52 protein-coding genes and 1 tRNA gene (1 of these 53 running past the window's edge) are annotated in these 57,671 nt (G+C 32.9%); 12 read left to right on the forward strand and 41 right to left on the reverse strand.

Annotated features, from left to right (window positions below):
* Positions 1-121: 121 nt before the first annotated feature.
* The 20 genes from VW161_RS00005 to VW161_RS00100 form a co-directional block, all read right to left on the reverse strand.
* A complete protein-coding gene (locus VW161_RS00005) occupies positions 122-1,609 on the reverse strand; it encodes a sodium-dependent transporter (protein ID WP_304085764.1) in 1,488 nt (495 codons plus the stop codon).
* Positions 1,610-1,922: 313 nt separating this feature from the next.
* The gene (locus VW161_RS00010) at positions 1,923-3,653 is read right to left on the reverse strand and encodes a Na+/H+ antiporter NhaC family protein (protein WP_304085763.1); all 1,731 of its coding nucleotides are present in this window, start codon (positions 3,651-3,653) and stop codon (positions 1,923-1,925) included.
* 348 nt (positions 3,654-4,001) lie between these two features.
* Positions 4,002-5,348: a signal recognition particle-docking protein FtsY gene (gene ftsY / locus VW161_RS00015; RefSeq protein WP_442919846.1), complete on the reverse strand. Its 1,347-nt coding sequence runs from the start codon at positions 5,346-5,348 to the stop codon at positions 4,002-4,004.
* A 375-nt stretch (positions 5,349-5,723) separates the two neighbouring features.
* On the reverse strand, positions 5,724-6,152 hold the full coding sequence (gene pfdA / locus VW161_RS00020) for a prefoldin subunit alpha (protein WP_304085759.1): 429 nt from the start codon (positions 6,150-6,152) through the stop codon (positions 5,724-5,726).
* 29 nt (positions 6,153-6,181) lie between these two features.
* Positions 6,182-6,406, reverse strand: a complete 225-nt coding sequence (rpl18a, locus tag VW161_RS00025) for a 50S ribosomal protein L18Ae (protein WP_298535467.1) — start codon at positions 6,404-6,406, stop codon at positions 6,182-6,184.
* 102 nt (positions 6,407-6,508) lie between these two features.
* Positions 6,509-7,186, reverse strand: a complete 678-nt coding sequence (locus tag VW161_RS00030) for a translation initiation factor IF-6 (RefSeq protein ID WP_304103503.1) — start codon at positions 7,184-7,186, stop codon at positions 6,509-6,511.
* 69 nt (positions 7,187-7,255) lie between these two features.
* Positions 7,256-7,516, reverse strand: a complete 261-nt coding sequence (locus VW161_RS00035) for a 50S ribosomal protein L31e (RefSeq protein WP_304085753.1) — start codon at positions 7,514-7,516, stop codon at positions 7,256-7,258.
* A gap of 11 nt (positions 7,517-7,527) precedes the next feature.
* A complete protein-coding gene (locus VW161_RS00040; RefSeq protein WP_067145211.1) occupies positions 7,528-7,683 on the reverse strand; it encodes a 50S ribosomal protein L39e in 156 nt (51 codons plus the stop codon).
* Between the two features lie 73 nt (positions 7,684-7,756).
* Positions 7,757-8,356, reverse strand: a complete 600-nt coding sequence (locus VW161_RS00045) for a DUF7411 family protein (protein ID WP_304103500.1) — start codon at positions 8,354-8,356, stop codon at positions 7,757-7,759.
* Between the two features lie 20 nt (positions 8,357-8,376).
* Positions 8,377-8,742 carry a DNA-binding protein gene (locus VW161_RS00050; protein WP_295607063.1) on the reverse strand — a complete coding sequence of 122 codons (366 nt, stop codon included), beginning with the start codon at positions 8,740-8,742 and terminating at the stop codon, positions 8,377-8,379.
* Positions 8,743-8,834: 92 nt separating this feature from the next.
* Entirely contained in the window at positions 8,835-9,275 is a 441-nt protein-coding gene (locus VW161_RS00055; protein WP_292778664.1) for a 30S ribosomal protein S19e, read from the reverse strand.
* A gap of 81 nt (positions 9,276-9,356) precedes the next feature.
* Positions 9,357-9,593 (reverse strand): YhbY family RNA-binding protein, encoded by a 237-nt coding sequence (locus tag VW161_RS00060; RefSeq protein WP_067148918.1) that lies wholly within the window; start codon positions 9,591-9,593, stop codon positions 9,357-9,359.
* A complete protein-coding gene (locus VW161_RS00065) occupies positions 9,586-9,957 on the reverse strand; it encodes a ribonuclease P protein component 4 (RefSeq protein ID WP_296855860.1) in 372 nt (123 codons plus the stop codon). Before VW161_RS00065 ends, VW161_RS00060 begins: the two co-directional genes overlap by 8 nt.
* A 300-nt stretch (positions 9,958-10,257) precedes the next feature.
* Positions 10,258-10,839: an adenylate kinase family protein gene (locus tag VW161_RS00070; protein ID WP_304085744.1), complete on the reverse strand. Its 582-nt coding sequence runs from the start codon at positions 10,837-10,839 to the stop codon at positions 10,258-10,260.
* A 16-nt stretch (positions 10,840-10,855) separates the two neighbouring features.
* Positions 10,856-11,950: an OBG GTPase family GTP-binding protein gene (locus VW161_RS00075; RefSeq protein ID WP_304085742.1), complete on the reverse strand. Its 1,095-nt coding sequence runs from the start codon at positions 11,948-11,950 to the stop codon at positions 10,856-10,858.
* A gap of 304 nt (positions 11,951-12,254) precedes the next feature.
* Entirely contained in the window at positions 12,255-14,960 is a 2,706-nt protein-coding gene (locus tag VW161_RS00080; protein ID WP_304085740.1) for an STT3 domain-containing protein, read from the reverse strand.
* Between the two features lie 536 nt (positions 14,961-15,496).
* Positions 15,497-17,680 carry a DNA topoisomerase I gene (gene topA / locus VW161_RS00085; RefSeq protein ID WP_304135149.1) on the reverse strand — a complete coding sequence of 728 codons (2,184 nt, stop codon included), beginning with the start codon at positions 17,678-17,680 and terminating at the stop codon, positions 15,497-15,499.
* Positions 17,681-18,030: 350 nt separating this feature from the next.
* Positions 18,031-18,213 (reverse strand): hypothetical protein, encoded by a 183-nt coding sequence (locus VW161_RS00090; RefSeq protein ID WP_296855867.1) that lies wholly within the window; start codon positions 18,211-18,213, stop codon positions 18,031-18,033.
* A gap of 328 nt (positions 18,214-18,541) precedes the next feature.
* Positions 18,542-20,401: a phosphoserine phosphatase SerB gene (gene serB, locus VW161_RS00095; RefSeq protein WP_325192621.1), complete on the reverse strand. Its 1,860-nt coding sequence runs from the start codon at positions 20,399-20,401 to the stop codon at positions 18,542-18,544.
* Between the two features lie 12 nt (positions 20,402-20,413).
* Positions 20,414-20,959, reverse strand: a complete 546-nt coding sequence (locus VW161_RS00100) for a TATA-box-binding protein (protein WP_296855871.1) — start codon at positions 20,957-20,959, stop codon at positions 20,414-20,416.
* Positions 20,960-21,319: 360 nt separating this feature from the next.
* On the opposite strand from VW161_RS00100, the gene cyaB reads away from it, so the two are divergent.
* From cyaB to fen, 5 genes are all read left to right on the forward strand, one after another.
* The gene (cyaB, locus tag VW161_RS00105; protein ID WP_304093896.1) at positions 21,320-21,865 is read left to right on the forward strand and encodes a class IV adenylate cyclase; all 546 of its coding nucleotides are present in this window, start codon (positions 21,320-21,322) and stop codon (positions 21,863-21,865) included.
* A 161-nt stretch (positions 21,866-22,026) separates the two neighbouring features.
* Positions 22,027-23,205 carry a homocitrate synthase family protein gene (locus VW161_RS00110; RefSeq protein WP_304087868.1) on the forward strand — a complete coding sequence of 393 codons (1,179 nt, stop codon included), beginning with the start codon at positions 22,027-22,029 and terminating at the stop codon, positions 23,203-23,205.
* Positions 23,206-23,492: 287 nt separating this feature from the next.
* The gene (hacA, locus tag VW161_RS00115; RefSeq protein ID WP_325192622.1) at positions 23,493-24,746 is read left to right on the forward strand and encodes a homoaconitase large subunit; all 1,254 of its coding nucleotides are present in this window, start codon (positions 23,493-23,495) and stop codon (positions 24,744-24,746) included.
* Positions 24,747-24,807: 61 nt separating this feature from the next.
* Positions 24,808-25,374 (forward strand): chorismate--pyruvate lyase family protein, encoded by a 567-nt coding sequence (locus VW161_RS00120; protein WP_304087864.1) that lies wholly within the window; start codon positions 24,808-24,810, stop codon positions 25,372-25,374.
* A gap of 170 nt (positions 25,375-25,544) precedes the next feature.
* Positions 25,545-26,531 (forward strand): flap endonuclease-1, encoded by a 987-nt coding sequence (fen, locus tag VW161_RS00125; RefSeq protein ID WP_304102313.1) that lies wholly within the window; start codon positions 25,545-25,547, stop codon positions 26,529-26,531.
* A 92-nt stretch (positions 26,532-26,623) separates the two neighbouring features.
* On the opposite strand, the gene VW161_RS00130 is transcribed toward fen, so the two are convergent.
* Both VW161_RS00130 and ahcY read right to left on the reverse strand, forming a co-directional pair.
* Positions 26,624-27,289: a DUF2119 domain-containing protein gene (locus VW161_RS00130; protein ID WP_304087861.1), complete on the reverse strand. Its 666-nt coding sequence runs from the start codon at positions 27,287-27,289 to the stop codon at positions 26,624-26,626.
* 120 nt (positions 27,290-27,409) lie between these two features.
* Complete coding sequence (gene ahcY, locus VW161_RS00135) at positions 27,410-28,660, reverse strand: adenosylhomocysteinase (RefSeq protein ID WP_298536632.1); 1,251 nt, start codon at positions 28,658-28,660, stop codon at positions 27,410-27,412.
* A 253-nt stretch (positions 28,661-28,913) separates the two neighbouring features.
* Between ahcY and VW161_RS00140 the strand changes: the two genes are divergently transcribed.
* The 5 genes from VW161_RS00140 (at position 28,914) to VW161_RS00160 (ending at position 34,946) form a co-directional block, all read left to right on the forward strand.
* Positions 28,914-29,023, forward strand: a tRNA-Met gene (locus tag VW161_RS00140).
* 305 nt (positions 29,024-29,328) lie between these two features.
* Positions 29,329-30,498, forward strand: coding sequence for an aldo/keto reductase (locus VW161_RS00145; RefSeq protein ID WP_304087858.1), 1,170 nt, complete (start codon positions 29,329-29,331; stop codon positions 30,496-30,498).
* A 134-nt stretch (positions 30,499-30,632) separates the two neighbouring features.
* Complete coding sequence (locus tag VW161_RS00150) at positions 30,633-31,385, forward strand: HesA/MoeB/ThiF family protein (protein ID WP_304087856.1); 753 nt, start codon at positions 30,633-30,635, stop codon at positions 31,383-31,385.
* 377 nt (positions 31,386-31,762) lie between these two features.
* Positions 31,763-33,106, forward strand: a complete 1,344-nt coding sequence (gene glnA, locus VW161_RS00155; protein WP_304087854.1) for a type I glutamate--ammonia ligase — start codon at positions 31,763-31,765, stop codon at positions 33,104-33,106.
* Positions 33,107-33,251: 145 nt separating this feature from the next.
* Positions 33,252-34,946: a DUF128 domain-containing protein gene (locus VW161_RS00160; RefSeq protein ID WP_304087852.1), complete on the forward strand. Its 1,695-nt coding sequence runs from the start codon at positions 33,252-33,254 to the stop codon at positions 34,944-34,946.
* Between the two features lie 133 nt (positions 34,947-35,079).
* On the opposite strand, the gene VW161_RS00165 is transcribed toward VW161_RS00160, so the two are convergent.
* The 17 genes from VW161_RS00165 to hxlB all read right to left on the reverse strand — a co-directional run bounded on the left by VW161_RS00165 (position 35,080) and on the right by hxlB (position 52,307).
* The gene (locus tag VW161_RS00165) at positions 35,080-35,382 is read right to left on the reverse strand and encodes a DUF2097 domain-containing protein (protein ID WP_304087850.1); all 303 of its coding nucleotides are present in this window, start codon (positions 35,380-35,382) and stop codon (positions 35,080-35,082) included.
* Between the two features lie 151 nt (positions 35,383-35,533).
* A complete protein-coding gene (locus VW161_RS00170; protein ID WP_304087848.1) occupies positions 35,534-35,836 on the reverse strand; it encodes a DUF2097 domain-containing protein in 303 nt (100 codons plus the stop codon).
* 223 nt (positions 35,837-36,059) lie between these two features.
* Positions 36,060-36,926, reverse strand: coding sequence for a formylmethanofuran dehydrogenase subunit C (locus VW161_RS00175; RefSeq protein ID WP_296855912.1), 867 nt, complete (start codon positions 36,924-36,926; stop codon positions 36,060-36,062).
* Positions 36,927-36,941: 15 nt separating this feature from the next.
* Positions 36,942-38,660 carry a formylmethanofuran dehydrogenase subunit A gene (locus VW161_RS00180; protein WP_296855914.1) on the reverse strand — a complete coding sequence of 573 codons (1,719 nt, stop codon included), beginning with the start codon at positions 38,658-38,660 and terminating at the stop codon, positions 36,942-36,944.
* A 10-nt stretch (positions 38,661-38,670) separates the two neighbouring features.
* On the reverse strand, positions 38,671-40,062 hold the full coding sequence (locus VW161_RS00185) for a formylmethanofuran dehydrogenase subunit B (protein ID WP_292786982.1): 1,392 nt from the start codon (positions 40,060-40,062) through the stop codon (positions 38,671-38,673).
* Positions 40,052-40,624 (reverse strand): molybdopterin dinucleotide binding domain-containing protein, encoded by a 573-nt coding sequence (locus tag VW161_RS00190; protein ID WP_295608015.1) that lies wholly within the window; start codon positions 40,622-40,624, stop codon positions 40,052-40,054. Before VW161_RS00190 ends, VW161_RS00185 begins: the two co-directional genes overlap by 11 nt.
* Positions 40,625-40,634: 10 nt before the next feature.
* Positions 40,635-40,865 (reverse strand): 4Fe-4S binding protein, encoded by a 231-nt coding sequence (locus tag VW161_RS00195; RefSeq protein WP_012955149.1) that lies wholly within the window; start codon positions 40,863-40,865, stop codon positions 40,635-40,637.
* A gap of 18 nt (positions 40,866-40,883) precedes the next feature.
* The gene (gene fwdF, locus VW161_RS00200; protein ID WP_304102305.1) at positions 40,884-41,984 is read right to left on the reverse strand and encodes a tungsten-dependent formylmethanofuran dehydrogenase subunit FwdF; all 1,101 of its coding nucleotides are present in this window, start codon (positions 41,982-41,984) and stop codon (positions 40,884-40,886) included.
* Positions 41,977-42,435 carry a helix-turn-helix domain-containing protein gene (locus VW161_RS00205; protein ID WP_304087837.1) on the reverse strand — a complete coding sequence of 153 codons (459 nt, stop codon included), beginning with the start codon at positions 42,433-42,435 and terminating at the stop codon, positions 41,977-41,979. The genes fwdF and VW161_RS00205 overlap by 8 nt, the downstream gene beginning before the upstream one ends.
* A 686-nt stretch (positions 42,436-43,121) precedes the next feature.
* Positions 43,122-44,054 (reverse strand): GTP 3',8-cyclase MoaA, encoded by a 933-nt coding sequence (gene moaA / locus VW161_RS00210; protein ID WP_304086805.1) that lies wholly within the window; start codon positions 44,052-44,054, stop codon positions 43,122-43,124.
* Between the two features lie 78 nt (positions 44,055-44,132).
* Positions 44,133-44,318, reverse strand: a complete 186-nt coding sequence (locus tag VW161_RS00215; RefSeq protein WP_304086800.1) for a hypothetical protein — start codon at positions 44,316-44,318, stop codon at positions 44,133-44,135.
* A 116-nt stretch (positions 44,319-44,434) separates the two neighbouring features.
* Positions 44,435-45,142, reverse strand: a complete 708-nt coding sequence (mobB, locus tag VW161_RS00220; RefSeq protein WP_325192623.1) for a molybdopterin-guanine dinucleotide biosynthesis protein B — start codon at positions 45,140-45,142, stop codon at positions 44,435-44,437.
* A gap of 430 nt (positions 45,143-45,572) precedes the next feature.
* The gene (locus tag VW161_RS00225) at positions 45,573-46,781 is read right to left on the reverse strand and encodes a Coenzyme F420 hydrogenase/dehydrogenase, beta subunit C-terminal domain (RefSeq protein WP_304086794.1); all 1,209 of its coding nucleotides are present in this window, start codon (positions 46,779-46,781) and stop codon (positions 45,573-45,575) included.
* A 21-nt stretch (positions 46,782-46,802) separates the two neighbouring features.
* Positions 46,803-48,854 (reverse strand): formate dehydrogenase subunit alpha, encoded by a 2,052-nt coding sequence (gene fdhF / locus VW161_RS00230; protein WP_304086791.1) that lies wholly within the window; start codon positions 48,852-48,854, stop codon positions 46,803-46,805.
* Positions 48,855-49,373: 519 nt separating this feature from the next.
* Complete coding sequence (locus tag VW161_RS00235; protein ID WP_304086788.1) at positions 49,374-50,195, reverse strand: formate/nitrite transporter family protein; 822 nt, start codon at positions 50,193-50,195, stop codon at positions 49,374-49,376.
* Positions 50,196-51,025: 830 nt separating this feature from the next.
* Positions 51,026-51,598 (reverse strand): FmdE family protein, encoded by a 573-nt coding sequence (locus VW161_RS00240; protein ID WP_304086786.1) that lies wholly within the window; start codon positions 51,596-51,598, stop codon positions 51,026-51,028.
* A gap of 118 nt (positions 51,599-51,716) precedes the next feature.
* On the reverse strand, positions 51,717-52,307 hold the full coding sequence (gene hxlB / locus VW161_RS00245; protein WP_304086783.1) for a 6-phospho-3-hexuloisomerase: 591 nt from the start codon (positions 52,305-52,307) through the stop codon (positions 51,717-51,719).
* Between the two features lie 236 nt (positions 52,308-52,543).
* Here hxlB and VW161_RS00250 point away from each other — a divergent pair, with 236 nt between their 5' ends.
* Positions 52,544-53,479 (forward strand): LysR family transcriptional regulator, encoded by a 936-nt coding sequence (locus tag VW161_RS00250; protein ID WP_304086780.1) that lies wholly within the window; start codon positions 52,544-52,546, stop codon positions 53,477-53,479.
* Between the two features lie 161 nt (positions 53,480-53,640).
* Here the strand turns inward: VW161_RS00250 and thiC are convergent, their stop codons facing one another.
* Positions 53,641-54,939, reverse strand: a complete 1,299-nt coding sequence (gene thiC, locus VW161_RS00255; protein ID WP_304086777.1) for a phosphomethylpyrimidine synthase — start codon at positions 54,937-54,939, stop codon at positions 53,641-53,643.
* Positions 54,940-55,403: 464 nt separating this feature from the next.
* Positions 55,404-56,324 carry a carbohydrate kinase family protein gene (locus VW161_RS00260; RefSeq protein ID WP_325192624.1) on the reverse strand — a complete coding sequence of 307 codons (921 nt, stop codon included), beginning with the start codon at positions 56,322-56,324 and terminating at the stop codon, positions 55,404-55,406.
* Between the two features lie 651 nt (positions 56,325-56,975).
* On the opposite strand from VW161_RS00260, the gene VW161_RS00265 reads away from it, so the two are divergent.
* A protein-coding gene (locus VW161_RS00265) for a peptidoglycan-binding protein (protein WP_325192625.1) crosses the window boundary here: on the forward strand, positions 56,976-57,671 show its start. It continues 1,677 nt past the right edge of the window; 696 of the gene's 2,373 nt are visible here — the first part of the coding sequence; its start codon is at positions 56,976-56,978; its stop codon lies off the right edge, out of view.

Below are 57,671 nucleotides of genomic sequence, written 5' to 3' on the forward strand. Positions count from 1 at the left end.
AAAGATAAGAAAGATGAAAAAAGATGAGAAAATACTGAAAATAGTAAAAATAATAAAAATAGCAAGAAAAAATAGAAAAAATAGAAAAAATAGAAAAGAAATAAAAAGATGACTATTAAGTTTAATCATCTTGAATTGGCTTGTAATAATCCTCATTCTTTGCAGGCAATAGAGTGAATATTATTGGAACAATTACAAGAACGATTGCTAAAGCAAGCATAATCAGATGGCTTGTAGTGTCTCCAGTTAAAATAGTGCTGTAAACTCCTTGAGCCCACAATACAAAGATACAAACAGGCAATATATATTTGATAATAATCTTCCAGAATGAATCCATTTGAATGGATGAATGACTGTTTAATACTTCAACAAGCTCATCGAAATTGTATATCCAACCAAATATTATACATTCAAGGAATACTCCAAATAGCAATGCAAAGTTGTTTAGGAATGCATCAAAGATTCCCAAGAGGTAACTTCCTGCAGCAGTTGAGAATAAACAGGATATGCAGAATCCAACAACACATACTAAAGTTGCGGATTTTCTTCTTGAAAAGCCGAATTTTTCAGAAATTGCAAATGACGCCACTTCAAGGAGAGCCATTAAAGAAGTTAGACCTGCAAATAAGATACATAAGAAGAACAATGGTCCAATAACAGATGCCCAAGGACCCATTACATTAAATACCTTTGGGAAAACAACAAATGCTAAACCTGTTCCTTCAGTAACCAATTCATTGAATGGAATTCCAGTGGTTAAAGTCATGAATCCTAAGATTGAGAAGATTCCAATTGCATTGAACACTTCAAATCCAGAGTTGGAAAATGCTACAATCAAAGCATTGTCAGTTAATTTGGAATCCTCTGGGAGGTAGCTTGCATATGTAAGTGCAATTGACATACCTAAACTAAGTGAAAATACGATTTGACCAAATGCAGCCAACCACACATTCAGATTGGTTAAGGCAGACCAATCTGGAGTGAATATCTGAGTATAACCTATTGAAGCACCAGGTAAAGTCAAGGAAAATGCAACAATTACAATTACAATTACAACTAAGACAGGCAATAGTATTTTACTTACTTTACCAATACCCTCATTCAAGTCTTTTTGGACAATAGCCCACGAACTTAACCAAACAAGGAAAACAGATATGAAAACCCATGGAACAATGGTAGTAATACCTGAAAGGGAATCAGATGCATGCAAAACACTAACTGTAAAGAATAAATCAGGGTTTGCACCCCATGCCTTGGTTAAACTCAAAGCAACATATATCAAGTCCCAAGCAACTACACAAACATAGTATGTTGTGATTAAGAATACAACCAATATGATAAACCAAGCAATAGGTTCCAATCTAGACTTGATGGTGAAAAATATCTTGGATAAGGATGTTTTGAATTTAAATCCTACCGCATATTCCACCAAAACAAAGGAGATTCCTAAAATAAATAGAGATACTATATAAGGAATCATGAATGATCCTCCACCATTGGAATAAAGAACATTTGGGAAACGCCAAATATTACCTAAACCTACAGCGGAACCAATCATTGCCAAAACAAAAGCAATGTTACTATCCCACACAGACTTTTCAGACGCCATAAAATCACTACAATAAAAAATATCAATTAAATAAATGCAAATCAAATAAATTTAAATAAGAATAATAAATTCTTAAAAATATTAATAATTAAATTAGTTAATAAAACCTTAAAAAACATTTTATTAATTAATTTAACTAATAAAAAATTTAAAAAAGTTTATATTAAAATTAAAATATTAAATTAAAGATTAAAGTTAGAATATTTAATAAAAATTAAATATAAAATTAAATTTTTTAAATTTAATTAAAAAATAAAAAGAAGAGAAAGGAGACTTAAATAGATAAAACTATTTAAGTAGTTTCTTAAACTTCTTAAGCTTCTTCAACTTCTCCGAATGGTACTTTTTCACCAAGCACTCTTAATCCGATGTACATCACTACAATAGCTACAGGGATTGAAATGTACCATTGAATACCGAATCCTGCAGGGATGTAACCGAATATTATAGCAATAGCTGCAACGAATATTGCATAGTATATCTGAGTACTTACGTGGGCAATGTGGTTACAACTTGTACCCATAGAGGATAAAATTGTAGTATCTGAAATTGGTGAACAGTGGTCACCAAAGATAGCACCAGTCAATACACCACTGGTACATACGATTACAAAGCCTATTTCAGGATTTACTGCCCAAGCAAGAGGAATGGTTAATGGCATTAAAATACTCATTGTACCATAGGAAGTACCTGTTGCAAAGGAAATTAAAGCACCTAAAACGAAGATTAATGTTGGTAAAATAAATATAGGTATTGCACCTGCCAATACACCTACTAAGTAATCAGCAGTACCTAATTCACCAATAACTCCACCTAAGGACCAAGCGAGCAATAAGATTACACCAGTGATAACGATAGTTTTCATACCGCCTACCCATTCACTGATAGCTTCTTCGATGGTCATGATTTTTTGGAGCACTGCCATGAGAATAGCTACAATTGAAGCAAGCAATGCTGCCTGGAACAAAGCAACAGATGCGTCAGAAGCTGCTAATGCTTCAAATATACCGCTGAATGATAATGGAGAGGTTTTCATTAAGGTAATTAAAGCTTGATCTTCTCCACCTAAGATAGTGGTATATCCGCTCCAGTAGAATGCAATAAGTGCACCGACAACCAATACACCAATAGGAATAATTGCATTCCAAACAGATAATTTAATACCTTCAACCGGTTTAACATCATCAAAACTGGTTGCTTCAAGAGATTCGACTGGTTCATCTTCTTTTCTAGCACGTGCTCTTTTCTCTGCTTCTTTCATTGGTCCAAATTCATAGTAAGTGAGTGCAGAGATAACAATGAAGATTAAGATTAAAATGTTATAGAATCTAAATGGAATAGTTTGTAAAAATATACCGAATCCACTTACATTCATTCCAATGGATTGGAACCCTTGAGTAATTAAACTGAGTTCTAAACCAATCCAAGTAGAAATAATAGCAATACCTGCAACAGGAGCTGCAGTTGCGTCTACTACAAATGCTAATTTTTCTCTGGATACGTGAAGTTTGTCCATAACAGGTCTCATAATAGGACCTACAATTAAAGAGTTAGCGTAATCGTCAAAGAATACACATAAACCTAAAAGTTCAGTGAATAATTGAGCTTTTCTAGGAGTGTCAGCACGTTTAGCAAATTCATCTGCTAAAGCTTTTGCACCACCCATCTTGGTTACTAATTGGATGATACCACCAATAAGTAAACATTGAAGGATAATACCTGCATTCCATGGATCAGCCATACAAGAAATAATTTGACTACCCATTGCTAAAAATGCATTGATAGCAGAGCTGATAATGTTTAAATCGTTAACGGAAACCATGAATTCTCCAACGAAAACCCCAATAAACAAAGATAAAATAGTCTCTTTGGTTATGAATGCTAAAGCAATAGCCACAAGAGGAGGTAAGAGAGTTAAAATACCGAAACGAACTGCATTATCGTCTCCAGCTGGTGCATTGGTAATTAGCAAGGATAAAACGAAAAGAGCTATTACAGAAATAGCTACAATCAATCCAATTTTTAAATTTCTATTCATTTCCATAATCACACCATTTTTATAAAAAATTAAAAAAATACGAATTAAACGATAAACAAGTTTTATTTTAAAAATCCAAAATAGGATATTTTAGATTATAAATAAAAATTAAAAACCGTTCAATATAATAAGTAAAAATAAAGCATTTAATATATTATGTAAATACTAAACAAAATTTTACTTAGTTAATATATAATATATTTATAAAATTAATATATAAATTTAACTTTAAAATTAAGTAAATTTGGCTTTAAAATTGATTAAATTTAGTAAAATAAGAGTAAAATAAGATTTGAATAAAAAAATAAAAATAAAAATGAAAAAAATAGGAAAATGATGGATAAAATTATGGATTTAAGAGAATATTTGCTCTAACATCCAGTCAGCATCATATTCCTTAATGTCATCATAAGATTGTCCCATACCTAAGAATAAGATTGGCTTTTTAATGATGTAACCAATTGAAAGTGCAGCACCACCTTTTGAATCAGCATCTGCCTTGGTAAGTATGACACCATCTATATCAATAGCTTCATTGAATTTTCTTGCCTGTTCTGTTGCATCGTTACCGGTTAATGCATCACCTACAAACACGACCAAATCAGGTTTAGAGACTCTGCGAATCTTTTTCATTTCATCCATCAAATTGGTGTTTGTTTGCATTCTTCCAGCAGTGTCAATCAATACAAGCTCTTTTCCTTTAGCCCTAGCATGCTGAACTGCATCAAATGCTACAGCTGCAGGGTCAGATCCCTTTTCATGCTTGATCAATTTAACACCTAAATTATCTGCATGATATTGAACCTGTTCAATAGCTCCTGCCCTAAATGTATCTGATGCAGCAATAACTGGAGTGTAACCTTTTTTAATGTAATAATTGGAAAGTTTACCAATAGTGGTGGTTTTTCCAGTACCATTGATACCTACAAGCATTACAACAAGAGGCTCTCCTTGAGCAACTTTCTCTTCAAGGAGTTCAGTCATTGATTTTCCTTCAATGTCAATGATTTTAGCCACAGCATTTTTAAGAGCCTTGTAAGTGTAATCCTCAATATCACTACTTCTTTTAATTTTCTGACCAACCAAGTCATTTTTGACAGATTCGACAACAACACTTGAAACATCCATTGCAACATCCGCTTCCAAAAGACCTAATTCAAGTTCAAATAGGATATCCTCAACATCATCTTCAGATATTGACTTTTCCTTAATGAATGATAAGAATCCGCCGGATTTTTCCTTTTTGCCCTCATCATCAGACTCATCAGATTCTTCTTTCTTCTTACGTCTGAATAATGAACGTCTGGATTTTTTAGATTCCTCTTCTTTCTCTTCTTCAACTTCATCTTCTGAAATCTCTTCTTCAGAATCTTCAACAGAATCAATTTGGGAATATTCTTCCCCTTCTTCTGCTGCTTCTTCAGTTTCTTCTTCAGACTCTTCCTCAAGATCTTCAACTGAATCTTCTTTAGAATCTTCTTTTTTATCTCTTTTCAAGAAACCTAAGAATCCTGATTTTTCCTTTTTATCAGCATCTGAATCTTCTTTAGAATCTTCCAATTCTTCTTCAGACTCTTCCTCTAAAGCAGCATCCAGCATTTCATCCAATTCTTCTTCTGAAATATCTTCATCATCTGAAAATTCTTCAATCTCTTCAGATTCTTCAATTTTATCAAAAGTTTCTTCGATAGGCTCTTCGATTAATTCTACATTATTCTCTTCTTTAGCCTCATCTTCGACTTTATTTCTTAATTTACCACTTGCATCAGCAAATTTTTTCTTTAATGAATCAAACAAGTTTATCCCTGCCTAATAATAAGTATTATAATTTAAATTTTTTAAAATTTCTTTATCAATAATTATTTTTATAATTAAAAATTAATAAACTTACTTATTTATAAACTTACTTATTTTAATAAAATATGAATTTTGTTATTAAAATTTAAAAAAACAGCTACAAAACATATGAAAAAATAAAATAAAACAAGAAAATTTAATAAAAATAAAAAATAGTTAAAAAAAAAGAAGAATAATAGATAAAAATCTATTATTTACTCAATAAAAACAAAGCATTACTTACCTCATTCCTTGAGCTTGAAGTTTTTGCATTAATTGTTCAGCTTGAGGAGAAAGCTGAGCTACAATATTAGTGATTTGTTGTAAATCTGCAAATAACTTGTCTAAAGTATTTTCAAGCTCTTGTTTTTGCTGAGCAGCAGTTTCTTTAGCTTCTTCAAAAGTTTTGGATACTGCAACACCAGAACCGAGGCTCATAATAACTTTATTTTCATTTTTAATCTCTGCATTAATGAAGGAGCCAGCACCGAGAGGTACTAAAGTCTCAACAGTGTCTTTACCACTTATATCATCTAATGTAGATTCTAAAATTTTAATTTCAGCAAGAGAAGTTTGAACTGCATCAATTTGAGTTTGGTATAACTCAGATTGGGATTTGTAAACTTCAAGTTGAGCTAAAATTTGTTGTAATTTTTGCTGGTCTTCCATTTTAACACCTTAAGATTATGATTGATCCTCTAGAGAATTGCTTTAACTACAGGATCTTCTACTTCATCCTCAGAAATTTCTTCAATAGAGTCAACTTTAATTTGACTTCTTTTTATTCTATGTTTACTTCCAAAAATGGAATAAAGTTTTTCATAAATGTCTTCTTCGTTGATAGCTTTGAATTCTTTAGTGAAAACTTGGGTTTCACTGCCCATTACAAAACTACCTTTAATTCTATAAATTTTTGTTAACATAAGAATCCCTTCCTAATAATACTATAATTAATCATCTGACATATAATCGAATATTAATGAAAATAATCAATTAACACAACATATCCTTAAACTATGATGAAATTAAAAATCACCGAAATCCAAAAAGCCTAAAGCTTCTTCGATTCTAGCCATTTCAGGACCAGTGGTATGTTCTCCAACCATAACTCCATTAGAGTTAGCGATACCACATGCACCTACAAGAGGCATACCTTTGCATACTGTCCCTATATTTCCTTCAACCTTAAAGAACTCTTCAACATGTCCAAGTTCGTCAGATAAGGTATCTCTATGTAAAAGCGCACCTTTATTAGTGATTATACTTGCTGAACCGACAATTTTGGAATCAGCAAATTGATATATCTCTACAGGAACCTTTAAAGTATCCTCAATGACTTTTATAGTTTCTTCCTTAATGTTTGGACCTGCCATAGCACCATAATCGTTTACTGCAAGGATATTTCCCACTGCAGTATATTTACCAGGAAGTCTTGCAACATTAAGCCCTGCATCCTCTAAAAGTTCCATTTCCCTATCAGTTGTGTGTGGAGAAACAACAAAACCATTAGAATTTCCAGTAGCGAGAACTCCATTCAAATTGCATCCTGCAATAGAAGTTCTAATCAAATCGACTTCAAGTGCCTCTTTCATCACAGGTTCCATTTCAGTAGGAAGATTAAAAGGAACAATAGCTACTTCATCATTAACGGATATGTAAACTCCTAAATTAGGATTTCCAGTTAAATTTATTCTTTTAAGCATATTTTATTCCTTATATAAATTTTAATTTTTAATAGATTGAAAAGATGATTAAATATAGTCATAGCAAAATTAGTTTTCTGCTAAAGTTGCTTTAACAACACCTTCTTCATCTTTTACAGCGTTTACTTTTACTTTAGATGGAATTTTTTGAATTCCTCTTTCCCAAATAAATTCATTAATAGAAGCATCAAGTTTAACTTCTTCCGCTTTCATATGTTTCATTAAAAAGCTTTGAACTTCTCTGATAGCTCTAGGAGCTCTGATAGTTCTTTTTACATTTTTAACTTTTCTAAGTGGAATAACATAAGTTCTTTCTAATTCTTCTGCCATATTAAACACCCCTATATTTTAAGATCATTTCTTCTCCAATGTCTAGGTTTAGGTCTGTATCTTAATTTACGTTGAGTTTTAGAATAAGCCCAAATAGGGATTCTTCTGTTTTGTTTATTAGCTTTAGCCATTCTTAATTTTTTAGCTAATGGTTTATTTCTACTCATTTTTTCACCGCGAATATAATAAATTTGATATTTTGAAAAATAATTTAATTAATCTTAATTCCAATGATAACAACTAAATCCTATTGATCTGTTTCTTTAGCCCACTAACATTAGTTTGATAATGTTCTGGGAAAATATCTGAGGAATTTCCTCCTTTTTCATCAATCAATAAGCGGATTTCAACCTCATAATCTGAACTTGTATCCTTATTGCTCTTTTCATGCTTCAATTCAAAAAGATTGTCTACAAGATATTTGATGGTCTTATATCCAAAACTATCAAGATTCATATATTGAATATCTTTTCTGTCTTCCAAGCTTCTGATTTGATTTCTGTTGAGCTTAGGAGTCTTGTCATCCCTTCTTGTGCCATCAGCAACAAGTTCGTAATGATTTGCAACTTCCTCGACAACAGCTTCGTGAAGATACTTTATCCCATCATTAGGAAAACCATCTTCCATAATCATATCAACAGCTTTTTCCAAAATGGAAATGTCCAAATCTAAAACCTTATGATTTAAACCAATGGACTCTGCAGATTTTCTAGCTGGATGAAATGAATCATAAACGCCGAAGTTAGCAGTAACGAGTTCAACATCAAAACCTAATTGGTCAAGGATAATTCCCATCAATGAACTGTCTTTGCCACCGCTATAAAGAACACAAGCTTTCATTTTACCAAATCACTAGTCAATTATCTTCTTGTAATGTGGATTTCTCTTTTTTGACCCATGAGATTTTTAAGTAAAACTTTAAGTTGTTCATCAGTTACTTTTCCTCTAAGAGAACCTGCTTGAGCTGATTGAAGCAATTGGATTTCAATATTTTGAACGAGTTCTGGTTTAGTTAATCTGAGATTATCTAATCTACCACGAGCTTCTGGAGTCAAAATCTGTTTCATAGCTTGCTTTAACTGAGCTTGCATTTCTGCTTGTTGTTGAGCAGCTTGCTGCTCTAGCAATTGTTGCTGTGCCATTTGTTGTGGATCAGCATTCATAGCTGCTTGTTGTTGTTGTAATTCAGCCATACGTCTTTTGCGTATTTCATCAAGTTCACTCATAATAAAAACCCCATTAATTTAAATATTTTTCATTGAATCAACCATTAAATAATCATCAAAAATATTCCATGATTAATTCTAATTAATTCTACCTAATATTTTGAAAGTTCTGGAATATCTTTAATTAATTCAGCAGAAGTATTATCTAAGAAAGATCTACCTTCTGGAGTAATAATTCTTCCAGCATCGACTTTTTCCACGTAACCTGCATCTTCTAATTGATGTAAAGCTACTCTTACAATAGAGCCACTACCTTTTCTGAATTTTTCAGGGTTAACTCCTCTGTCTTTTTTACCACCGTAGAAGGTTCTTAAACTTCTTACTCCAACTGGTCCATCAATATAAACTCTTCTTAAGATAGAAGCGCATCTTACATACCACCAGTCGATGTTTTCTGGTTTTCTTTCTTTGTGAACACCAGTTTTAACAAGTTTTGTCCATTCAGGGGCAACAATTTTATCATTATTATCTCTAAATTCATCTGCAACAGTATTAATTAATAACTCTGCAGGAACATCAAATACAGTTGTCATATAATTTTCTCCAATTAATATGTTTCTAATCCAATTTTCTTACTCACCTAAGACTGGTGTCTGTAACTCTAAGCGAATAATCTAATTAGATTGCTTTTTATAAATAACAGCAACATTTCCTCTAACGTCAATAAGTTGGGATTTAGTGCCTTCAACAATGTTGCTTATTAAATCATCTTTATTTCTTGCTACATTTTTAGCAAATCGTAATTTAATAATAGGATTGGATTTTAACTGACGTTTAATCTCTTCAATAACATTGTCATTAACACCAGCTTTTCCAATATTTATTGTCATAGCGGAACGAGCTTCATTCATAATCTCTTTTTTTGAAAGTGTAAGAGTCAATTTTAGCTCTCCTTTTTAACTTTTTTTCCCTGATGTAAGGAATTTTCATAATATGGCCACACTCGCCACAATAAATATTAATTTCATTATTAATTAGCCGGACAGCGCAGTTGTGACCGGGAACCAAAAACTTGTAACAATTTTTACAGTATCTTCGTCCCCAAACTTGAGGAATTTTTGCATTATACTTTTTGGAAATCTTTCGAGCAAGCTCAACATAACGATGAGATCTTTCAGGATGTTCTTTATATTCCTTTTCTGCACGATTAAAAAGAATATCCATCCTTTCTTGAGCTATCTCAATCATCCAATCAGGTTTTTTTCCTCTAGCCATAGATACTCCTCTCATACATAGTATAATCTCTTTAAAATAACTTATTGCCTAAATAAAAGTAGATTTTGATGAGAAATCACATTTTAAGCAATGTAAAAATAAAGTAATTAAATAAATATTCCTATAATATAATAGTACAAGAGGAATATTAAGATAAGATATGTTTTTTATTATATAAAAAGGTTTTCTATATTATATATAATATTATAAAAATAAGACAAAAATAGCATAAATTAATTATTTTTAAAATTTTAAGGTTCAGAACATATTAAAATGAATATGGGAAGAACAATGAAAAAATTATTCCAAAAGCCATTCCATATAATCGATTGAACCAACAGGGCATTCCATTTTACCAGATGCAATATCTATTATCAAATCACGAATCTCTTCAACAGACTTATCACTTGCATCTATCTCATTGGTTTTATCCCCATAAATCTCATAAGCTTCTGCTGAACAGACTGCCAATGCTTCAGCTTCAAGGTTTTCTTGAATTTTAGACTCTGAATAGTTCCTTTCTTCAAGCCTATTTTTAAGAATGGATGGATTTAAACGAAGAACAATCATTTTATCTGCACCTTCACAAAGATGAGACAAATGACCTTCCACTATTAAAACACAATCACTGCTTTTATCGATTTCCTCATTCAAAGATTCATTTAATCCATCAATGTCAATGACTTTATAAAGCTTATCGGGATCTTCACCTAAAACCAAGTCATTTTCAATTGCAAAATCATTTACCTTAATGAGTCTTGAATGAAATCCATTGCTGGACAGGTAATCGTTCAAATCACTTGCAACAGTTGTTTTGCCCGTGCAAGGAGTGCCTGAAATAAAAATAACTGTATCTTCGGACAAATCATTTAAAATAGACATGCTAAACACTGCAATATTATTTTTTAAGAATTATACGTAAGACATCCTCATCCTCAAGGACATGGTCTGGACCTACCTTTTGACCTGGGAATTTTACTGAAGTTCCCCAAATCTTAGCATGCCTAAAGTTTTTAACGAATTCCCTGTGTAACTTTTCACATGCATCAATAACTGTAGACCCTCTTCTGATAACCAACGGATCTTCCATATCTGCTTTTCTACCTTGCGGCTTTAAATAAACCCTAATTAAATCTACATGGTCGAATATTTCCTCTTTAAGTGCATCAATATTGAGTTTCTTATCTGCAGAAATAGGTATGAATTCAGGAATTTCCTTTTGAAGTTGCTTTAGGTAATCAAGGTCAACCAAATCCACCTTATTCAATAGAATCATCATAGGAACATAGGATTTATTGTCTTCAATAACATCAATGAACTGGTCAATTGTTACATCATCCCTAAACAAGACATCTGCATTGTGGATCCCATACTCATTTATAATTGATCTGATGGTTTTTTCATCCAAATAGGTTAAAGGAACTGTTGTAGAAACATTGACTCCACCTTTACGTGTCTTTTTGATTCTAACATCAGGTTTGGTTTGATTTGGCCTTACACCTACATTATCAAGCTCCTTTAAGATAACATTCAAATGCTGTGGATTAAGTGTATCCAATACCACGATAATCAAGTCCGCAGTTCTTGCAACAGATAGAATCTCTTTACCTCTACCTTTACCTCCAGCAGCACCGGTAATGATTCCAGGAATGTCAAAAATTTGAATTTGAGCATTATTATATTCCATAACTCCAGGAATAATTTCTAAAGTAGTGAATTGATAAGCTCCAACCTTACTTTCAGCATTGGTTAATTCATTAAGCAATGTAGATTTACCTACTGATGGGAAACCTACCAAAACCGCTGTAGCATCACCGCTCTTCTTAATGTGGAACCCTTCACCTTTGGATCCACCACTACTTCTTTTAATCTGTTCTTCCTTAAGCTTTGAAATCTTAGCCTTTAATTTACCTATATGGTGAGAAGTAGCTTTATTATAAGGTGTCTTTTGAATTTCCTCTTCAATAGCTTTTATTTTTTCTTCTATAGACATAAACTCCCCAATAATAATTTATTACGAAATAAGAATTAATTTTGAAATAATCCAATAATCATCCAATAATCAATTTTATGATGCCATTATTAGAAAATTGAAAAATGTAAATATTTTATTATAATATAAATTTTGTATTTTTAACATATAAAATATGCGGTAAAATAAGAAACTAAATTGCAAAAAGATAGCAATAATTAAAAAAAAAGAAAAAAGTTAAAGAGTTATAAGAAAAACTAATGGACAGTTTTAATTATAATCTTAACTCCATTTTAAATTTTAAACATAACTAAACGTTATGTCACTATGCATTAGAATCTGCGTTATCAGAACTTGAAGCCCCATTATTAATGGTCCAAGTAGCAACTCCATCCTGCATGTCACTTATTGTAAAGGTATCTTGACCTACACCACCTAATAGGAATAATCTGGTAAAGACAGAGTCTCTAAGTTCATTATCCATTACTATAGCAGTGTACTGATTTTCGGAACTTAAAAGGTATATTGTATAATTTCCGTTTTTATCCAAGGTCTTGTTTACAGTTAAGTAACCATCTTCAATAGCAACAAGATTACTTGCTTTGAGAGGGTTATATTCACTACCATTCAAGTCAACCTTACTTCCATTGTTAGCCCAAGTAGCAGTCATTTGAGCAGTGGTTTGGTTAGTACCATTAGATCCTCTTTTGACATCAGCACTGAATAAGATATTACTATCATTCAATACTGGAATGCTGCCTTGAGAGTTAGGATTGATTGTAACATAATTAGGAGCTACATAATATTGATAGTTTGTACTGTCTAATGTATCAAAGTTCCATGAACCGAAGTAGGACCACCATCCCGCTTTTTGAATCATGTCTGAACTTAAAACAAATGCAACATTATTCGGATTGGATGGGTGTGACTGTTTTACAACAGCACTTGCTTGGCTTTCAGTTAAATTATAGTCTTTGACTAAAGTTGATTTAGCATTTTCCCTACTCATACCTAAGGTTTTGTCCAATGCATCAACTGCAGTTACATTGCTTCCTGTGTAATTGCATAATAATTCAGAAGCATTGCTACCAGTAGTACCCAACATCTGCAAGATTCCTTTAGATTGGGCGAAATCTGAAGTAGTCAATGCTTTACCTACCCAGTATGCACGGTCCCCTGACTGAGAACCCCCATCAAAAGAAGTTGGATGGTCAGATGCAATTTGGAATAGGTAACCGAAGTCCCACCAGGAAATGATAACTGTATCATCAGTAGTGTTTTCCTTAACATAGTCCATAGCATTCCATATTGGGTCACTTGAACCAGGAACTGTGAGCGCAGTAGTCTGGTAAGCACCACAAACAGTTGGAGACACTAAAGCTAAAGTGATCAATACTACAACCAATGCCTTTTTAAGGGACACATCTGAATCCCTGACAGATTTTCTAAGGTATATGAATACTCCAGAAATAACTACAAGAGCAACAAACACGATTGAACCTATCAATACAGCATTGTCAATAGCATAACCGATTTGACTAAGTGGGAATGCAATCAAGAAAGAACACACAATAGCTATCAAGAATAAAGTTCTGTCATCATCAATATTGGCTTTGACATAATCAACTGCATATCCTACAAAAATACCTGCACAGATACCCATAGGAACAACCAATACCTGAATAAACCTTGTACCTTGAGTTACTGCTGCTGCAGATGCAAGAATCCATACAAGGAATAAGCTTAAGTAAAGCACATTCAAACGTTTGCTTTTATTGATTTCGTCAGTTGAACCGAAAGACCCAATGTCTTTAAGGGAAATTCTGAATCTGTCTTGTTCTTTTCTTATAGAAGTAGCTTTACGTTTAGATTTATGTGGTTTTGATGAATCTCCTTTAACCTTTACAGATCTTAATCTAAGCAATCTTTGGACAAAAGTGAATAATACCAATAAAACACCGAAGAATGCAACGATTCCACCAATACCGTTTATGATACCGCTTGTGTTTGCTAAGAATGCACCTGGAAGTCCGCCAGCTAAAAGGTTAGGCCTTTGCATCTCTGCAACAGAAACAAATACGTTAGGCCATACATCATGTGATGCGGATAAAAGTGAGAAACCTCCAGTAAGGCCGGATATAGCATCAAGTATACCGCCGATTCCAACAGTGAACAATAAGCCGATAGCACCTAAAACAACAATTAAAGCTACTGGGAACAATTCTTTTTGATTAATCAACCAGTTTAGCTTATTACTATAATTTCTAAATGGTTCCAACACTTCAATGTCCAGATAGAAACATAGTATAAAGAATACTATCATCACAATTATCATTACTGCAGGATAAAACATATACCCAGTCCATGAAAGGGAATAAATACCAATAGTGATAACAGATAAGATTGCGAATATCACTCTATGAACCAATTTATCGCTTTTAACCGCTTCAACAAAGAAGAGTATAAAGAATAAAGGCAAGGTTACGTTAAACATGTCTGTATCGAAAAATCCTGCAAATGTGTGTGTAATATAGTTAGGACCTAAAGCTACAATCAATGTAGCTGCAATTGCACCATAATCATTGGTTATTCTTCTTGTGAATATGTAAACAGGAATTACAGCAAATGATGAAATGAATGCACCAGTCCAAAATGCCACTTCCTTAAGGGACATGTCCTGGAACATGTTCACTATTCCATATAAGACTGATGTGACATACGCAATCATCGGCTGATAGGACCCAACGTCCCTTCCTGATGGATAGTATGAATGCATATCCCAACCAGAACCATTTACTAAAGTATCACCAAAATATCCATGATCCATATAATCTTGAGTCATCCTTAAGTTAAAGTATGAGTCCATTTCACTGAAATAAGGAAGACCATCAGCATCCACATAATTTGCTTTAATTTCATTTGGAACTCCACCAATGTCAGCGGCTTGAGCTCTGAGACCAAAAACCAAAACAAACAATATTGCTATGATAACCACAGATTTTAAAATTGTTTTAACTTTCTGATTTTCCATATAAAATCCTCGTACATTTTACAAATTTATATTCGAATATAATTTATAGTCAGTACCCAATCATCTCATGAAAGATAAAAGCGCTTAAATTATCCCATTTCATAAAACAACAGCATACGACTTGTAAACAAATAATTAAATATATTTTAAAATATATTGCAATAATTATTTTGAATTAAAATTATTAAACTTAAGATTTGATATGATTATTATTAAACCAATGTTAATAAAAATCAATTTAAATTTAATAATAATTAAATATACATTTTATATACATATATAATTTTCTAATGTTTTATATAAAGGAAAAATAAATACAAAAAACATTTGAATAAATGCGAATAAAATTATCGGTTGAAAAATAAAAAAGAAAATAAAAAGAAAATTTAAATGAATTAAAAATAAATTAAAAAAAAGTTTAAAAAATAAAGAAAGAACAAAGAAAAATAGTCAATGAAAAAAAATAAAATAGAAAAATAGAATAGAAAAAATAAAATAAAAAATAGAATCATTAAGTTTTATAAATAATCATCGGATTATTTACTTAATTCTTCTGATTTTTCTTGTAATATTTTGTCCAAATCCTTCAATTGGCAGCTGAATCTACATTGTGGGAAGCCACTGCATCCAACAAATTCACCAAATCTTCCGGAACGTTTCAATAAGTCTCTTCCACATTCAGGACATTTACCAACAACTTCAGGAGCACGCCTTTTGCTTACTTCCTTTCCGCAATTTGGATCAAGACAAACATGTTCCCTTCCCTTTTGGCCTTTTCTCTTAATTGAAATCATAGGCAAACCACAGGTTGGGCAAGTGGATTTCAATATGTTTGCACCTTTAGGAAGTGAGTAAGTGTTTCTGCATTGAGGGAAATTTGAACATCCAATAAATGTTTGCTTATTCCTTCTTGAATACTTCTTAAGCAACTTGCCTCCACAGGAACATTCACCAACGACATTGGATTCTTGATAGGATTCATAAAGCTTTGAACCAATTTCCTTTTGGTTGTTATTAATATCCTTGAGAATTGATCTAACTTCCTTTTCACCATTTGCAAGAATTTCCTCTTTTGTAATCTTATCAGCAGATAAGCAATCGAGTTCCCTTTCAAATTCACGGGTCAACTCTTCGCTTGTTAAGTTCTTACAGTATTGCTTCAATGTATCAATGATATGAACACCTAATGGCTTAACTTCAATCTTTTTGCCATCAATATATTTCCTATCATAGAGTTTTGCAATGATGTCTGCACGGGTAGCCTTTGTACCAAGCTCTCTTTTCTCCAATTCCTTGATGAGAGAAGCTTCATTGTATCTTGCAGGAGGCTTTGTTTCCTTCTCCTCTGAAATGATTTCATGAATCTTTAGGAAATCTCCTTTTTTAAGTGGAGGGAACTCATCAGCTTCCTGTTTCTTGAATGGATAATGCTTTAGCCATCCTTCATGAGAAACCCTTTTTCTTGAAAATACAAATTCCTCATTGTTAACATTCAAGTCAACTTTCATGGTTTCCAATTTGGAATCCTCACTGAAGACGCTTATGAACCTATAAACAATCAAGCGATAGATCTTTTCCTCATCTGGAGATAAGTTAGATGGCAATACGCCAGTTGGGTGAATAGCTGGGTGTGCTGCATCCTCTTTCTTACCTTCATTTGGCTTTAATTTTGCAGGCAAGTCAGCAATATGTTTTCTAAACTCTTCATCCTTAAGAAGACCTGCAAAAATCTCTTTAAATCCTAATGATTCAGGGAGCTTTTGGGATGAGGTACGTGGATAGGAAGTGTATCCTCCAACATATAGGTTCTGAGCTGCAACTTGAGTCCTTTTAGGAGAAAATCCAAATACTGTGTGTGCTTCAGATTGCAAACCACCTAAATTGAATGGAATAGGAGGTTTTCTGATTGTTTCCTTAACATTTACAGTAGTTACAGTTGCATCAGCACCTTGACATTCATCAAATATCCTTTTAGCCCTTTCCTCATCAAAGATCTTATCCTCAACATGATTTGCTATAATGTCAAAATCCGATTTGGCCTTGATTTGCCAGTAAGGTTGTGGAATGAATGACTGTATCTCCTTTTCCCTATCCACTAAAATGGATAAAGTAGGAGTCTGAACACGTCCTGCAGATAAGCTTATGCGTCTTGAAGAGGAAGATCTAACAGCTTTCATTAAAGCTGAAGAGATGTTCATACCAAAGTAGTAGTCTAGCATATGCCTTGCAATACCGCTATCCACTTGGTGTAAGTCAATGTCAATCATATGGTCATATGCATCAACAATGTCCTTTTTGGTCAATGTTGAAAATTTCATACGGGATGCTTTCGCTTCAGCATTGTTACCGCAAGCATATTTCAATGCATTATAACCAATCAATGTTCCTTCTACGTCGTAATCGCAAGCATGAACAAATTTATCTGCATCTTTAGAGAGCTTTTTAATAGCGTAAACATAATCCCTAACATATCCGCTGTTCTTTTCAACTTCATATGCTGGAACCCATTTTAAATCAAAACCTAACCTGTCTCTTGAAGTAGCGGATGTCAAAGAGTAAAGGTGACCTACTGCAGACAAAACAGTGGTCCTTTTGCCATTTTCCTCAAATTCCCAATAGCTTACCTTCCTACCATATTTTTTCTTTTGGGCTTTTGAAGAGAGAGCCTTTGCTATCTTCTCAGCAGATTTTGGTTTTTCTGAAATAATCACTTCATGCATGTTATCACATAATAAATAAAAATTGAATATAAATTAATAATAAAATTGTTTAAAGCTTTTTCAAATATCAAAAAAGCATATGAAAAATAGAATTCTATAAAATAATTTTATAAAATCTAACGAAATAAATTGAAAAATTCATTTACAAATTATTCAAAATCATAAATACTTTATACATAACCATTATATTTAATATTTTCGTTTTTGAACAATTCAAATTTCAGGACTATTATAGTATTAAAATGAAGAATAAAATTAAAATAAATGTGAAAATTAAAAAATAATTAGTAATTTTAATTAAAATTATATTTAATTAATAAATTGTAAAATAATAAGGAAATAAACAAAAATTATTTCTTATCCATCAAATCCTCTTTATAAAAACCATAGAAATTGCTGCAGTATCCACACATTGGATATTTTCCATAGTGATAATGAGCACCTTCATCACTGTTCATGTCAAATTCCTTTCCACAGGTGTAGCAAACTTCTATTTTTTCTTCCTTTTTATCATTATTTTCATTTTCTGCCATTGTATCCCCACAATATTATTTATAAAATTTCCATCACAATTATAATAAAATTAGATTTAACTATTATATAAATTTACTTAACTATTATATGTCTATTATATTTCTATTAAATCTATTAAAGAATCAGCATGAAAATAACTATAATAAATAAGCTCAAATGAAAAATAAACAAAATAAGAATTAAAATAAACTAAAATAAAAATTAGAATAAAATAAATTAAAATAAAATAATAAAAAAAGTAAATTAAAAAAAATATAAAATAAACTAAATAAAAGAAATTAAAAAGAAATTAAAAGAAAAAATAAAAATTAATTAAATATAATTTAATTAATTAATATCGTATTTTTGCAAGAGTAAAAGCTCTTCGGTAGATAATTTCTTACCGTTTTTGAATTTATCAAAGATACTTTCAGCTCTTTCTTTTTCTTCACGATTTTTCTTATTGTTAGAAGAACCACCAGATTTATCAGATCTGCGTTTTCTGTTTTTGTTGCTTCCTAACTTTTTATTGATAACATGAATTTCACTTAAAATCATTTTAAATTCTTCATGTTTTGCAGAAGCATTCTTTCTTGCTTGGATGAATAACTTATGTGCTTCATCAGCAGCAGTTCTGATTTCATCAGTTTTTCTGAAGTAAGAAAGCATTTGTTCGTGAGCTTCTTGTGCTTGTTCTGAAAGTTCAACTACTTTAGCGTGGTATTCTTCAGATTTCTTCTTGAGTTCAGCAGCTTCTTCTTTGACTTTATCGTCTTCTTTGATTTCTGCAAGTTCTTTTCTTAAATCATTTGCATTTTTAACAAGTTGATTTTCCTTTTTGATGTCTAAAACTCTGGTTTCGATAATTTTATCAATCTTTTTGATTTCAGCTTCAATCCTGATTTTATCTTTTTTACCAGAAGACCATTCAAGACTTTTAATTTCATCATTGACTTTATTACGTGCATTCTTGTTTTCTTCAACTTGCTTGTTGATTTCATTACGTTGATCTCTGAACTCAATAGCTTTAGCTAAGTTTTCTTTTAATTCAGAATTTAATTCATCACGTATTTTACGTTGTTCTTTAGCTTCCCTGTTAAATGCTTCTCTTTCATCTGCAACTTTAGCAATACGTTCTTCTCTTTCATCTTTTTGAACTCTTACACCTTCAATGGTGTCAGCTAAATCAAAATCAGGTTCTGGAAGAGCGTTTTTCTTTTTGGATTTTTTAGGTTTTGCCTCTTTAACAGGTTTTTCTTCAGCCACTTCTTCTTCAGCTTCAGGAGCCTCTTCCTCAGCAGCTTCCTCTTCAGCTTCTTCCTCATCTTCAGCAACTTCTTCTTCCACTACTTCTTCTTCAGCCTCTTCAGCTTCTTCCTCAGCAGTTTCTTCTTCAGCCACTTCTTCTTCAGCTTCTTCAACAACTTCTTCTGTTTCTTCGATTTCTTCAACTACTTCTTCAGTTGCATCTGCAACTTGTTCTTCTTGGTTTTCAACAACTACATCAGTAGTTTCAACTACTTCAGTTTCTACAGCAACTTCTTTATCCACGTCAGCATCTCCTTCAGTGTTTTCAGAGTTTAAATTAATGATGACATTTAAAACGTCAGTTAAATCACGGGTTTCTACAATAATATCCGCGTTTTCTTTTAAAGCAGGTTTTGCATTAAAAGCAATTCCGTATTTAGCAGATTCAATCATAGAGATATCATTTGCTCCATCACCAACAGCAACACATTCATCTAATGTGTAACCTTTTTCTTCTATGAGTTTGGATAGAACATCTAATTTTGAACCAGATACTAATGGTCCAGTGACTTCACCAGTTAAGACCCCGTCTTCTTCAACTAATGAATTTGTGAATATGTTATCCACATCAAGTTTTCCCTTAATAGTATCGGCGATTATATCAAAACTACCGCTAATAATAGCTACTTCAAAACCATTTTCCTTTAAAGTAGAGACGGTTTCTTTAGCTCCTTTCATTAGAGGCATTTCATTAGCTAATGTCCTAATATCGTCAGTAGCAACTCCTTTGAGAAGCCCTACTCTTTTCTTAATGGATGTTTCGAAGTCAATATCACCTTGCATAGCCTGCTCAGTGATTGCTGCAATTTGATCTTCAATATTAATTAATTTTCCAATCTCGTCTATGCCCTCACCATCAATAATAACATTATCTAAGTCAAATACTACAAGTTTAATCAATAATATCACCAATTATATTAAGTCCAATTCGCTAAGTCTAGCTTTTGCATTTTCTACACCTAACCTAGCGTCTTTTTTGGTTTTAGCTCCAGTACAAACAACTTTTCCGGAACCGAATAATAATAATACAACTTTAGGATCAGATAAACGGTATACTAAACCAGGGAATTGTTCTGGTTCGTATTCAGTGTTTTCCAATTCCAAAGCAACTGCTTCTAAATTTAAAGTAGATTGTAAATTTGCAGAAGCAACAATGTTTTGAATTTTAATATCAAACTCATGAGGAATCTCAGTATCAATAGTTCTCATAAGATCGACAGTTTTTTTAATAGCTAATTTTGAATCATCGATTGATTTAGCACCAGTACATACAAGTTTACCGGAACTAAAAATTAAAGCAGCAGTTTTAGGATCTTGAAGTTTAAATACTAATCCTGGGAACTGTTCTCTGTTAAAATCGACACCTTCTAACGCTTTTGCCACTTCAGTAAGAACAATGTCTTTACCAATGCTTGCAGAAGCTACAATGTTTTCTATTTTTATATCAACATCGGTCAATTTATTACCTCCAAAATTATTTAAAAAAAGTAAGTAAATATTTTAAAAAATTAATATAATTTTAGTTTTGACAAATAAAGAAAATTGACAATAAAAATCAGTTAAAATTAATAATTTTTTTATTAAAATTTTTACTATTAAAATATATCATTTATATAGTATATAAAGTTAATGCTTATAAAGCATATAAATAGTAATACTTTTCCTATATAAAGTATTAATAAAAACTGAATAGGATTATTTATAAGTGTATTTGAAACAAATATAAAAATTGAATTGAAAATTAAAAAATGTTTAAAAGCGGTTTAGAAAATTGCTTAGAAAAGAGTTTGAAAATATTAATGATAGTGAGAAATTCATATGATAGAAGTAGAAGTGAAAGCAAAAATTAGAAGCTTTGATGAAATGAGAAAAAGGCTTGATGAGGTAAATGCCGTAAAGGTCAAAACCGAGCATCAGGAGGACAGGTATTTCAACAGCCCAGTCCGTGACTTTGCACAAACCGATGAGGCATTAAGAATCAGAGAAACAAAATCAGATGAAAAGCACAATCTGTTCATTACATACAAAGGACCTAAAATCGATGCAAAAAGCAAGACTCGAGAAGAGGTTGAAATGGGAATAGAAGATGCAGACAAAGCATCTAAAATATTTGAGAATTTAGGCTTCAAGGAAGTGAGAACTGTTGTGAAGGACCGTGAATACTACAAATATGAAAACTATGAAATCAGCCTGGACAATGTTCACGGACTTAAACCATATATGGAAATAGAAATAAGCCTAGAGGACAATTCAGACTATTCCAAAGCACAGGAAAGCATATTTGAACTCTTTGAAAAATTAGGAATTACAGAGGGCTTCGAAAGAACTTCCTACTTGGAATTATTAGAGGAACTGGACAATTGAATTCCAATGCTTTGAAAAATTATAAAAAGGTTTATAAAACAAAAATACATAACTTATTATATTAAATTTAAACTAAAGAAATTTAAGAATATTAAATTTAACAATATTAAAAAAACATAAAACTAACTAAAATACAAAAGACATAAAGAGTTGATAAAAAAATGCAATATTATACAAGTCCTTTCAACAAGGAAGAAGAATACAAATTCCCAAAGGATATTACTATTTATGATACAACTTTAAGAGATGGAGAGCAAACTCCTGGAGTGTGCTTTTCACAGGAAGACAAATTGGAAATAGCTAGAAAGCTTGACCAATTAAGAATCCATCAGATTGAAGCAGGTTTCCCAATTGTTTCATCCAGAGAAGCATCTACTGTAAAAGCAATAGCTAACGAAGGATTGGATGCTGAAATCATCTGTTTAGCAAGAACCAAAAAAGGAGACATTGACAGAGCTCTTGACTGTGATGTGGATGGAATCATTACATTTATGGGAACTTCCGACATTCATTTGGAACATAAGATGCATATCAAAAGGCAAGAAGCATTGAACATCTGCATGAAATCAATTGAATATGCTAAAGACCATGGATTGTTTGTAGCATTTTCAGCAGAGGATGCAACAAGAACTGACTTAGACTTCTTGAAAAGAGTTTACTCAAAAGCAGAAAGCTATGGTGCTGACAGAGTGCATATTGCAGATACCGTTGGAGCAATCACCCCACAAGGAATTACCTTTTTAATTAAGGAACTTAGAAAAGTGACTGATGTTCAAATAGCTATGCACTGTCATAATGACTTTGGATTAGCTGTGATAAATTCAATTTATGGATTGCTTGCAGGAGGAAGTGCTGTTTCAACAACTGTTAACGGTATTGGAGAAAGAGCCGGAAACGCTTCCCTTGAAGAGCTAATCATGTCTTTAAAATTATTGTATGGTAAGGACTTAGGCTTCAAGACCAAATACATCCAAGAGTTATCTGAATTGGTATCCAAGAAAACCGGTTTGGAAATTCCATACAACAAAGCCATTGTAGGAAGAAACGTATTCAGACATGAATCCGGAATCCATGTGGATGCAGTAATCGAAGAGCCTCTTACCTACGAACCATATTTACCTGAACTCGTGGGTCAAAGAAGACAATTGGTTTTAGGAAAACATTCCGGTTGCAGAGCTGTTAAGGCAAAACTTGATGAATGTGGATTTAAAGTAACCAATGACCAACTTTGCCAAATCGTGAAAAAGGTAAAGGAAAGCAGAGAAGAAGGAAAATACATTGATGACGATGTATTTAAAGACATTGTAAGAAGCATTGATTCAAATTATGTTGATTTATAATATAATCAACATTATTCATTTTTTTATTTTTTAATCCCGAAATTCTATTTTAACTATTTTTTTAATTTAAATTTTATTTAAGCCACTTATCCCATTTTTAAATTCTATCTTGATTTTAAACCCAATCTCATCCAACTTATTTTTCAAACCTATTAAAATTGAGATTAAATATAAATAAATTTATAAATCAATAGATTAAATTATAAAAATAGATATAGAATTAAATTAATTAAAGATATTGATAAAATTTTAATTTAAAATATTGATAAATTTTTAGGAGATTAAATTTGAATATTTCAGAAAAAACATTATCCCAGAAAATAGGTCGTGAAGTAATTCCTGGAGAAATTATCGAAGTGGATGTTGATTTGGCAATGTCACATGATGGAACTTCACCTCCTGCAATAAAAACCTTTGAAAAAATAAGCGATAAGGTGTGGGACAATGAAAAGATAGTCATTGTCTTTGACCATAATGTGCCTGCAAACACAATAGGATCTGCAGAGTTTCAAAAGGTAGCTAGAAACTTCATTAAAACTCAAGGAATTAAGAATCATTACATTCATGGAGAAGGAATCTGCCATCAGGTGCTTCCTGAAAAAGGCCATGTTGAGCCTGGAAAAATCATAGTTGGTGCAGACTCACATACATGTACCTATGGAGCATTCGGAGCATTTTCAACTGGAATGGGCGCTACTGATTTGGCTATGGTATATGCCACTGGAAAAACATGGTTCATGGTTCCTGAATCATTCAAGATAGAAGTTGAAGGAAAATTGAATCCTGGCATCACTTCAAAGGACTTGATATTAAACATCATTGGAGAGATTGGAATAGCTGGAGCTACCTATAAGACTGCTGAATTCTGTGGAGAGACAATCGACAATTTGGATGTTGAAAGTAGAATGACCATGACAAACATGGCAATAGAAATGGGTGCCAAAAACGGAATTATGGAACCTAACCAGTCCACAATTGAATATGTTTGCGAAAGAACCGGCAAGACAAAGGATCAATTGAATATCCTTAAATCCGATAAGGATTCAGTATACGAAAAGGAATTCCTATTTAATGTAGATGATATGGAAGCCCAAATAGCTTGCCCTAATGATGTGGATAATGTGAAGCCATTATCACAAGTTGCTGGAACTCACATTGACCAAGGATTCATTGGTTCATGTACCAATGGAAGATTATCCGACCTTGCACAAGCGGCAGCAGTGCTTGAAGGAAAGCAAGTCCATGATGATGTAAGATTAATCATCATCCCTGCATCAAGGGAAATATACCAAAAGGCAATGGATTTAGGATATATAAAGACATTCTTAGATGCTGGAGCTATGGTGTCCAACCCAGGTTGCGGACCATGTTTAGGTGGACATATGGGAGTGCTGTCTGAAGGTGAAACAAGCATTTCATCTACAAACAGAAACTTCAAAGGAAGAATGGGAGACCCTAATTCATCCGTATATTTAGCTAATGCAGGAGTGGTTGCTGCATCTGCAATTTCAGGATTTATAGAAAATCCAGATAACTTATAAATCCATAAGCTGAAACTTCATCAAATTTCTAAACCTTAATAAACAACACGGAGAATAAATTATGTCAAAACATAGTGACAATGACATCAATGTAAGATTGATTGAAAAGATCAATCAGGTTGAAGAGAAATACAATCAGAATTTTTCAAACACTCAGAAAATTCTAATGACTACTGATGGCTCAATTACAGCTATTTTAGATGTTTTATATGGAAAAATCGCTTTAAAAACATTAGAACAACATTTCGAAGAGGCAACTGAAGAAAGTGCCAAATTGGTAAATGTTGATGCTGGAGATGAAGTGAATTATAGGGAAATTGTAATGCATAAGGATGATTATCCTTTAATCTATGCTGTTTCTTACATTCCACTAAAAAGATTAAGCAAAGAAATGAGAGACGATTTGGTTAGGGCAGATATTCCTATTGGAAGAATCCTAAAAAAATACAATGCTGAAACCAGAAGAGAAATAAATGTTATACAGATAGAAAATGCAACTGACAAACTTAAAGAGCTATACAATACTGAAGAGGATTTCCTGACAAGAGACTACACCATTATTATGAATGGTGAAATCCTAATGTGGATTAAGGAATTCTTCCCAATAAATTACTTTACTGAAATATAAGTTATGCTGATATAAGGATGGTGGAATATAGAGCATTAAAAATATAATTTAAGCCATGAATAGTTAACTAAATATGAAAAATAGATTTCAAATGCTCTATTTCACAAAATAAATATATTGAAAATGGTTAAAATAAAAACAATGAATTTAAGAGAAATTAGGTGGATGATATGGGAGTAAAATTCAAGGACATAGTTTCCCCAGAGGAAATTAGTCTAAAAGATTTGGAAGGAAGAACCGTAGCAATTGACGCATACAACACAATTTACCAGTTTTTATCAGGAATTCGTCAAAGAGATGGAAGCCCATTGATGGATCAAAACGGCAATGTAACCTCCCATTTAAGTGGAATCCTCTATAGAACTGCATCAATAGTCGATAAAGGAATCAAACCTATCTATGTTTTTGATGGAGACAGTTCAGAGCATAAGGCAAAAACCATCGAACAAAGAAAGGCCATTAAAGAAGAGGCTATGGAAAAATGGGAAGAGGCTAAAGCTGCAGGAAACATTGAAGAAGCAAGGAAATTTGCTATAAGAACTTCCAGAATGTCTCCTTATATCCTTGAATCATCTAAAAAACTGCTTGATTATATGGGAATACCTTATGTGCAAGCTAAAGGAGAAGGGGAAGCTCAAGGAGCATATATGGTAGAGCAAGGAGATGCATGGGCTGTAGCTTCACAGGATTATGACTGTTTGCTATTCGGCGCTCCACGTATCATCAGAAATCTCACATTAAGTGGGGGATTGTCAAACCTTGAATATCTTGAACTTCAAAAGGTCTTGGAAGATATAGACTTGACAAGAGAACAGCTAATCGATGTGGCATTGATGGTAGGAACCGACTTCAACGAAGGAATCCATGGAATCGGTGCAAAAACAGGATTAAAATTAATCAGAAACAACACTTTAGAAGACATTTTAGTTCAAAAGGGAATCACAGAAGTGAATGTTGAACCAGATGAACTAAGAGACATCTTCTTAAAGCATGATGTGAACACAGATTATGAAATCAAGTTCAAAAGTGCGAAAAAGGACAAGCTTGTTGAATTCATGTGTGAAGAGCATGGATTTTCCGAAAGCAGAGTCCTGAATGTTACAGAAAAATTGAAAAAATTAAGTTCAACACAAAAAAGTTTAGAGGATTGGTTCTAAAACCAATCTTATCTATTTATTTGCTATTTTTATAAAAGTTGAATCGATTAAACTTTGAATTTGAAATAAATTGAATTTAAAAAAAGCTATTTTTAATAACGTGGGAAATCCAAGCCATAAATTATTTTTACATACTTTAATGCAAGATCCGCTTGTTTTTTATAATCCTTCAACACTCTTTTCTCAAAGTCATCCCTATTCTTGCTGAGTGTAATCAACCTTAAAAATGACATGTATTCTTGAACTGAAGCATCATAATCATAATCATATTTTTCAAATAGCTCATCATCACTAAGCTTTAAGTCTTCACCTCTGAATGAAGGAAATTCCAAAGTTTGACAAATATTTTCCTTAGTGAAATGCTTTCTTCTTATCAAAGGGGAAACAGAACTGCATAAGACATATTGGCTGCAATCGATCAATGGAGGAATTCCGTCCTTATCAAGTCTTTCCAAGCTTGTTAATCTATCAAAATGCTTAATATTGTAGGAGTGAAGTTCTGTATAAAAATCAGGATTATAATAATCAATCAAATCCAATATCTTCTTTCCTTGCTCAGACTCGTAAAATTCCCTATGAATTGTGGAAACATATGGAGTCTTGTCGAAATTATAGATATAAATCTGTCCGCTTGAGAAATCATCATTGGATAAAAGCTTAATCAAAGGCAATACATCCTTACCTTCATCGCCATGAACTCCTCCAATAAATAATTTTGTAGGCCCTTCTCCATTATCAATATAGCGAAAATAAGACATGATATCAGTCCAATAGTTAAATAGAAAATGAAATATAAAAAATTAAAAAAAATTAAATTAAAGTAAATAAAGATTTAAAAAAATAATTTATTTAAAAATAAAATAAAAGATTAAAGAGAATTAGGTTCCTTCTCTCCAATCGGATAAGTAATCTTTTTGACGTTCTGATAAATCGTCGATTTCAATGCCCATAGCCTTAAGCTTTAATCTTGCAACATCATCATCAATACTGTCAGGAGCCTTTTCAACACTTAAGGACAAGTCATTTTCAACGATGTATTTAGCAGACAACGCTTGAACAGCAAAACTCATATCCATGATTTCTGCTGGGTGTCCTTGGCCTCTTGCTGCTGCAAGGTTTACAAGTCTTCCATCTGCTAAAAGATAGATCTTTCTTCCATCTTTCATGGTAAACATTTCAATACTTTCCCTTACCTCTTCACAGCTTACAGATTGAGCTTCAAGGTCTTGTCTGTTGATTTCCACATTGAAATGTCCTGAGTTGGATAACATACATCCGTCTTTCATGTACTTGAAGTCATCTCCATGTATGATGTCAATGTTACCTGTTACAGTAACAACAAGGTCGGCTATTTTTACAGCTTCTCTTATTTTCATTACTCTGTAACCATCCATCCTTGCTTCAAGCGCTCTGATTGGGTCAACTTCAGTTACAATTACATTTGCACCGAGTCCAGCAGCACGGGATGCAACTCCACGACCACACCAGCCGTAACCGCAGACAACTACATTCTTACCTGCAATCAACATATTGGTGGTTCCCATAATTGCATCCAAGGAAGATTGGCCTGTACCGTAACGGTTGTCAAACAAGTATTTGGTATAAGCGTCATTTACAGCAATAACTGGGAATTTAAGAGCCCCATCAGCATGCATAGCTTCCAATCTGTGAACACCAGTGGTTGTTTCTTCACAAGCACCTTTAATGTTTGCCAAGAGTTCAGGACGTTTTTCATGAAGGTACATGATCATATCTGCACCATCATCAATGATTACATCTGGCTTGTGGGATAAAACATTGTCAATAGCTTCGTAATATTCCTCATCGGTTTGTTCTCTCCAACCATAGATATGCAAACCGAGAGCAGCTGCTCCAGCTGCTGCATCATCATGGGTTGAAAGAGGGTTACAACCAGTCATAGCCACTTCAGCTCCACCCGCCTTTAAAGTCAAACCTAAATTGACAGTTTTAGGTTCTAAGTGTAAGCATGATCCAATGGTAATACCTTCAAAAGGCTTTTCTTCTTCAAATTGTTTTTTGATGTGTTCAAGAACAGGCATGTGTTTTTGAACCCATTTGATTTTCCTAATCCCTTCATCAGCAAGGGACATGTCTTTAACATTACTCATAAATATCACATGAACAATTAATTAACAAAATAAATAATAATCATTTTAAAAAAATCATAATAAAATAATTATAATATAACTCCAAATCATAACTTTATATCATAATCCCATATTATAATTCATATCATAATTTTTATCATTATAATTTATTAATTTCAATATAAATATTAATTGTGTTTTTTATAATATAAGATTTACTAACAAACAAAAACTATATAAATTATGAAAAACATAACTTTTAATACTGTCTGATGCCGGGGTGGCTCAGCTGGTTAGAGCGCACGGCTCATAGGGTAACTAAGCGTGCTCTGACTTTTTTCCTGGGATACCGTGAGATCGCGGGTTCGAATCCCGCCCCCGGCATCCAATCCCAGGAATCATAACATCATAACTTTTTTTAACTATTTTTATTCAATTCAACACAAATAGACAACTTAATAAACTATTTTTACTTATTTACCCAATTTTATTGATTCAACTTCTCTTATCGATTGGTTCAACTTATTTTTTTTTTGATTCATCTATTTCATTATTAAAAGTTCAATCAATTAAGCTATTAAAAAATGATATTAATTAAAAAGAACAATATTAGAATATCTGAAAAATATAATTATTTAGAGAATCAATAGAAGAATATTAAAAATTAATAAAATTTTATAGGTTATACAATGAAATATAGAACTTTAGGAAAAACTGGAGAGAAAGTTTCTATCTTAGGATTCGGAGCAATGAGATTGCCTCATTTTAAAGACAATAATCAAATAAATGTTGAAGAGTCAGATAAAATATTGAGTTATGGGATTGAAAATGGAATAAATCTTGTTGACACCGCTTATTCTTATCATGCAAATAACTTATCTGGAAAAGGAAATTGTGAAGAGTATCTTGGAAACTTCTTGTATGAAAATTCATATAGGGATGAAATCATTTTAAGTACAAAGCTTCCTAGTTGGCTCATTAAGTCAAAAGAGGATATGGAAAACATATTTGAACAGCAACTAAAGGATTTGAAAACAGATTCAATTGATTTATATATGCTGCATAGCCTCAACGAGGATTATTGGAAAATGTTTAGGGAACTTGATGTCTTTGAATTCATGGATGATCTCTTAAGCTCTGGTAGAGTAAAACATATGGGATTTTCAGCCCATACAGAGATGGATTGGATAGTGGATATTGTAGATGACTATGACAAGTTCGAATTTGGCCTTACCCAATTGAACTACCTTGATGAAAGATACCAATCCGGAAGGGAGGGAGTTGAGTATTTGGCTTCCCATAATTTAGGAACAATGATTATGGAACCTCTTAGAGGTGGAAGACTAGTGCAAAATGTTCCTCAAGACATTATGGAATTATGGGATATGGCTGAAGAAAAGAGAACCCCTCTTGAATGGGCTTTCCAATACCTTTGGAATATGGAAGAAGTGAACACAGTCCTTAGTGGAATGAACAGCATAGAACAAGTAAAGGAGAACATTGAAATAGCCAACAGGTCCGAAATAAACTCCATCAGTGAAAATGACTTGGATCTTATTTATGAGGTTTCTTGGGAATACAAGCAAAGAAGAGGAAATGACTGCACAGGTTGTGGCTACTGCATGCCATGCCCTAATGGAGTGGATATTGTAGGATGCTTTAGGGAATACAACGTGGCTAAAATGTTGGATAATCCTGCAGGAAGTGCAATGCATTATTTCTCACTTGAAAACGGCACAAGAGCGGACAGTTGCATTCATTGCGATGACTGCCTAAACCATTGCACTCAAATGATCAATATCTCTGAAGATTTAAAGAAAGTTGAAGAGTTCTTTGGCAAGAAATACACTTATTTCTAATAATTAAAAAAGTGATCATAAAAAATAACAATTGTTATATACAATAAGATTTAATATAGAACTAGGGATTCAAAAAGATATAAAGATATAAAAGATAATTGATAATATATTATTAGATGTGAAAAGGTGGAAATATGCCAGAAAGATATAAAGGATTCGGATACTGGGATATAGCAACTCGTCAAATGAGTATTGTAACTAGAAGCCAACAGACAAGATTTAAAGATGCTAAAATAGGAGTAGTTGGCTGTGGAGGCATAGGTGGAGGAACCATTCTTATGCTTGCACGTATGGGACTTGGAGACTTAACAATAATAGACAAGGATGCATATGATCTGTCAAACTTAAACAGACAGGCAATCTCCAGTTTAGAAACAGTAGGTGTTGACAAATCAATTGCAACAAAGGAAAGAGTCAGAATAACAAACCCTTATACAAAAGTTAATGCTTTTAATGAAGAATTGAATGCTGACAATATTGGAGAAGTCTTTGGCGATAGGGATATAATCATAGATGCATTGGATAACCTATACACAAGAATCATTGTAAGCAGATTTGCTAGAGAAAATGATATTCCATTCGTTCATGGAGCTATCCATGGAACACAAGGGCAAGTAAGCGTATTCACTAAAGACACTCCATCATATGAGGAATTGTTCTCCCTTCCATCCCTTGGAAAGGAATTGGGAGAGGAAACCAAGAAGGAAATATCAAAATTAACTAAAGGAGTTCCTCCAGTAATCGGACCTGTTCCAAATATTGTTGGATGTTTAGAAGCGTTTGAAGCTTACAAACTCGTGACTGGAATTGGAGAAGTTAACTACGCTCCAAAAATACTTAATTTTGATTTACTAAACTTAGAATCTTTTAAAGTTTTGGAATTGTAACAATTCTAAAACTACAACTTTTTTTACTTATTTTAGATAAAATTCCCCAATGATTTTTAATAATTTTTGCTATTTTTTAAACTATTCTTATCAAAATTTTATGAAAAAATATATCAAAATATATTTTTGTTCAATTTTTTATTATAAAAATAAACTTTTTTTAAAATTTTAATAAAAAATTAAATATTCAAATGAAAAATATTAAAAAAAATATATTATTAGACAAGGTTTAAAAAGTAGAAAATAGATAAAATAATATATTAAAATATATAGATATATTATTAGGTGGAAATCTATTTCCGAACTAATATTAAAAAATAATTATTAAATTGAAATAATTATTATATTTTATTCCAAATCTAATGGAGAATGATTTAATGGAAGAAAGAATCAAAAATGTAATTGAAAGAATGAAAGCAGACAATATCAAGTTTATTAGACTCCAATTTGTTGATTTACATGGAATTCCAAAAAATGTATCTATTCCATGCAAATTAGAAAATATGGAAGACTTATTAACTGACGGCATCCTATTTGATGGATCTTCAATACCAGGTTTCGTAGGAATTGAAGGAAGTGACCTTGTATTGAAACCAGATATAAGCACTTATTCCGCTTTATCCTGGAGACCTGAAGAATCTGCATCCTGCAGATTTATTTGTGACATTTACAAACCTAATGGAGAACCATTTGAAGGAGATCCAAGAGGAATCCTCAAAAAAGCATTGGCTAAAATCAAGGAAGAAGGTTACACCTATAACATAGGCCCAGAACCTGAATTCTTTATTGTAGACACTGATGATGACGGATACCCAATTCCTCACGATGATGCAGGATACTTTGATGTGGAACCTGTTGATAAGGGAACTGACTTCAGAAGAGAAATTACAACTAACTTACAGGAATTAGGCTTTGAAGTTGAAGCAAGCCACCACGAAGTAGGTCCTGGTCAAAATGAAATTGCATTCAAATTCGATGACGCTTTAAAAACTGCAGATGCAGTAATTACATTCAAACAAGCAATTAAAGCTATTGTAGCAAATATGGCTGATTTCGATGGATTTGACTACAGAGTTACCTTCATGCCAAAACCATTCTTCGGAGAAAGCGGAAGTGGAATGCACTGTCACCAAAGTTTATTCAAAGATGGAGAAAACATCTTTTATGATGAAAACAGTGAAACCGGATTATCCCAAGAAGCAATGTGGTTTATTGGAGGATTATTAAAACACTCTGCAGCAATCACCGCAGTTACCAACCCTATTGTAAACTCATACAAAAGATTGGTTCCAGGTTATGAAGCTCCAGTATACATTTCCTATGGTATTCAAAACAGATCCACTTTAATCAGAGTTCCAGCTGCACGTGGAAAAGCTACCCGTATTGAATACAGAAGCCCAGACCCAACCTGTAACCCTTATCTTGCATTTGCAGTGATGTTGGAAGCTGGTATGGACGGTATCAAAAACAAAATCGACCCTGGAGAAGCAATTGAATTTAACATTTATGAGTTAAGCGATGAAGAAAGGGAAGAAATGGGTATTGAATTATTACCTTCCAGTTTATGGGAAGCATACCATACCTTTGAAGAAAGCGAAATCATGAAAGAAGCACTTGGAGACCACATATTCAATGCATTCCTCAGTGCAAAATATGAGGAATGGGACGAATACAGAGTCCAAGTATTCAATTACGAACATAAGAAATACTTAAACTTATAATCCAATTATCTAATTGAATTTAAGATTTAAGAACCTATAGCTATTTAAAAATTAAATAGCTATTTTTATTTTATTTTTAAAGACTTATTTTAACAAAACACATTCTTATTTTTAAAAAATTCCAGTTTAGAAAGTAGGAGATTACATGTCAGAATCTGAACATAGAATGATAGAAATTCTAAGAATCCTTAATGTCCAAGAAAAGCCAATCGGTTCAAAAGTAATAGCGGACGAACTTAAAACAAAAGGGTATAACCTTGGTGAGAGAGCAGTGCGTTACCATATGCAAATTCTTGATGAAAAGGGATACACAGAAAGAAAAGGATATTCTGGCAGAGTTATCACCGAGCTTGGAAGAGCGAAACTTGAAAAAGGATTAATCTACGACCAAGTTGACTTCACATTTTCAAAATTCGAAGAGAGGATATACTTAACTAATTTTGATTACAATAAAAGGTGTGGAAATGTAATCGTAAATACCTCAAATATCCTTGACAACAAGGCATTTGACATCATAAAGGAAGTCTTTGCTGCAGGAGTTTGCGTAAGCCCATTGATCAATGCTAAAAAAACTGAAATCGATGGCAAAAAGGGATATGTGATGAAAACCATCTGCGGTACAACAATTGACGGGGTATTTTTAAAAAATGGAATTCCTTCCATCCCCCAATATGGAGGGCTAGTTGAAATTGAAGATTACTATCCTACCAAATTCTCAGAATTGATTTCCTACAAGAAAACTTCAATCACTCCATTAGATGCATTTATAGCAAAAGACATGACTTCAGTTTTGGAAGTTGCAGAACATGGTACAGGAACAATTCCTGCAAACTTTAGGATAATTCCTGGAACCAGCGTCGAAAAGGCAAAGGAAATTATCCAAAAACTTGAGAAAGTGGGAATTGGAGGAGTTTTAGAGATTGGAGAGACAAGTGAAAACGTTTTAGGAATTCCAGTACCTGAAGGAATGGTTGGCATATCAATCATTGGGGGAATCACACCATTCTGTGCAACTCAGGAAATGGATTATAAAGTTGATATCAAGACTGGAGAGGAATTCATTGATTACAATAAACTGAAAGAGCTTGAATCATCTAAACACAAAATCAAAAAAGCAAAGAAAATAGAGTATAAGAAAACACCTTTCATACTTACAAAATCATTGAATAGAATGAATCAAGTGGATTACGATATTGAAACAAATGAAGGAAACATAGTTGCAAACATATCCTACTTGAATAAGCAGGACCTTGATGATGCATTGGCTGTCATGAAAAGAACATATAAGAGCCTTCCAAAATACATGAATCCTCTATTCAATATTGTAGACCATCCAAGTGATGAGAGTAAAGTTGGAATAGCTACCGTTTGCAGCTTGTCAATTGACGGCATTCTAATCAACAATGGTATTATGAGCACACCAAGATATGGGGGATTATTGGAACTTGGAAAACCTCCATTGTTTGTAGAAATGATTTCATATGACGGTTCCTCAATAGATCCTCATAAAATTTTCATTTTCAAAAATCTTACATCAATATCCAAACGTCAAAATCCTAAGAAGATTCTCGCTTCAATAAAAGAGGTTCCTTACATAGCAAGACCTGAATGCGAAGAGATTTTGGATAAAATCAATGAAAATGGATTCCCTATCTTTAAAGTAGGTAAACCAAGGGAATTGGTATACAATGCAAAAGTGGACAACTACAACTTCGGTATCGTTACAGGAAGCGGATTGAATTCAATAGCTGCAATTAAGGAAAAGGGAATAGCAATTGAAGCAAAAGCAGTTGAAACCATATTGCCAATAGAAGATATGGAATTAATTTATGAACAGTAATTAAAAAAAATAGTGAAAAATAAATTAAAAAAAATATATTAAAAAATATTTTAAAATTAAAAAATGAGAAAATAGTGAAAATTATTAAAAAACAGATAAAAAGAAAAATAAAATAAAAAAGAAATAAGAAGATTTAGATTACTTCAATATAAACAGACTCTTTAGATTCATCTTTAGGATAGTGATGTAATTCTATAATATCTTCCTTATATTCTTCAAAGTCAACCTCGATAGTATCAGAAATAATTTCACCATCTAAAGCAATCATCACTCTACAACTTGGCTTTCCTCTAAAGTCAGAAAAATCCACTCCTAAGACATCTCCTTTTGCAGAAACACGGTTGTATGCAATGTCAACTTTATCGAATTCTTCAAAATTATTCTTAATGTAATCAAGAACTTCATCCGAAGTCATTGTTAATTCCTTATCGACCATTCTTTTGACCTCCATAGAGATTATAAAATTTTTGAAAATCAAATACTTATTTTATGATTAATAATATATTGTTTCTAATATATAAAATTATTTGTATTTACTAAAACTAATTAAGGTTTTATAAAAAAATAATGGAAAAATGGAATTGAAGCTATAAAGTAGCTTCAACAATAATGAGCTTATCTTCATCTCCACCAGGCATATGACGGAATTCAATGATCTCGTCCTTTACCTTATGCAAATCAATATCTACAGCCTGATTTAACAATTCCCCATTTAGTTGAAGGGAAAGTATTAAACCTTCACCGGTTTCCTCATCTTCTGGAGTAAGTCCAAGTACAGTACCTGGAGCAAATACTCTGTTATATGATAATTCAAAAATATCATCAACTTTTACATTATTTCTTACATATTCTATAATATCATCAGGGTCCATCACCATCTCTTTGACCATATTAACACCTTTTGTACATACCATCATTTAAATTAAAATTATGATTAATAATCTTATACTTAATATCAATAAATGATAATTTAATCAATTGAAAAATTAATTAAATAAAATGAAAATATCTATCAATTCATAATTGATTAAATTATGATTCATCACCCGTAATTTTTTTAGAAAAATAAAAAAATAAAAAGAAGAAGAAAAATATAAGAAAAAGAGAAAGAGCTTATTGAGCTCTGTATTCTCTAATTGCGTTATATTCGTCGTCTTCTTCAATCCAAGTAGATAATCTGTCTCTGTTTTTCTCAGCATCGATAATTAAGGTACCTTTACCGTTTAAAGCAATGTCCCCTTTGTATTCGATGTATCTACCAGGGTAAACAATACCATCTAATTCAGGATCGGTTACAATTCCTTGTTCTACGAAACCTTCGAGTAATCTTCCAACTTTTCCGTGAATTACGATGTTACCGTTTTTCATTTGTCCACCAGGCCAACGGTTTACGTTACCATCAATTTCAATGGTACCTTTGGTCATGTGGATACCTGCGAGAATATCACAGTCACCTAAAACGTGGATTTTACCACCGACTAAACATTCACCACATTGTTTACCAGCATTTCCGTGGATAATGATTTCTCCACCGGACATACCTCTCCATTCACCAATGTAGGATGCACCACAGAATTCTTTGGTATTACCCATAATTTCGAGTTTACCACCTTTCATTTCACGACCAGCATGAGCTGCTACGTTACCAAATACAGTAACTACTCCACCAGACATTTCTGCACCAACGTGAAGGTCTGCATCACCGTTAACAACTACTTCACCAGCACTCATTTTACAACCGATGTATTTTACTCTGTTACAATCTCCGTTTAAAATCATTTTGACTTCAGCTGGAGATTCTGCTTCTCCTTCAACAGTGATGTCAAAGTAATCAGTGATTGGGAATCTGGAGTTTCCTACAGGTACTTTGTACTCTGCAAAGTCTTCTTCAGTCCAAGAGTAAATGTTATCAGTGATTAACTCATCAAATTCTAAAGCAATTGAAGAAGTTTTCTTTTGATCAAAAGTTATAGTTTTCATTAATAAACACTCTCCTTATTTAGCTTCTACGTCCACTCTAGTTGGGTTTGGTACATAGTGGTCGTGTACTTGATAGTTTTCCCATTTGACAGAATAGTATTGGGTAAAGAATGGCATTATACTGTCGATAATTTGTTTTTCTTCTTCTTCGTATCCTATGACGTTAGTCCAAATGGTGTGGCTTTGTTTAGTAGATACAATGTCACCATCTTTAACAACGATTTGACCATCTTTGATAGTGTAGTAAGCGTTACTGAATGCTTTTTCGACACCTTCAGGATCTTTGGATGGGTCAAAGTCATTAGGGTTAATGTCATATACAGCAATATCTGCGTTGTAACCAGGGGTAAGTGCACCTCTGTCTTGGAATCCGTGGATTCTTGCAGGAGCTGCTCTGGAAATAGTAGCTATTTCGTAGAAGTCGTATTCTCTTTCGAGACCAGCTAAGCCAGTTCTTTTGGAAGCCCATTTGTGTACTTCACCATTGTCAATCATAGACATCCTTTTCTCAGCACTCATTAACCAGGAGATGATCTTAGGATATCTGATGAAAGGACCTGCGTTAGGGTGGTCAGTGGTTAAACATACTTGCCATGGGTTCTTAATGTGCAAGAACAATTCAAGACCAATAGCCCATTGTAAGGTACTTACTGGAGTTTTTGGAGAGTAAATACATGGAATGATACCAGCTGCGGTTTCACATTCAATGTCTTTGTTAGCCCATTTTAATCCAGAAATTTTGAACAAGTCGTATTCCATAGGAGCGTCTGCAGTCATGGTTGTGGTTTCGTCGAAAGTTACTTGACCTACGTCACAAGTTACGTATGGGTTTTTGTTAATGAAGTCAGCAACTTCTTCTGCACCGGATGCTGCATCTTTCCAACTGTTACCAGTGTAAGAGTGGAATTGAGCGTGAGTACAGTGGATAGTTTGATCCCTTACTCCAGCAGATGCTTTAGTAGATTTTGCAATGTCTTTGATAGAGTCTAAAGTTGCAATAGTAGTTGGTACGTTTCCTGGGTGACCTAAATCATTAGGGTGGATGTGTATAGAGTGAGGAAGACCTAATTGTTCGTTAGCTTTTGCTAAAGCTCTTACAACTTCTCTGGAGGTTACGTCAAAGTAAGGTGCTTTGTCATCGTATCCGTGTACGTTCATACCCCAACCCCATGCTTCTGAACCACATGGGTTTACGATTTTTACACCGTATCCTTTAGATACTCTTAACATTGCTGCAATAAATGCTGCTAAGTCGTCAATTCTGTTTTCTCTTGCATATTCCATTACGAACCAGTTGTTACCAAATAATGGTAATGGGTTAATATCGATGTTTGGAATAGTGTTAATTTCTTCGTGTGTGTGTTTTGCTTCTAAAGGAGGCATAGCTGCTTCACAAACAGTACCGTATCCCATTCTTGAGTATCTGTATCCAGTTGTAGGACAACTTGGGATAGAGAAACCAGCTTCAGCTCTGGTTACTTTAGTTTTTTGAGCTACTCCTCTTCTTTCGTCTTCTGGTCTGTATAATCTACCTACAACCAATTTTGGTCCTGCAACGTGAGCGTGAGGGTCTACACCAGCAGGCATTACAATTTTATCAGTGACGTCTAATACTTCAGCGTCAGCGGATACATCTTCAACGATTTTACCATCTTTGAAGCAGATATCCATTTTTTCTCCGTTTACTTCATTAGCAGGGTCGTAAACAATACCATTTTTAAGTATATATTCCATTAAAATCACCTTACTTATCTAAGAGACATGCGAGACCTTCATTAGGAACGTATTCATCTGCTACGTTAGGTTCTTCTCTGAGTTTCATTACTCTTTCTTTCAATTCACGTACAATCCATTCGTCATCACGACAGGTTTCAGGTTTGTCGATAGCTTTCTTCATCCAGATAGGAACACCATCCATACGGTAACTGGTACCTCCACATTCTACAGAAATGAAGGATCCAGGAAGTACTACGTCAGCGAGTTCGGTAGATGGTCCCCAGTGAATATCGATTTGGATAACTGGAATGTCTGCTAAGTGTTGGTTTGCTCCGTTAGGGAAGTGAGCACCAGGGTCTGCTGCAATTACCATGAAACAGTCAGGTTCTTTTCTTACGAGTAAGTCAATAGTGTTGGTTTCACCCATCATATATCTTCCGTATCCTCTACAGAAGTCTACACCGAATGCCCAACCGGTTTCGTAAGCCATGAAAATGTTGAAACCGTTTACGTTAAAGTGACCTCTCATTGGAGTAAGTCCCCATTTACTGTTGGTGTTTAAGTCTTGTACTAATTTAATTGCGATGTCAATGTTTCTTTGTTTACCTAAGGTGTGGGTTAAACCTAAACCGAAGAAGAGAACACCGAATTCTGCAGCTTCCATTTCAGCAGCTAATTCATAAATGTCTTCAGCTGGAATACCGGAAACAGATTCAGATTGTAATTTTTTACCTTTTAATACAGCTCTTAAAGCGTTGTAGAAACCGTAGTCTCCGTTTTGTTCAAATCCAATCCATTTGTCAGACATTTTTGCAGTGTCTGAGAATTTTGGATCCATAGTAATAACAGTTCTGTCGAATCTACCTCTTTGTCTGAAGTATCCTCTAGGGAATGCTGCATATCTTGCTAAGTGTCTTGGGTGAGAGTTCATAGCGTTACTACCAGAGTATGCAATAACGTCAGCTCTGTTTTTAACTTCCCCTAAGGTTTGGATAGGGTAACCTGCGTTTTGCATAGCTTGTAAACTTGGACCGTGACAGATAGTTGCTTGGTTATCTAAAACAGCACCAATATATTCACCTAATTCTACACCTTCTTTCATACATTCAGTAGAAGTTTCAGACCATCCGTAGAATACTGGTCTAATAGAGTTTGCAATATATTCAGCTGCAGTGTCTAAAGCAGTATCCCAGTCTACTTCTTCAAGAACTCCTTCTTCGTTTCTTACCATTGGTACAAGTAATCTTTGGTCCATATCTTCCATAACTTTACTTGCACCTAATCTGCATGCGTGTCTTACAGCAACTACGTGACCGTCTTTTACTAAGAAGTCTAAGTCGTCACAGTTACATCCACAAAATGCACAAGTACAATTTTCTACAATGTGATCGTAATCAGTTACAGGTGGTTCATATGTCATGATCAATCAACTCCTCCCATTTACGTCCGTTATAAACTGGTCTTTCACCTAATGATTCCATGTTTTCTACAACATCATCATCTTCTTCGTCAACATATTTTTTGTATACCCATCTCATTAAGTCTGCCATTAATAAAACTTTTCTGTCAGTTTTTTCAACGGTAGCGTGGATACCTTTGTAGGTAGGGTCTGAACAACAGTAGGTTTCGTGGCTTACAATAGTGTTAGCCCATGGACCTTTACATACAAAGATGGTACCTTCGTGAGGAGCATCTCTGGATTTTGCTGCGTTTAAAACAACTTCACCGTAGTCGGTTTTTACAAGTACAGTGTCCCAGTTTTTTACACCTAATTTTACCATGTCACGAGGATCCATGTAACAGGTACCGGAAGCGTTTTTATATTCTTCTTTTAAGGTAGAACCTCTTTTCTTACAAGCTCCTTGATATATGTCAGAACCAGTGTTTAACATACATTTGAGTACTTTGGTAGTACCTTCTTGAGCTACGTTTTCTAAATCTCCAACTACTGGTCTTTCTAAATAAGTATTTGCGTAATGCATGTTATCACTCCTATTCTAACCATATAGCTTCAGTTGGACAGAACATTTGGCAAGTACCACATTTATCACATTTGTCCACACTGAATAATTTAATAAATCCGTTTTCAACCATCATAATAGTTTCGGTTGTTTTGGAACCATGTCCACCAGCGTTTTCTGGACTGATAGAAGCGTTTACTGGACATGCGATAACACATACTCCACAACCTAAACATTTATCTTGATCTACTTTAAGTTCCATAAATAATCACCAATCAAATTAATTTTTTAAAGCTTCGAATGCTGCAATCCAAGATTTAGAACTAGTTGGGGTGTAATCGATGTCAGTTCTAGTTACGGTTAATGCTCCGTTAGGACATGCTTTAGCACATGCACCACAGTGGATACAGTAATCTTCTTCTTTAACTAAGTGAGTTCCTCTGTCTCCAGGACCAGATGATTTAGGGAAGGATAAAACATTACATGGACATACATCAATACATGCACCACAGGTACCACATTTTTCTTCATCGATTTCGAGAGTACCTTCAAATGCTTGTTTTACAGTAGCTGCGTCTGCAGGACAGACTCCTTCACACCATCCACATTTAATACAGGTTTCTTTGTCAATAATTGCATTTCCGGTAATAGCTGCTTTAGCAGGGTCGAGGTCATATTCACCGTAGGAACAGGATCTACATACTGCTTTAATAGCATTAACAGGACATGCTTTTTTACATACGAGACAGTATACACATTTTTCTTTGTCAATAACAATGCTTTCTTCACCGGTGGTTTTGTCTACTACAATAGCTTCTGCAGGACATAATTCAGCACAAGCACCACAGTAAATACAGTCGTCTTCACATACTTCGATTTCACCAGTTACTAAGTCAGCTCTGTTAGGTAAAGTTCTGTCAATAGTGATGGAAGCTCTAGGACAAGCTGCTTCACATTTTTTACAGAATAAACATTTGTCTTCATCGATTTCAGCTGAAGCGATGAGAGTTGGATAAGCTTCATTTTCTTTAATAGAGACGCCGCCAATAGTAAGGTCTAATGCGCCTGCTGGACATACTCCACTACACATACCACAGAGAACACATTTGTCTTCAGCAATACATAATTTTGCTTTGCCTTCATTATCGTTTTTGAAAAGAGCATAATTTTGAGAAATCTTTTCATGACCACTGAAATAGGTTTCTGTGTATTTACGTTCAATAGGAGCTACTTCATCAAGACAAATAGCTTCTACAGGACAAGTTGCTTCACAAAGTCCGCAACCAATACAAACGTGATCTTTAAAGGACAAAATTCTGTCTTCTTCTGCTGATCTTTTTATATTGAAGTCTTTGCCTTCAATTTCTTTAACGTTAACCATTTTTTACCTCCAAAATTTCAATTGATTTTGTTGGGCAGTTCTCAACACACATAAGACAGCCACAACAATAACGGGGGTTTATCTTTGCTTTCAATGAATCTAAATTAATAGTCTTCATCTCACACAAATCTACACACAATCCACAACCAATACATCCATCGTTAATCTGTGGGTCATAATGATTCATATTAAAAATAGTCACGATTTGACGAATTTCTTTATAATCTCCAAATAAAACTTTTGTAATTAATATAAAATCCTTAGGACTTAACTCTAAAATAGCTTTAGCAAGTTCAATTGAATCCATAGAAATGTTCCTACCATTTAAGTAGTGGGAAATAGTTGATCTGTCTACACCAATTTGAGATGAAATCTCCTTTTGGGACAAACCTCTTTTTCTAAGTTCAACACTTTCTAAATATTTTAGTCCAGATACTATATGTTTTGGCATAAATTCACCATGTGTACATTATAATATATATTATATATACTTATAAAAGGCACATACTTAGACTCAAGTATAAAGATTTATATATGACTGTGTATTATTTACACATTTATAAAAATATTAATTTTAATTTATAATCTTTATTTTTAAAAATTAACATTTAATAATAATTTAATTTATAATTTTAAATCAAATAATTAGTTATTTATTGAATAAATTATTTTTTAATTAAATTATAAAAATTAAACTAATTTTAATAAAATAAAAATAGTCAAAATTTAATCAAAAATAGCTAAATTATATCTCCAATATGTAAGTAAATTTACATCGAATTTTTTAAAATTTTTAAAACTTTTAGGCCAAACAAAAAAATGTGTAGCAAATACACATAAAGGAGGTGTAGTAAGTACACATAGTGGTTTCTAAAGATAAAAACTAATAAAAAAATAGAAAAAATTTACTAAAAAACAAGCACAAGATATTATAAAAAATTAACAAAAATAAGAGAAAATTAATTAGAAATCTGTAGAAAATTTTTGAAAAATAAATAAAAAAATCTAAAAAATATCTATAAAAAATTTAGAAAAAAATAGTGAAAATAGTAAAAATAGTGAAAATAGTAAAAATAGTGAAAAATTCAAGAAAATTAAAAATATAAAAAATGTGAAAAATAGTAAAAAATATACTATTTATTCTTCCTTATAGAAAGGTTCCCTATTATGGATTCCCTTTAAGAAAATATCTACAAGTTCTTCATCAGACACTCCATCCCTAATGAACTCAACCAAGTCTACAAGATTATCATTTCTAAGAAGACAAGGTTTGATCTTTCCTTCAGGAGTGATTCTGAGTCTTGTACAATTCTTGCAGAAATTGGTATTGTCTACAGGATGGACAACCTCTATCTCACCGCCATCAATGAAATATTTCTTACGATCCTGCATGAATTCCCTTACCTTGATCTCATCTGCAATTTCAGCCAAGTGTCTTTCAAATTCTGCAAGGGGGTAATGATACTTGGAGTTGAAGTCATTGTCATCACAGCTTTCAGACTCAATGATCTCAATGAGCTGCAAGATTACACCATGTTCTTTAGTGAATTCAAACATGTCCATAATCTCATCATTGTTGATATTATTCATAACTACCATATTTATCTTAACTGGATACATACCAACTTCACAAGATTTGACAATTCCATCCTTAACTCTTTGTAAAACGTTTTTCCCTACAATCATTTGATAGGTTTCTTCATCAAGTGTGTCTAAACTGACATTAACTCTGTCTAATCCTGCATCGACTAGATCTTGTGCAAATTTCTCTAAAAATATACCATTGGTAGTGATTGAAATATCCTTGAAATCAAGTGAATTAATTTTTTCAACAATTTCAACAATGTCTGGCCTGACTAAAGGTTCGCCTCCAGACAAACGTATTTTCTCAACACCTAATTTCTTTGCAATTCTGCAGATTTCATAAATTTCATCAGGAGTCATTTCTGAAGAGGATTCCAACATCCCATCATGGTGACAGTATATGCAATCTACATTGCAACGATTAGTGATTGAAATCCTAAGTGAAATAATTGGTCTTTCATAATCGTCTCTTACTTTATCCTTCATCCATAAACCCCAAAATAAAATTCATTCCAAAAAAATAATTATATTAATATGAACAATTTTAAAAAAATAATCTTAAGATTATTCATTATCAATGGAAATTTCAACATTCTTTACTTCATCTACACCATATTCAGAAGTTTTAATAGCTTTCAATAATCCGAGAATAGTTTCTTTTATGATATCATCTGTGAATTTGTTTAATTCAATATCATTTCCATTGATTACTAAACTAACTTTGTTTTCAAAATCTTTATTATCGCTCACATAATCACCTAAACCTAATTTATAATGCCATCATATATTTTAAATATTAATTATTTTTAAATATATTTATTTTTAAATATATGAATTATTTTTAAATATTTTTAAATATTATTATATTATTCTTTTTTATTTTTAATTGTTATGTCAATATCCTCAAAGTTCTCTACACCATATTCCTTGATTTTAAGTGGAGCCAATACTCCCAATATGGTTTGCTTGAGATAATCGCTGACAAATCTATTCAATCCAATATTCACTCCATCAATAGCTAAATTGACTTCAGCTTGAGTTTCAGGATTGTAATCTAGCTTTCCTTGTGCAAAAGCCTGACCTATAAGACTTGCATCATTATATCCGCATTCATTAACAAATAATGTTTCCAAAATGTCATAGGATCTTTCTTCAACAAGGTCGACCAATTCCAATAGCTCATAATCTGTGATTTCAAATGAATTCACCACTTTTATCGTATACTCGTCCTTGACTTCTTCACAAGTTGCTATTTTAGCATAAGGATAAGCTTTAAATCCTTCTATAACAACAAAATCAGGATTTTCAATAAGTTTTATTAAGAATAAAATACGTTCTAAATCAAACCTTTCATTAATATTGAAGTAAGTTCTTCCACCAATTCCTACAACAAAGCCAGAACCTGCTTCCATTTGCTTATATGTGTCGGTTCCCTCATGATCCATTTCCATCTGGTGATGAGAATGCTTAATGCTTGCTACCTTGAATTCCCTATTGGTTAATTCCTTAATGATCTTGCCTGTAAGGGATGTTTTGCCAGTGTTCTTTAAACCTACAATTGAAATAATTCTCATCTTTACACCAATTAAAAAAATTTTTAATTATTTTTAAATTAATTATTTGAATTAATTACTTAAATTAATTAAATTAATAAAAGTTTAATCTATTGTTATTTAATTTATCTAAATAAAACTTTTATCATCAATCATAGATTAGATTAACTATTAAATCAAGATTCATCATAAAAATAGACAGTGAAATTTCACTAAATAAATTAAATTTAAAAATAAATCAATAGCTATTTTTAAAAAAAATAATTTAAAAAATAGTTTTTCATGGAAATGAGTGAATAAGAGGTGACTATTTTAAAAATTATTTAATTAAAAAGGAGAATAAAAATAGAAAATTGTAAAACGAATATAATAAGCAAAACGCTCATTACAAAGTTTTACAACAACTAATTTATTCTATCGTGTTTAACCATTTTGATTTAAATCTTCAATCCTAGTATTGTCTGTAGGATTTAGGACCAAATTCAGTGAATGGTAATGGTTCTTCGTTGTCTACACCACTGTAGTAACCGAAGATGTCTCTGACTTTTTGGTTTACAGTAGCCCATACTTTGGATACTGGAATTTCACAAGGACATACTTCAGAACATTGACCACAGTTAGTACATGCATCTACCATGTGCACCATACGAGTTAAGTGGAAGAATGGAGCTGCAGGGGTGTATCCACCAGGTACCCATTCAGGACCTTCAGCTTCGAGACAGCAGTCGTCACAGAAACAGAGAGGACATGCTTCACGGCAACCGTAACATTTCATACATCTAGAGAATTCTTCTTTGTATTCTGCAAATACTTCTAAAATGTCACCAGAGGTTCCAGCAAAGTCTTTTTCTCTTTGTGCCATTGCTTGTTTTACCATAATTCCGTCGATGTTAGCACGGATTGTTACACCTTTTTCGAGTGGTGCTTGGGTTTCAATTAATCCCGCATCAATTACTTTTCCTAAGATGTCTGCACCTTTTTCGGAGCATACTTCTACGAAGGTTGCTTTTCCAGCTAAGTCACCGATAACTCCCCAGTTACCTAAAGCGAGATCAGCGTTGGTAGGGATGTTCATGGTACATCTTTGACAGTTTTCTCTTCTACCCATTCCGTCTTCTTCGAGTTCATCGATGGAAATTGCTTTTTCACCATCAGCGGTTTCCATAATGAGTTTTCCTTTGGAAATTTCTTCTTTGATGACATCAGCAGGGTCTAATTCGTAAACGTCTCTAATCATTTTCATGGTTGGTACAGGTGGCATGGTTCCTCCACAGTTTACACCAATCATGATTACGTTTTCTTCGATAACTTTTCTTTTTCTCATTAACTCTTTTAAGGTCATTGCGTCACATGGTTTTGTGGTAACTGCAATTTTCATATCTCTAGCACCGTCTAAGTATTTGGATACGAATTTTGCTAAGTTTAAGGTACCACAGTGAAGGGATCCTGCAGATTTGATTACATCTTCAGGTTCAGTGATGAGAATAGGTTTAGCATCGTATAAGTCAGCTGCTTCTTCTACAGCAACTACTGCATCAACAATACCTTCTTCGAGTAAGTATTTCATGATAGTAGTTACGACTCCGCCGTATTCTCCTTTTTCTTTAATTGCTTCATTACCAGAGTATGCATAAAACATATCATTTACATTTACAGCCATATTATCTACTCCTTATTCACCTTATAATTTTTCTACTTGAATAGCACAAGCTTTTAATTCAACCATTTTACATTTAGGGTCGAAAGAATCGGAGTTAGTTAACATGTTAGCTGCACATTCGGTAAAGTGCATAGGAATGTTTACAATACCTTTCTTAATGTCGTCAGTTACACGAGCAGGAATTTCAATTTCTCCTCTTCTAGAGTATGCTTTTACTATTTCATTGTTAAGAATTCCTCTTTCTGCTGCATCTTCGGTGTTGATTTCGATGAATCCAGTAGGTACTTCTTTATCTAAGGTTTCACATCTTCTGGTCATAGCAGCGTGATAGTGGAACAAGACACGGGTAGTAGTTAAGAGTAATGGGTATTCATCATCAACAACTTCGACAGGACCTCTGTGTTCTAATGCTTGGAATATACCTAAACCGTCTGGGTGAGCGAATTTGTCTTTGTGCATTAAAGGTTCACAAGGATCTTCTGGGTCAAGACATGGCCAGTGGACACCTTCAGGTTTGAGTAATCTTTCGTGAGTAATACCGTAGTAGGAAGGAGCGAGTTCTCTGATTTCTTCCCAAATTTCAGCAGCGTTTTCGTAGTGGAATAATTCTCTTGGTCTGCCCATTCTAACAGCAATTTCTTCCATGATCTTCCAGTCAAGCATAGCGCCTTCAGGTGGTTCTTGAGCTTTACGTAACCATTGAACTCTTCTTTCACCAGAAGTGAAGGTACCTTCTTGTTCACCCCAACCTGCTGCAGGTAATACAACATCTGCTTCAGCAGCGGTATCGGTCATGAACAACTCTTGAACGATTAACATTTCTAAGTTTGCAATTGCTTCTTTGGTGTGTTTAATATCTGCATCGGAGAGTACAGGGTCTTCCCCGTGGATGTATAATACTTTTAAGTCACCAGCGTGAGCAGCGTTCATCATTTCGACTAAGGTTAAACCAGGAGTGGTTGGTAAGTCGATTTGGTAAGCTTCTGAGAATTTTTTGGTAATTTCAGGGTTTGCAACTTTTTGGTAACCTACATAGTCAGAAGGTAATGCACCCATATCACAAGCACCTTGTACGTTGTTTTGTCCTCTTAATGGGTTTACTCCTCCACCGATTTTACCTAAGTTACCGGTTAACATTGCTAAGTTAGCAGTGGACATTACGTTGTCTGCACCGTGAGAGTGTTCGGTAATACCTAAGGAGTATACAATAGCTGCGTTTTCAGCTTGTGCATATTCGATAGCTACACGTTCAATTTGTTCAGGGTCAGCTTCAGTAATTTCTGCTACTTTGTCAAGGTCGTATTTCATTGCAACTTCTTTCATTTCTTCGTAACCTTTGGTTCTGTTCTTAATGAACTCATCATCTTGTAAACCGTTTTCAATGATGATTTTGATCATACCGTTCATTAAAGCTACATCAGTACCGGTTTTGAATTGCATGTATTCGTGTGCTAATTTTGCAGTAGGAGTGAATCTTGGGTCTGCTACTACTAATTTTGCACCGTTTTTAATAGCTCTGATAATTTTACGACCGAATAATGGGTGTGCTTCCATGTTGTTAGAACCAATACAGAAGATGAAATCAGCTTCTTCAATACTGTCATAACCGTTAGTGGATGCACCGGAACCGAAGGTGGTTGCAAGACCAGCTACAGTAGGACCGTGACAGATACGTGCACAGTGGTCTACGTTTTGAGTACCACATCCAGCTCTTGCTAATTTCTGGGTTATGTAAATGTTTTCGTTAGGAGATCTAGCACATGCGTAGAAACCTAATTTGTTAGGGTCAGTGTCAGCATATTTTTTAAGGGTGCTAGCTACTAAGTCTAAAGCTTCATCCCAGGAAGCTTCTCTGAATTCACCATTTTCTTTGATTAACGGAGTAGTTAATCTGTCTGGGTGGTTAATGAATTGCCATCCAAAGTTACCTTTTGGACATACTTTTCCTTCATTAACAGGGTGTCTTTTCCATGGTTCGACACCAATGATTTTTCCATCTTTGACTACAAAGTTAATACCACAACCGGTACCACAGTAAGGACAAATAGATGGTACATATTTTATCTCAACCATTTTATAATCTCCATAATAAAATCAAGGTTTTATTTTTGTTTAGTTTACATATTGGCAAATTCAATTATTGACTAACAACTGAAATTTTAAATAATTATATATTTATTAAAACTTCTAGATATTGTGAATTGTGTCGAGTATTGTGAATTGTGTCTATTGTTATAATCCAATAAAAGAATTGACAATAATATTCGAAGTACATAAATAATATAATATTATATTATCATGAAATGTGATATTTAGAACTTTAAAAAAAGATCTAAACGCAATCTAGAAACATTTTATGTCTCTAAAAGATTATTTTGGAATTTGAAATTCCATATAAGGATGATTTTCATTCAAATGAAATTTTTAAGAAAATTTCTAAAAACTTTAATAAATTATGTAAATACTTATTGATATTTGAATTAAATAGGTTTCGCTCAAATATTTCAATAAGTAAATACAAATTTAGGGATTTAATAAAAAATCCTTTGTGTTTGACTAATAGAATATTAGATTCAAACTGATTTTGTACATTTAGTCACGTAAGTATACGAACCAGTATGCACATGCTACAAATACTGCAGCACCAACGATGTTACCTAAGGTTACAGGTATTAAGTTGTTGAGGAAGAATTGTGCCCAGGTTACTTCAGCACCTAAGAAGATACCTAATGGGATGAAGAACATGTTTGCGACACTGTGCTCAAATCCAATACATACAAACGCCATGATTGGGAACCAAATACCGAAGAATTTACCTACTACATCATCAGCTGCGTTAGCTAAGTATACTGCTAAACATACTAACCAGTTACAACCAATACCTCTAAGGAAACATTGTACCCAAGTTAAAGAAGCAGTTGATTTTCCAGCTGCCATGAAGGTAGCTCCACCTAAAGCTTTGGTGTTAGCAATGGTAATTGCACCGCCAGCGAATGCTTCAGGTACCATAATACCAGTTGCGTAAGCAAGTACGTAAGCAACAAAGAGACCACCGACTAAGTTGAATACCCAAGATCCAACCCAGTTTTTGAGTAATCCCATAATATCAGTTTTACCATCTAAAAGACCCATAGTCATAAACATTACGTCACCAGTGAATAACTCAGATCCACAGATAACAACCATAATTAAACCTACAGGGAACACGCCCCCGAAGATCAATTTAGAAATACCTATTGGTACGCCACCAGCTACTGCACCAGTGTTTGCTACTTCTGCAAGTAATCCACCGAATGCAATGTAAGCACCTGCTAAGAAACCTAAAACAGCAAGTTTTAATATAGGCATTTCACCTTTTGCGGTAGCTGCAGATGCAATTGCTTTTGCAGTATCTGCAGGACTTTTAAAACTCATATATCTCAACCTCTTTTTTAAATTATCCCATATAATAATCAATACTCTCGAGGCATATGAAACCTTACATAAAGAGAGCATTAATTATAATTATTTATCATACCTATAAAAAGACTTTGCTATTAAAATGAAAACAAAACATTTATATAATGATAATGTTCATTTTTACAAAAAGAAATTTAATTCATATCGATAAAAAATAAGCATGAATTAAAAAATATTCAATCTATTCAATTTATAATTAATAAATAAAGTAAAAATGAAAAACTAACAAGAATTATTTTTAGATAAAAAATGAATAAATCACACCAATATGAAAATATATTCATATTTATAAATCATGATAAATTAAAATAGCTTAATAGAAACACTTAAAAATGTTAAAAAATCATAATAACAGTTATTTTATGAATATAATTAAATTTCATATCAATAAAATAACATAAATAAGCAAATACCTTACGAACATAAAAAACACATCAATGGGAATAACGTATTAAAAAACCTTAGAATCATTTGAATAAATACAAACAGTTAACCCGATTAAATTATTTATTTGGCTAAAATAAAGGAAAATACCCCAACATGAAAGCTATTTATAAAACGATAGAGAAAATTTTAAAAAAATAATTTTTGTTGAATGAGACATTATCCCCAAAATCATGATAAATTATGAAAAATTATGATGAGATAACCTAATAAATAGCAATGAATCATTAACAATGATATTTAGAAAAATATAAAGAAAAAATTAAGAAAGAATACAGTGAAAAGAGAAAGAAAATATTAAGAAAGATTAGAAGAAGATTATTAGAAATTTTTAAATTTACTTAATCATCAATGACTTCATAATATGCTCCCTCTGCACATGGTATGCATACTGGCTTTCCACCACGATTCAAGTGACGGCCATCAGTGATCTTCTCACCGCAAACTGAACAGAATACACTGGTATGTGGCTTACCTGGTATTTGGGAAGGATTCAATTCAACATGAACTTTTTCAACTTTGAATAATTCCTCAGCAGGAGTTCTTTTAAACCTTTCAATCATTTCATCTTTGGTTTCTTTTATTTTTTCTTGCTTGTTGGCATCTGCATCGGAAACCCTAATTGCTTCACCAGTATCCATATTATAGAAAGTTACAGCAAACTTGCCGTAATACATTTGCTTTAGGGACCTTTTCCCCATAGTGCATTTGGTGACGGATTGAACTGCATCCGCCATACATCTATCAATTTCTAAAAATACAATCAGGTTCTTATGACGCTTGTTTAATTCAAAGCCCATCAATTCCATACCATACATTGCAAGCTTAGTCCCAATGGCTATTCCTCCGCAGATTTCTCCATGAAATTCCCCTGCTTTAGCCAATTGTTCCTCATAGTCTTCTACACTTACCATATTAACACCCTTTATAAAAATCATAGAAAATTAGAAAAAAATTGGAAAATAAAAAAAATGGAATCCAATCTATTGGAAATGAAAAATTAAAAAAAAGAAAAAAGAAAAATTAGTAGGCTTATTCTAAAACAGTATGCCTATTTTTCAAGTCCTCTTCGGTTTTTCCCATAGCTTCCATCAATTCGGAAACCAATCCATCAAGGAAAACCAATGAAGTCAATTCAAAAGCAGTACCAAGAGGAGTCAAGGAAGTGTAATTTCCTTTAATTTGTCTTTTAAGGTAGTTTTCATCATCCACTTCAACTTTTGTTCTACCTTTAACATGAATGATTCCATCTGCCAATTGGCCTAAGCTGCTTTCAGGATAAGAGGTTAATGCCAATACTTTTGCCCCTCTTTTTTTAGAAATCTTCGCAGCGGTTACTATAGTGTTGGTCTCACCAGAACCGGAAATAGCTAAAATACAATCCCCTGCATTGATAGCTGGGGAAATGGTCTCACCTACAACATAAGAGCTTAAACCTAAGTGCATCAATCTCATTGCAAAGGCCTTAGCTGCAAGTCCAGATCTTCCTGCACCAGTTACGAAAATGTTGTCTGCAGTTGTGATAATTTCAATAAAATTCGCTATATCCTCTTCAACTAAATACTCTTCTGCATCATGAATATTGTTTATAATTGCCTCAATTGCTGATATCATTAACTCCATTTAAATCTCTACCTAAACTTAATACATAATTTCAATAATTATTTAACTTAAAAAGCATATGAAAACTAATTAAAAAAACAAAAATTAAATTGATAAATATTTTGAAATTAGATAATAATATTATATTCATTAAGATATTTAAAATTAATCAGTGCCAAAATCAAAAAGTTTTTTTAATATTTTCAATAAAAGAAAACATATATTTTCAAAACAAAAATGGGGTTTAGAGGGATTGAATGGCAAATCACGAAAATCAAAATCAGGAAGAAGTGTTCACAAATGATAATAATAGCATTAAGCCTGAGATTGGAATTGAAATAGATGGAATCTCCTTTAATTACAAGTTCTTTGAAACCTTGGAATCATTGTCAAAAACATATTCCCAAAGAAAAACCGCAAAGGAATTGAAAGTGTCTCATTCAGTGCTTAACAGAAGAATCAAAAATGCTGAGGACAAGCTTGGAGAGAAACTGGTCATTACAGTAGGTTCCGGTTCTGAATTAAGCAAAAAGGGATACGAACTATTAGACCTTTACTACAAATACAAAAACCGATTGGAAGACAGACAAGAAATCATAATCGTTGGAGGGCACATAATTACAGGCCTTCTCCAGGCAATCAGTTATGACTTGCCATTTAAGACATTGATTTACAGCAGTGATGACGAAAGCGCATATGAACTTGCAAAACAGGATTTGGTAGACATTTTAGCATTGGATGACCCGTTGCTTGCTTTTGAAAATGACTTGAACTTTACAGCTATTGCATATGACCATTTAGTATTAATATCTCCAAATCATGGAAAGACAATTGAAAGGATCTCTGATTTAGAAGGATTGAAATTCATTGGAGTCAAAGGAAGTGCACAAAGGTTGGCATGGAGCACCTTGAGACAGGAAAACATCAATTTCACTATTGAAAGGGAAGTAAAATCACAATTTGATGCATTCAAGATTGTGAGAAACTCTGATGAGTATTACACATTTTTAAATGCAAGCTATTTCAATGGAAATGAAATATTGAAAAACGAAACCCGTCACGTAATCAGTTTAGTGCAGATTAACGATACAAAAGATGATATTTATAATTTAATCGAATATTTGCTATTTGATGGTCAAACTAAAATAGGAGAACAAGGATTTATACCAATGAAACCCTGGAAAACTAGATAAACATTTAAATTTTATAATTCAGATTATCATTAAAAAAAATAGAAAAGTAGAAAATTACTCCCAACTATTAGAAAAAAATTTTGGTCCAGGTTTTGAGCTTCAGCTCAAAAGCTGGGAAAAAGTTTTGGTCAAGGTTTTTAGCCGAAGGCTAAAAAGCTTGTCTATTTAATTAATTCAGAATCAGATTGGTCCAACCATTGATTTACTATTTTTACAGCACAATAGTTACCGCACATTGTACAGGTGTCCTCCTCTTCAGGAGGTCTTTCATCTCTTTTTGCACGTGCAGCTTCAGGGAACATTGCACATTCATATTGAGCTTCCCAATCTAATCTTTTTCTTGCTTCAGCCATAGCCAAGTCTTGTGAACCATCGATTTGACCGCTAGCCAAGTCACCTGCATATGCACCGATTCTAGTTGCAATAACCCCTTCTTTCACATCTTCAGGAGATGGTAAAGCCAAGTGTTCTGCAGGAGTTACATAACATATGAAGTCTGCTCCAGCTTTTGCAGAGGATGCTGCACCAATAGCGGATACAATATGGTCGTAACCCGGTGCCACATCACATACAATAGGTCCTAACATGTAGAAAGGAGCATTGGAACACATTTTCTTTTGAATCATTACATTGGTTGGAATTTCATTGATTGGTATGTGACCTGGCCCTTCAATCATACATTGCACACCAGCATCACGGGATCTGTCAATCAATTCTCCTAAAATGATCAATTCTTGGATTTGAGCCCTATCGGTAGAGTCTGCAATGGAACCTGCTCTCATACCATTTGCAAGGGAAAGAACAACATCATGTTCCTTTGCAATTTCCAATACATAATCAAAGTTAGAGTATAATGGATTTTCCTTTTCATTTTCTACAATCCACCCGGACATGAATGATCCTCCACGGGATACTAGTCCAGTTACACGACCTTGTCTTTTAAGTCTTGTCAATGTTTCAATATTGATACTGCTGTGAACAGCCATGAAGTCTATACCATCTTTTGCTTGCTTTTCAATGGTATTGAATAAGTCATCTTCATCCATATAAATTACAGAACCATGCTCCCTAATGCTTTCAATAGCCGCTTGGTATACAGGTACTGAACCTACAGGGAGTGGAGACATATCTAAAACTCTGTTTCTTATTACATCCAAATCTCCACCAATACTCAATTCCATCAAACAGTCTGCACCATGGTCAATAGCAATCTGTGCTTTCAATACCTCTTCATCAAAGTTTACGATATCTGTAGAAGTTCCTACAGTTGCATTTACTTTTGTTCTAAGACCTGCACCGATACCTGCTGCTTCAATATCCCTGTTTACATTAGATGGGATTACAATAGTACCGTTTGCAACGGACCTTAAGATAAAATCTTCGCTAACTCCTTCAATCTTAGCGACATGTTTCATTTCTTCTGTTAATATTCCTTTTTTTGCATCACTTATTTGTGTCATTATTTATCTCCAATTTTATTTTGATAATGCTAGATTATTATAAAATCAATTTCCTAAGAATCCTTTATTTTCTTTGAATCATGTTGAGGAATCTCTAAATTTAAATTCAAATATATTTTATTAAAGTAAAGTTTAATTTAATTCTATTTTACTTGATTTTATAATTTTATTTAATGTATTTTATCTAATATAAAGATATCTATTTTATACAGCCCTTATTTGGAAAATAAAGCATTTATAGGCCTTTTTTATCAATTAGCTTTGATATATATCAAATACATTTTATTAAATTTTAAGTTTTTTTAAAAATTGATGAAAAAATTCTAAAAATCAAAAAACAATAAAGAAAATGAAATTCAATTAACAATCAGAAATTATGAAAAATTTTAGAAAATGAGAATAATGAAAAATAGTAAAAAATAGTTAAAATAAGAAAAAAATAAGAAAAAAATAGAAAAATAGAATTATATATAAAAATCCATCATTCTAGTATATGCATCATCATAAGTAGGCATATTTGTTTGACATCCTTGCTTTTCAACAACAAAGGATGAAACTGATGAAGCAAATTTAGCAGCTTCTTCTAATGAAGCACCATAAATAAGCCTAGATACGAATCCTGCCTTATAAGAATCTCCTGCTCCAGTAGGATCAACAGCAGGCCTATAAATAGATTCGACTTCTATTTTGCCTTCATCCGGACTATAAATGATACTGCCTTTAGAACCACAGGTCATTAGAACAACTTCTGGACCTAAATCCATCAAGCCATTGATATCAACATTCATAGACTCTTGAATACGCTTGATTTCATGATGATTTCCAAAAAGAATATTGACGTTGGAAATGACTTCCTTCAATTTATTAGGACTGTACATTCCAAGGTCTTGTCCTGGATCGAAGGATACCAATCTTTCCTCTTCCTTAGCAACAATTCCGGTTTTGCAATTGAAATGAGGATCGCCTGTTGCCAAATGAACTGCCTTAAATTCCTTAATCTTATCTCTTGGAACTTCACTGTCATGGAACTCTTTTCCAGCACCCCAGTAGAAATAACTGATTTGATCTTGATTGTTGTTTGTCATGACAAATGCTGTTGGAGTACTCTCCTCTTGGGATATGATTAAAGCTTCAGTGTCAACACCTAACTTTTGCATATTCTTGTGATAATGAGAATCAATGAATTCACATCCTACAGCAGAAACCAACCCAGTTTTCATTCCTAAAGTCGCACCAATCATTGCAACATTTGCTGCTGCACCACCATTCAAGTTTTTCATGGTTTTCATAGGTGCAGAATTATTGGCTTTAGGAAACTCATCAACTGTGATGATGTAATCCAATGCAGTATGTCCCACCGCTAATAAATCTTTTTTTACACTCAAATAAATACAACCCTTTTTGCTCTTGTTTTTAACTGTTTAAACCGTTTTAACTGTTAGTAAAAAAATCAATGAAAAAGCATTAAAAACTTTATCAATGACTTTTTTAGATAAAATAAGATTAAATATGGTTATTTTTAAAAAAATAATACCAATTATCATCTTATTAATGAATTAAATAATATTTACTGATTTAAATTTAGAAAAAATTCAATCATAAAATATTATTGAATTGAAAAATTTTTTTCTAAAATTAGTACAATATTATTTTAGACTTCCCAATATTTAATGATTTTTATTAACATATGTTATGTAAAATTTTTCGAGAGAATCGAAACAAAAAATCATCAACATTTAGTAATGAATATTTTATTTTTATAATAATTTTAACTTGCGATAGCATTTGAAAACTAATATTTTTTAATTCCTTCAACTTTACTAAATTAAAAATATTAAAAAAATTGTATTAAATTAAAAAATTTAATTAAATTTCAATTTTTAAAAAGAAAAATATATAAAAACTAAACATTAAAATTAGAATTATATCACGAAGTGAATAATATTTATTTTTGATTATAAATTTTATAAAATGGGGGCTAAATTATTAGCAAGATTAATAAAATAAAAAGTGTTTTAACATTATTTTTTATTATTATGGCAATATTTTGTCTTATAAGTTCTATTAGTGCAGTAGAATTATCTAATAATGATATAAATAAAAATATTGATGATAATATAATAAATACTATCGAAACAAGTGAAGAAAACAATGACATTGCAAACACAATTGAAATTGAAAGTCTGAATTCAGAAAGTATCCAAGATGAAACCTCTTTAAATCAACTTAAAGAGAGTAATTCCAATTCTATCTATGTTTCTACAGATGGAGATGATATAAATGGTGATGGAAGCAAAAATAAGCCATTTGAAACCATTAAACAAGGAATTGATAATAGCATAAATGGATCAACAATATATCTATCTGAAGGAGAATTTGAAGGATTCAATCTTACAATAGATAAAACATTAACTATCGAGGGTAAGACAGATAAGACCATAATTGATGCTAAAAATATCGCTAGAATATTCATAATGAACTCCGATGCCAAATTAACATTGATAGGGTTAAACCTAATCAATGGGAACATCATTGCTGATGGTTCAGGAGTTGGAGGATCCATTTACAATAATGGAGGTGAATTGACTTTAATCAATTGCACAATAAAGGACTCCTATGCAGACCTGTATGGTGGAGCAATATTCAATAATAATGGAAAATTGACCATAATTAAATCAAATATAATAAATAACAGCGCAGTCCAATATGGAGGGGCAATCTACTCATCAGGA

Origin of the sequence: Methanobrevibacter ruminantium, from assembly GCF_016294135.1 — an archaeon.
GTDB lineage: Archaea > Methanobacteriota > Methanobacteria > Methanobacteriales > Methanobacteriaceae > Methanobrevibacter > Methanobrevibacter ruminantium_A.

Excerpts from the sequence above, each read along its gene's own strand:
- VW161_RS00110 (WP_304087868.1), top strand. The coding sequence starts at position 22,027 with ATGCAATATTATACAAGTCCTTTCAACAAGGAAGAAGAATACAAATTC.
- VW161_RS00010 (WP_304085763.1), bottom strand. The coding sequence starts at position 3,653 with ATGGAAATGAATAGAAATTTAAAAATTGGATTGATTGTAGCTATTTCT.
- VW161_RS00170 (WP_304087848.1), bottom strand. The coding sequence starts at position 35,836 with ATGGTCAAAGAGATGGTGATGGACCCTGATGATATTATAGAATATGTA.
- VW161_RS00005 (WP_304085764.1), bottom strand. The coding sequence starts at position 1,609 with ATGGCGTCTGAAAAGTCTGTGTGGGATAGTAACATTGCTTTTGTTTTG.
- VW161_RS00180 (WP_296855914.1), bottom strand. The coding sequence starts at position 38,660 with ATGGAATATATACTTAAAAATGGTATTGTTTACGACCCTGCTAATGAA.
- fwdF (WP_304102305.1), bottom strand. The coding sequence starts at position 41,984 with ATGGTTAACGTTAAAGAAATTGAAGGCAAAGACTTCAATATAAAAAGA.
- VW161_RS00130 (WP_304087861.1), bottom strand. The coding sequence starts at position 27,289 with ATGTCTTATTTTCGCTATATTGATAATGGAGAAGGGCCTACAAAATTA.
- VW161_RS00120 (WP_304087864.1), top strand. The coding sequence starts at position 24,808 with ATGTCAAAACATAGTGACAATGACATCAATGTAAGATTGATTGAAAAG.
- VW161_RS00040 (WP_067145211.1), bottom strand. The coding sequence starts at position 7,683 with ATGAGTAGAAATAAACCATTAGCTAAAAAATTAAGAATGGCTAAAGCT.
- VW161_RS00090 (WP_296855867.1), bottom strand. The coding sequence starts at position 18,213 with ATGGCAGAAAATGAAAATAATGATAAAAAGGAAGAAAAAATAGAAGTT.
- VW161_RS00250 (WP_304086780.1), top strand. The coding sequence starts at position 52,544 with ATGGCAAATCACGAAAATCAAAATCAGGAAGAAGTGTTCACAAATGAT.
- VW161_RS00065 (WP_296855860.1), bottom strand. The coding sequence starts at position 9,957 with ATGGCTAGAGGAAAAAAACCTGATTGGATGATTGAGATAGCTCAAGAA.
- ahcY (WP_298536632.1), bottom strand. The coding sequence starts at position 28,660 with ATGAGTAATGTTAAAGACATGTCCCTTGCTGATGAAGGGATTAGGAAA.
- moaA (WP_304086805.1), bottom strand. The coding sequence starts at position 44,054 with ATGAAGGATAAAGTAAGAGACGATTATGAAAGACCAATTATTTCACTT.
- fdhF (WP_304086791.1), bottom strand. The coding sequence starts at position 48,854 with ATGGTTGAGATAAAATATGTACCATCTATTTGTCCTTACTGTGGTACC.
- VW161_RS00030 (WP_304103503.1), bottom strand. The coding sequence starts at position 7,186 with ATGCTTAAAAGAATAAATTTAACTGGAAATCCTAATTTAGGAGTTTAC.
- rpl18a (WP_298535467.1), bottom strand. The coding sequence starts at position 6,406 with ATGTTAACAAAAATTTATAGAATTAAAGGTAGTTTTGTAATGGGCAGT.
- VW161_RS00055 (WP_292778664.1), bottom strand. The coding sequence starts at position 9,275 with ATGACAACTGTATTTGATGTTCCTGCAGAGTTATTAATTAATACTGTT.
- hxlB (WP_304086783.1), bottom strand. The coding sequence starts at position 52,307 with ATGGAGTTAATGATATCAGCAATTGAGGCAATTATAAACAATATTCAT.
- thiC (WP_304086777.1), bottom strand. The coding sequence starts at position 54,939 with ATGACACAAATAAGTGATGCAAAAAAAGGAATATTAACAGAAGAAATG.
- VW161_RS00145 (WP_304087858.1), top strand. The coding sequence starts at position 29,329 with ATGAAATATAGAACTTTAGGAAAAACTGGAGAGAAAGTTTCTATCTTA.
- VW161_RS00235 (WP_304086788.1), bottom strand. The coding sequence starts at position 50,195 with ATGAGTTTTAAAAGTCCTGCAGATACTGCAAAAGCAATTGCATCTGCA.
- topA (WP_304135149.1), bottom strand. The coding sequence starts at position 17,680 with ATGCATGAAGTGATTATTTCAGAAAAACCAAAATCTGCTGAGAAGATA.
- VW161_RS00060 (WP_067148918.1), bottom strand. The coding sequence starts at position 9,593 with ATGAATGAAGCTCGTTCCGCTATGACAATAAATATTGGAAAAGCTGGT.
- VW161_RS00075 (WP_304085742.1), bottom strand. The coding sequence starts at position 11,950 with ATGTCTATAGAAGAAAAAATAAAAGCTATTGAAGAGGAAATTCAAAAG.
- VW161_RS00070 (WP_304085744.1), bottom strand. The coding sequence starts at position 10,839 with ATGTCTATTTTAAATGATTTGTCCGAAGATACAGTTATTTTTATTTCA.
- VW161_RS00225 (WP_304086794.1), bottom strand. The coding sequence starts at position 46,781 with ATGGCTGTAAATGTAAATGATATGTTTTATGCATACTCTGGTAATGAA.
- cyaB (WP_304093896.1), top strand. The coding sequence starts at position 21,320 with ATGATAGAAGTAGAAGTGAAAGCAAAAATTAGAAGCTTTGATGAAATG.
- VW161_RS00080 (WP_304085740.1), bottom strand. The coding sequence starts at position 14,960 with ATGGAAAATCAGAAAGTTAAAACAATTTTAAAATCTGTGGTTATCATA.
- VW161_RS00165 (WP_304087850.1), bottom strand. The coding sequence starts at position 35,382 with ATGGTCGATAAGGAATTAACAATGACTTCGGATGAAGTTCTTGATTAC.
- pfdA (WP_304085759.1), bottom strand. The coding sequence starts at position 6,152 with ATGGAAGACCAGCAAAAATTACAACAAATTTTAGCTCAACTTGAAGTT.
- VW161_RS00195 (WP_012955149.1), bottom strand. The coding sequence starts at position 40,865 with ATGGAACTTAAAGTAGATCAAGATAAATGTTTAGGTTGTGGAGTATGT.
- mobB (WP_325192623.1), bottom strand. The coding sequence starts at position 45,142 with ATGAGAATTATTTCAATTGTAGGTTTAAAGAACACTGGCAAAACATCC.
- VW161_RS00205 (WP_304087837.1), bottom strand. The coding sequence starts at position 42,435 with ATGCCAAAACATATAGTATCTGGACTAAAATATTTAGAAAGTGTTGAA.
- VW161_RS00035 (WP_304085753.1), bottom strand. The coding sequence starts at position 7,516 with ATGGCAGAAGAATTAGAAAGAACTTATGTTATTCCACTTAGAAAAGTT.
- VW161_RS00190 (WP_295608015.1), bottom strand. The coding sequence starts at position 40,624 with ATGCATTACGCAAATACTTATTTAGAAAGACCAGTAGTTGGAGATTTA.
- glnA (WP_304087854.1), top strand. The coding sequence starts at position 31,763 with ATGGAAGAAAGAATCAAAAATGTAATTGAAAGAATGAAAGCAGACAAT.
- VW161_RS00160 (WP_304087852.1), top strand. The coding sequence starts at position 33,252 with ATGTCAGAATCTGAACATAGAATGATAGAAATTCTAAGAATCCTTAAT.
- VW161_RS00050 (WP_295607063.1), bottom strand. The coding sequence starts at position 8,742 with ATGAGTGAACTTGATGAAATACGCAAAAGACGTATGGCTGAATTACAA.
- VW161_RS00045 (WP_304103500.1), bottom strand. The coding sequence starts at position 8,356 with ATGAAAGCTTGTGTTCTTTATAGCGGTGGCAAAGACAGTTCATTGATG.
- VW161_RS00240 (WP_304086786.1), bottom strand. The coding sequence starts at position 51,598 with ATGGTAAGTGTAGAAGACTATGAGGAACAATTGGCTAAAGCAGGGGAA.
- VW161_RS00150 (WP_304087856.1), top strand. The coding sequence starts at position 30,633 with ATGCCAGAAAGATATAAAGGATTCGGATACTGGGATATAGCAACTCGT.
- VW161_RS00185 (WP_292786982.1), bottom strand. The coding sequence starts at position 40,062 with ATGACATATGAACCACCTGTAACTGATTACGATCACATTGTAGAAAAT.
- fen (WP_304102313.1), top strand. The coding sequence starts at position 25,545 with ATGGGAGTAAAATTCAAGGACATAGTTTCCCCAGAGGAAATTAGTCTA.
- VW161_RS00175 (WP_296855912.1), bottom strand. The coding sequence starts at position 36,926 with ATGAAAACTATAACTTTTGATCAAAAGAAAACTTCTTCAATTGCTTTA.